This is a genomic window from Pseudarthrobacter sp. fls2-241-R2A-127 (assembly GCF_030209355.1).
GTDB lineage: Bacteria > Actinomycetota > Actinomycetes > Actinomycetales > Micrococcaceae > Arthrobacter.
Genome location: NZ_JARVSF010000009.1, coordinates 226,180 through 283,850 on the forward strand (window position 1 = coordinate 226,180; position 57,671 = coordinate 283,850).

The following is a 57,671-nucleotide window of genomic DNA, read 5'->3' on the forward strand; positions in this document are numbered from 1 at the left end:
CAACATCGGCGGCCAACAGTTCGTCGTCCTCGCGGAACTTCATGCCGGTCACACCGGAGGTCGCCCGACCCATGGGGCGCAGGGCGTCATCGGTTGCGGTGAAGCGGATGGACTGGCCCATCCGGGAGACCAGGAAGAGGTCGTCCGTTTCCGAAACAAGCTGCGCCGACACCAGTTCGTCCTCGTCGCGCAGGTTGATCGCAATGACGCCGGCTGAGCGGTTGGTGTCGTAATCCTCGAGCCTGGTCTTCTTCACCAGGCCGCGCTTGGTGGCCAGCACCAGGTACGGCGCCTGCTGGTAGTCCTTCAAGTCCAGCACCTGGGCAATGTGTTCATCGGGCTGGAACGCCAGCAGGTTGGCCACGTGCTGGCCCTTGGCATCCCGGCCCGCTTCCATCAGCTCATACGCCTTGGCACGGTATACGCGGCCGAGGTTGGTGAAGAACAGCAGCCAGTGGTGGGTGGTCGTGACGAAGAAGTGTTCCACGACGTCGTCGCCGCGGAGCTGGGCACCCTTGATGCCCTTGCCGCCGCGCTGTTGCGAGCGGTAGTTGTCGCTGCGCGTGCGCTTGACGTAGCCGCCGCGGGTGATGGTGACCACCATTTCCTCTTCGGGAATCAGGTCTTCCATGGACATATCGCCATCGAAGCCCATGAGGATCTTGGTGCGGCGGTCGTCCCCGTGCTTGTCCACGATCTCGGCCAGTTCGACGCTGATGATCTCGCGCTGCCGCTGCTCGGAGGCCAGGATCGCGTTGTATTCGGCGATCAGGGCTTCGAGTTCGGTGTGCCGGTCCTGGATCTTCTGGCGTTCCAGGGCGGCCAGTCGGCGCAGCTGCATGTCCAGGATGGCCCGGGCCTGCAGCTCATCGATATCGAGAAGTTCCATCAGCCCGTCACGTGCCGCCTCGGTGGTGTTTGAGGCGCGGATCAGGGCAATGACCTCGTCGAGCATGTCCAATGCCTTCAGCAGGGCGCGGAGGATATGGGCTTCCTCTTCAGCCTTGCGCAAGCGGTACCTGGTGCGGCGTGCAATGACGTCCATCTGGTGGGTCACCCAGTGCCGGATGAACGCATCGAGGCTGAGGGTCCGGGGCACGCCGTCAACGATGGCCAGCATGTTGGCGGAGAAGTTGCTCTGCAGTTCGGTGTGCTTGTAGAGGTTGTTCAGCACCACCTTGGGCACCGCGTCACGCTTCAGCACGATCACCAGCCGCTGGCCGGTGCGTCCTGAGGTTTCGTCGCGGAGGTCGGCGATGCCGGAGATCTTGCCGTCCTTGACCAGTTCGGCGATCTTGATGGCCAGGTTGTCCGGGTTTGCCTGGTACGGCAGTTCCGTGACCACCAGGCAGGTGCGTCCCTGCAGTTCCTCCACGGCGACCACTGCGCGCATGGTGACGGAACCGCGGCCGGTCCGGTAGGCGTCCTCGATGCCCTTGTGTCCCAGGATGGTCGCGCCCGTGGGGAAGTCCGGGCCCTTGACCCGCAGCAGCAGTTCTTCGAGGAGTTCCTCGCGGCTGGCGCCGGGGTTGGCGAGGTACCACTGGACGCCGTCCGCCACTTCACGCAGGTTGTGCGGCGGGATGTTGGTGGCCATGCCGACGGCGATGCCTGAGGAGCCATTGACCAGCAGGTTGGGGAACCTGGCCGGCAAGATGGTGGGTTCCTGGTTCTTGCCGTCGTAGTTGTCCTGGAAGTCGACCGTTTCCTCGTCGATATCGCGGACCATTTCCATGGCAAGGGGCGCCATCTTGGTCTCGGTGTACCGGGGCGCGGCGGCACCGTCGTTGCCGGGTGAACCGAAGTTGCCCTGCCCGAGCGCCAGCGGGTAGCGCATGGTCCAGTCCTGGATCAGGCGGACCAGCGCATCGTAGATCGCGGTGTCGCCGTGCGGGTGGTACTGGCCCATGACCTCGCCCACCACACGGGCACACTTGTTGAAGGAACGGTCGGGGCGGTAGCCGCCGTCGAACATCGCGTACAGCACGCGGCGGTGCACGGGCTTGAGGCCGTCGCGGACATCCGGCAGTGCACGTCCCACGATGACGGCCATGGCGTAGTCCAGGTAGGAACGCTGCATTTCCGTCTGCAGGTCCACCTGCTCCACACGGTCGATCAGCACGTCGCCTTCAAGAACGGTGTCCGGTTCTCCGGCCTCGGGGGCGGGAATCTCGGGGGTTTCGTCGCTCATTCTATATTTTCCGTTTCAGGTATATGTCTGGTTCCGAATACTTTGGAGCGGGTCCTTAGATGTCCAGGAACCTGACGTCCTTGGCGTTCTGCTGAATGAAGTTGCGCCGCGACTCCACGTCTTCGCCCATCAGGACGGAGAAGATCTGGTCCGCGGCAAGGGCGTCATCCATGGTCACCTGCAGCAGGGTGCGGTGGTCAGGGTCCATGGTGGTGTCCCAGAGTTCGGTGTAGTCCATCTCGCCCAGGCCCTTGTAGCGCTGGATGCCGTTGTCCTTCGGGATGCGGCGTCCAGCGGCCTGGCCCGCCACAAGTTTGGCGTCGCGTTCGCGGTCGCTGTACACGTAGTCGTGCGGAGCGTTGGACCATTTGATCCGGTACAGCGGCGGCTGTGCCAGGTAGACGTAGCCGTTCTCGATCAGCGGACGCATATAGCGGAACAGCAGCGTCATCAGCAGGGTGGTGATGTGCTGGCCGTCAACGTCGGCATCGGCCATGAGGACGATCTTGTGGTACCGCAGCTTGGCGAGGTCGAAGTCCTCGCCGATCCCGGTGCCGAACGCGGTGATCATGGATTGGACCTCGGCGTTGCCCAGGGCCTTGTCCAGGCGGGCGCGCTCCACGTTCAGGATCTTGCCGCGCAGGGGCAGGATGGCCTGCGTTTCCGGGTTCCGGCCGCGTTTGGCGGAGCCACCGGCGGAGTCACCCTCCACGATGTAGACCTCGCACTTTTCCGGGTTCTTCGAGGAGCAGTCGGAAAGCTTGCCCGGCATGCCGAACGATTCCAGCGGGCTCTTGCGCCGGGCGTTGTCGCGTGCCTTCCGCGCAGCCATGCGTGCCTGGGCCGCCGAAATCGCCTTGCGGATGACGTCACGGGCGGGGCCCGGGTTGCGCTCCAGCCAGTCGCCCAGGCCGTCGGTGACCACGCGCTGGACGAACCCCTTGACCTCGGAGTTGCCCAGCTTGGTCTTGGTCTGTCCTTCGAACTGCGGTTCCGCAAGCTTGACGGAGATGACGGCGGTGAGGCCCTCGCGGATGTCGTCGCCCGTGAGGTTGTCGTCCTTTTCCTTGATGATGCCCTTTTCCCGGGCATACCGGTTGATCAGGGACGTCAGCGCGGCGCGGAAACCTTCTTCGTGGGTGCCGCCCTCATGGGTGTTGATGGTGTTGGCGTAGGTGTGCACGCTCTCGGAATAGGCGCTGGTCCACTGCATCGCCATTTCCAGGGCGATCCGGCGTTCGGTGTCCTCGGTTTCGAAGGCAATAACGTCTTCGTGGACCACCTCCACCTTCTTGCCGGAGTTCAGGTGCTTGACGTAGTCCAGCAGGCCTTCGTCGTACTGGTAGACCACGGTGCGGTGTTCGGCGCTGATTTCGCCGTCGGTGCTGAGGTCGTCGAGGTCGAGGTCGCCGTCGGCTTCGTCGTCCCCGGCCGCACGCTCATCCGTCAAGGTGATGCGCAGGCCCTTGTTGAGGAAGGCCATCTGCTGGAAGCGGGCCCGGAGGGTCTCGAAGTCGAACTCCGTGCTTTCGAAGATCGCCGGGTCCGGATAGAAGGTCTGGGTGGTGCCGGTGGCATCGGTCTCTTCACCCTGGACCAGGCTGCCCTGCGGCTTGCCGCCGTCGGCAAAGGACATCCGCCAGACGTGGCCCTGGCGCCGTACTTCGGTGTCCACCCTGCTGGAGAGGGCGTTGACCACGGAAATACCCACACCGTGGAGGCCGCCGGAGACCGCATACCCGCCGCCACCGAATTTGCCGCCGGCGTGCAGGATGGTCATCACCACTTCGACTGTGGGCTTGTGCTCGGTGGGGTGCATGTCCACCGGGATACCGCGGCCGTCGTCGACTACTTTGACGCCGCCGTCGGCCCGCAGCACCACTTCGATATGGCTGCAGTAGCCGGCGAGTGCCTCATCCACGGAGTTGTCCACAACTTCATAGACCAGGTGGTGGAGTCCGCGGGGACCCGTGGAGCCGATGTACATGCCCGGGCGCTTGCGGACAGCTTCGAGGCCTTCAAGGACAGTGATGTCGCTGGCGCCGTACTCCCGTGGGCTGGTTGACGCAGCCGGGGTATCGGGGGTCCGGCCATCCTCGACCGCTGTATCTGCTGCCAGAATATCTGTATTGTCGTTAGCCACAGGCGCTGCGACTCCTCTGTTCTCGATGATGGCCGGCTGATTTCTTTTCGCAGGGAAAAGTGACCCGCCAACAGGCACAAACTTATGGCGCCGGTGACTCGATGACGGTCGGTGATCCGCGCTCTGCGTGCGGGACGCGCGCGGAGAACGGACTGAAGTCAACGTTTCATCCGCGCCCAGTTATCTCGGTCAATTCTACCGCGAACACGCCCATATCCCCGCATTCCAGGGCCGTGGGCGGGCGGTTAATATGCCTGTACGAGGCTCTGGACCCCACCTAGGGCGGCCCAGTGGTGCGGCCTCCGGGTGCCTATACACGGCGCGGCCATTACCGGCCTCTATACGCCGTTGGGCGAAGTTTCAAGAGCTGCGGCCCAGGCTATCCGTACGTGTCCCGCGGCCCACGCCCGTTGACGCTGCGTCCGCCCTTGCGCCAGCTGGGTGCTGACGGGCCGAGGACCTGGATTTTGGTGACCACGCCCTCACCCAGTTCCCTGCGGAATTTGTCCAGCAGGCTGGTGCTGAGGAGCCTCAGCTGGGTGGCCCAGGCCGTGGAGTCACACCGCACGTGCAGTGTGGTGTCGGTAAAGCTTTCGGGGGTGCAGTGGGCGGAAATCTCCGGGCCCACCAAGGTGGCCCATTCCGCCATAACGGACCCCACCGCCACCGGCGAGGTCCAGCCGCGTTCCGCAACCAGCCGCCCAACAACCTTGCCCAAGCCCAGCGGATCCCGGCCCGTGGCGTGGAACTGGCTGAAGCCGCGGGTGTCCCGGATACTGCCCTTGGCTTTCTGGGATCCGGGCCGGGGCGCCTTCCTGCGGACTTCGCCGCGCGCGGCGGCCGCCTCGCGCATCCGGTTCAGTGCCGCCTGCGGGGCATCGATGTGGTCAGGTTCGCGGCCGGGCTGCAGCCCGGCGCCCTCGTCACTGCTCATCGATTCCTCCAGGGATGACCTTCACCCGCCGCCCGGACAACTCTTCCGGAATATCGGCGTCGACGGCGGCGGTCACCAGGACCTGTTCCGCGCCGGAGACTATAGCCGCCAGTTTACGCCGCCGCTGGACATCGAGTTCGGCAAAGACGTCGTCCAGGATGAGGATGGGAGCTGAACCTCCGGTGCGGGCATCATCGAGCATCACATAGTACGAGGCCAACCGCAGGGAGAGGCACATGGACCAGGTCTCTCCGTGGGAGGCATATCCCTTCGCGGGCGCCTGGCCGAGCGTGAGCTCCAGTTCGTCACGGTGCGGGCCGACGAGCGAAATGCCCCGTTCCAGTTCCTTCTTCCGTGATTCCGCGAAAGCCTGGATGTAGCGCTCCGTCAGCTGTTCGACGCTGAGAAGGCGCAGGTCCTCCTGTCCGGCGGACGAAACCCCCGCGGTGGTGCGCTGGGCATGGGCGGCCGGAACGCCGTCGTCGTCCATCTGGTTCTGGAGCGTTGAACGGTAGGTGGCATCCGCGGGCTTGGAAGCGTCAGTCAGCTCAGCGTAGGCACGGGCGAGGTGCGGACGAAGCCGTTCCACGAGTTCCAGCCGGGCGTGCAGCAGCTGCGCTCCAGCACGGGCCATGTGCTGGTCCCAGACATCCAGGGTGGCTTCATGGGCAGTGGTGAACCGTCCGGCCCGTGCTGATTTGAGCAGTGCGTTGCGCTGCTTCAGGACACGGTCGTAGTCGCTGCGGGTAGCTGCGTGGTGCGGGACCAGGCTGGCGAGCAGTTCATCCAGGAAACGCCGGCGGTGGGAGGGATCCCCCTTGACCAGTGCCAGGTCCTCGGGTGCGAAGAGGACGGTCTGGCAGATGCCCAGCAGGTCCCGTGCACGGACCGGGTTGCTGCGGTTGATCCGGCCGCGGTTGGCCCGTCCGGCGTTGATTTCCAGCTCCAGCACCGTGGTCTGTTCTCCGCGGACCACGCGGGCCCGGACCAGTGCGCGCTCCGTGCCGAACCGGAGCAGGGGGCCGTCGGAACTGACACGGTGGGAGCTGAGCGTGGCCAGGTAGCCGATGGCCTCCATCAGGTTGGTCTTGCCGATGCCGTTGTATCCCACCAGGACGGTGACGCCCGGGCCCAGGCTGAGGTCAACCTGGGCGTAGCTGCGGAAATCTGTCAGTGAAAGATGTTCAAGGTACACGCGGTGGTCGGCAATTCTGGAACCGGTGGTGGCTCCCGGTGGATGCTACTTGGCGGGACGGGTTGCATGGCCGCCGAACTGGTGGCGCAGCGCAGAAACCATCTTCATTGCGGGGGACGTGTCCTCGCGGGACGCAAAACGGGCGAACAGGGCGGCCGTGATCGCCGGGGCCGGAACCGCATTGGCAATGGCTTCTTCGACTGTCCAGCGGCCCTCGCCCGAGTCTTCGACGTAGTCGTCGATGGACTCCAGGCCGGGATCCTCATCCAGTGCTTTGACCATGAGGTCCAAGAGCCAGGAACGGACCACGGTTCCCTTTTGCCAAGCCCGGAAAGTGCCTGGCAGGTCCGTGACGATGTCCTTGGCGGCAAGCAGTTCGTATCCTTCGGCGTACGCCTGCATCAGGCCGTATTCGATTCCGTTGTGGACCATCTTGGCGTAGTGCCCCGCGCCGATTCCGCCAACGTGGACAAAGCTGTCAGCCCTGTCGCCCTCGGGCCGCAGCGCATCAAAGACCGGCATGGCGCGTTCAATGTCGCCGGCGTTGCCGCCCGCCATCAAGCCATAGCCGTTCTGCAGGCCCCATACACCTCCGGAGACCCCGCAGTCGGCGAACCGGATGCCCTTGGCGGCAAGGTCCTCTCCGTGTTTCTGGTCTTCGGTAAACCGTGAGTTTCCGCCGTCGATCACCAGGTCGCCGGGTTCGAGTTTGCTGCCCAATTCGCTGATGACCGCGTCCGTGACGTGCCCGGCCGGGACCATGACCCAGATGATCCTGGGCGCCGGGACAGCGGCGATCAGGTCATCGACGCTTGCGGCGTCCGTGACGTCGGGATTGCGGTCGTAGCCGGTGACCTCCACGCCACCCTTGCGCAGGCGTTCACGCATGTTGAAACCCATTTTGCCGAGGCCGATCAGTCCAATGTGCATGGCGGAACTCTTTTCTGCGCTAGTGGGAGGAACGGAGTTGGCGGCGGGAGCCGATGGGTGGGGCCCCGTTGGCGAGGGCCCTGGCCGAGCTTGCGAGGCAAGGGAGGCGGCGGGGACTAGTTGGGGAGGCGGACAGGCATGACCAGGTAGCGGTAGTCGTCCTGGTCTTCACCGTCGGCATCTGCCTGTGCCGTGATCATGGCGGGCTTGGGTGCCGTGGTGAACGAGAAGCGGACAAACTTGGTCTCGATGACGCTGAGGCCTTCGATCAGGTAGTGCGGGTTGAAGGCCACCGTAATGTCTTCCCCGGACAGCTGCGCCTCGAGTTCCTCGGAAGCCTGGGCGTCCTCGCCGGTACCGGCATCGAGGTTCAGCAACCCGTTGCTGAACGCCAGGCGGACCGGGGTGTTGCGTTCGGCGACGAGCGATACGCGACGGACGGCCTCCACCAGTTCCTGGGTCTGGACTGTGGCGTGGATCGGCGTGGACTCCGGGAACAGGGACCGGATTTTCGGGTAATCACCGTCCACCAGCAGGGACGTGGTGGTGCGTCCGCCGCTTTCGAATCCGATCAGCCGGCTGTCATCGTCGGACAGGGCGAGATTGATGTCGCCGCTGTTGCCGAGCGTTTTGGCTACTTCGTTGAGGGTCTTGGCCTTTACCAGGGCGCTGGTGGAAATGCCGGGAGTCACGGGTTTCCAGGGCACTTCGCGCATGGCAAGCCGGTAACGGTCGGTGGCCAGGAGGGTGATCAGGTCATCCTCGATCTCCATCCTCACTCCGGTCAGGATGGGAAGGGTGTCGTCCTTGCTGGCAGCAATGATTACCTGGGAGACAGCCTGCGCGAAAGCGTCACCGGGCACCGTGCCGCTGATGGCGGGCAGGGCAGGCAGCGGCGGATACTCGGCCTCCGGCATGGTGGCCAGGTGGAAGCTGCTTCGACGGCAGGTGAGGGTGACCTTGTTGCCGTCGGTTTCGACGTCTACCGGTGCCGAGGGCAAGCTGCGGCAAATGTCGGCAAGCAGCCGGCCGGAAACCAGGATGGTTCCTTCGTCCCTGATGTCAGCGGCGATCTCCAGCCGTGCGGAGGTTTCGTAGTCAAAGCTCGAGAGGCTGACGGTTCCGGCTTCTGCCTTCAGGAGCAGGCCGGAAAGGACAGGCACCGGCGGCCGCGGAGACAACGAACGGGCTGTCCAGGTGACGGCTTCTGCCAGGACGTCCCGATCGACTCTGAACTTCACGGAAGGGTGCCGCCTTTCATTGCTGCTGCCATGTAAACCCGGGAACTTCGCAGTGAAACTCCGGAAGATGTTGCGCGCACCTCCGGCGGTGCATGGTCCGTGCAGACGGAAACCACACAAAACCCAAGGATGGGAGCGCTGCTGACAGCTTAGCCGGAAGATCTGCGATTAACCCATCCCCGGGATCCCGGCCCGGCCCTTCCAGGGGCCGGAGGGCCCGTCCTGGTGAGGTGCGGATGGATCTTGTTGTTTGAGGGAATTCAATTTTTTGGGATTCGTAGTGTTAATAACTGCTGTGGAAACTGTGGATAACCTGATCCTGGCCCACGTTTCCGGGGTTAAGCCCTGTTCACGGACTGTGCGTTACCTGGGTTTTAAACAGGGTGTGGATGGGGACAACGTTCAGGGCCATTTTTAACGATCCACAGACGCCTTAAGGGTTTTAAGCCCATTAACCGCGCTTGTCCCCTTAAGTATCCACAGGCTTATCCACATGCCCCTGTTAATAAGGTATAGAGTGCGCGGCGCGGTGTGGATTCAGGAGTCGCGCTGCTGCTGTTTGATCCTGTTGGTCAGTTCCGTCACCTGGTTGTAAATCACACGGCGTTCGGCCATCAGCTCACGGATCTTGCGGTCGGCATGGATCACCGTGGTGTGGTCACGGCCGCCGAGTTCCTGCCCGATCTTGGGCAGCGACATGTCCGTCAGCTCACGGCAGAGGTACATGGCGATCTGGCGGGCGGTGACCAGGGTCCGGGTGCGGGACTTGCTGCAGAGCTCTTCCATGCTGAGCTTGAAGTAGTCAGCCGTCTGCTGGAGGATCTGCGCGGAGGTGATTTCCTGCGCACCGTCATCGGTGATCAGGTCCTTCAGGACCATCTCGGCCAGCGCAACATCCACCGGCTGGCGGTTCAAGCTGGCGAAGGCGGTGACACGGATCAGGGCGCCCTCAAGCTCGCGGATGTTGCTGGATATCTTGGACGCGATGTACTCCAGGGCGTCGTCGGGTGCCGACAGTCCCTCGCTGAGCGCCTTCTTCCGCAAGATCGCGATACGCGTTTCGAGTTCCGGCGGCTGAATGTCTGTCAGCAGTCCCCACTCGAACCGCGACTTCATCCGGTCCTCGAACCCGGCGAGCAGCTTGGGCGGCTGGTCCGAGGTAATGACCACCTGCTTGTTGTTGTTGTGCAGCGAGTTGAACGTGTGGAAGAACTCCTCCAGCGTCCGGTCCTTGCCCGCGAGGAACTGGATGTCATCGATCAGCAGGACGTCCACGTTGCGGTAGGTGGTTTTGAAGCTTGCGCCTTCGTCGTCCCGGATGGAGTTGATGAAGTCGTTGGTGAATTCTTCGGAATTGACGTACCGGACCCGGATGCCGCTGTAGAGCCGGCGCGCGTAGTGCCCGATCGCATGCAGGAGGTGGGTTTTGCCGAGGCCGGAGTCACCGTAGATGAACAGCGGGTTGTAGGCCTTGGCGGGCGCCTCGGCCACAGCGACGGCGGCCGCGTGGGCAAAGCGGTTGGAGGAACCAATCACGAAAGTGTCGAAAACGTATTTGGGGTTCAGCCGGCCGAATTCGTGTGAGGTGCTTGGCAGCATGGGCTGCGGCTTCTGTTCGATCAGCTGGTCCGGCGCATAGGCAGGTTCGACGACGGGCTCGGGCTCTTCGTGGATGGGCACCAGATCGGTGTCCACGTCGATGGCGCAGCGGATGTCCTCCGAAAAGACATTGTGCAGTGCATCGTCAAGGGCATCCTTGACCTGGGTCTGGAGCACTTCCCGGGTGAGTTCGTTGGGGACGGCCACCAGGAGGGTGGAACCGATCAGTCCTTGGGCCTGGGCGAGGATGACAAACCCCCGCTGGCGCGGCGAAACACGGTGGTCCTGTTCCAGCAGGCTGACAACCCGGCGCCAGGAACTTCCGACAGTATTGGCGTGGTTGGCTTCGTCTACTGTCATCAATCGGTTCCCTCAAAACTTGCTATGCCTGCATTGCTTGCAGCCCAAGTCCGGAACCAGGATGCTGGCCCAACTTAATCCACAGGGTTATGCACAGTCCGTGGATAATCGGCTACTGGGACACTCTAGGGGATCAAAAGCCTAGAAGATAGCTGGCTATCCGGCTGTGGATAATTACATGGTTGTGGTTCCCGAAACACCCCTGTGAGCCACTTCATCCACAGCCTGTTGGGGATAGTTAGGCACAGCTGGGGACAGCGTTGCAGGGGCGTCCCGGTTTGACTCCGGGCCTTGAATTGCCCTAACGTTGTGAAGTCCTTTGTGTCCGCTTTTTGGCCCCATCTGAACTTCCAGGCGCAGTGCGCTTGGGCAGCCGGGGGAAGCGTGCATATACAAAACTTAGCGTCGGCCAGTTCTTCCCCATACTGATCGGGTGGGCGCACCTTTGATCCACTGGAGTAACTAACGTGAGCAAGCGGACTTTTCAGCCGAATAACCGCCGTCGAGCCAAGAAGCACGGCTTCCGCCTTCGTATGCGTACCCGTGCCGGCCGCGCCATCCTGGCAGCCCGTCGTGGCAAGGGCCGCACCGAGCTTTCGGCCTAAATAACTGACTTGTCGGTAGAGATCCCTTTGCGAGTTTAAGGTGCTGGCCGCCCGCAACCGCTTGAGGACTGCAACCGATTTTTCAACAACCGTACGTTCCGGTGTCCGCAATGGACGCCGGAACGTAGTGTTATATGCGGCAGCCATCGCTGCCGACGAACCCAGCCGGATCGGGTTCATTGTTTCCAAGAGTGTAGGGAACGCCGTGGTCAGGAACCTCGTTAAGAGGAGACTGAGGGAAGCGGCTGCCGCCTCACTGCGCGAACACGCAACTGGACTAGCCATCGTGGTGCGGGCTCTGCCCGCGTCTTCGTCTGCCAGTTGGGAGCAGCTGCTGGCGGATTACAACGCAGCATTGGAAACAACGCAGAACCGGCTGGCCGGACGGCCGCCACGGCCTGCCGCCAAAGGTTCGGCCGATACAACACGGGAGGGGACAACGCGTGCCTAACGCCACTGGCGTCGTCGCCCGTTTCCGGAACGTGACTGCCGCGGTGGCAACGTTCCTCTGGAACCTGCCCCGGAACATCCTGATTCTCCTGCTGATGGCATACCGCAAGGTGGTTTCTCCCTTGTACGGCCCCGTCTGCCGATTCTTCCCTTCATGCTCGGCCTATGCCCTTGAAGCGGTCACCGTCCACGGCGCCGTCAAGGGAAGCTGGCTCGCAGTCCGGCGCCTTGGCCACTGCCACCCATGGAATGCCGGCGGAGTGGACCACGTCCCCGCCGGCGGCCGGGAATGGCCCGCGGGCCGGACCCCCACAATTGTTGTGCTGAACAATCCGGACAAGTACCTGGTTGCTCGGACTGATGAAGAAGGCCGCAGTGCGGCCTGACGAATAGGGATAAGTATGGACATCTTTGGAGCAATAATCGGCCCGTTCAAGTGGCTGGTTTCGTTCATCATGGTGGCGTTCCATGACGGGCTGAGCAGCATTGGCATGCCTGCCGCGAACGGCTGGACCTGGACATTGGCCATCATCGGGCTGGTGCTGGTGATCCGCGCTGCCCTGATCCCGGTATTCGTCAAGCAGATCAAGGCCCAGCGCGGCATGCAGTTGCTGCAGCCGGACCTGAAGAAACTCCAGGAAAAGTACAAGGGCAAGACCGACCAGCTGTCCCGCCAGGCCATGGCCCAGGAACAGATGGCCATGTACAAGAAGCACGGGACCAACCCGTTCTCCGCCTGCCTGCCCATGCTGATCCAGATGCCCTTCTTCTTCGCCCTGTTCCAGGTGCTTTCGGGCATTTCGCAGGCCAAGGACCAGGGTGCCGGCATTGGGGCCATGAGCCACGAGCAGGTTGTGGAGTTCGACGCTTCCAGCATCTTCGGCGCGCCCCTGTCTGCCGCTCTGCTGCACGGCGGTGCCGGGAACACGGCAGTGGTGGTGCTCTCGATCGTGATGATCCTGGCCATGACGGCCTCCCAGTTCATCACCCAGAAGCAGATCATGGCCAAGAACATGTCCGAAGAAGCCATGGCCAGCCCGTTCATGCGGCAGCAGAAGATGATGCTCTACATCCTGCCGGTGGTCTTCGGCGTGGGTGGCATCAACTTCCCCATCGGTGTCCTGATCTACTGGACCACCACCAACCTTTGGACCATGGGCCAGCAGTTCTTTGTGATCCGCCGCATGCCGACCCCGGGATCCCCCGCTGCCAAGGCCTTGGCCGAACGCCGTGCCGCCAAGGGCCTGCCGGCCCTGTCCGTCCTCACCGGCAAGCGGGATGAAGCAGCCGACGCCGCCGCGGCTGCCGCCCTGGAAGCCAAGGGACAGCGCGTCCAGCCCCAGCGTAAGAACAGGAAGAAGAAGTAATGTCAGCCGAGAGCACAGAGCACGTCCTTTCCGAAGAAATCGCAGACCAGGACGAGTCTGTGAACCAGGACGCTTCCCCCAGCAAGTCTTCCGCCGCCAGCCGCCTCGAAGAAGAGGGCGATGTCGCTGCCGATTACCTGGAGGAACTGCTGGACATCGCTGACATCGACGGCGACATCGACATCGAGGTCCGTAACGGACGCACCTACATCTCGATTGTCGCGGAAGAAGAAACCGAAGGCCTCGAAGGCCTGGTAGGGGAAGACGGCGAGGTGCTTGAGGCCCTCCAGGAGCTCACCCGGCTGGCCGTACTGTCCGCCACGGAGAACCGCTCACGCCTTGTCCTGGACATCAACGGCTACCGGCAGGAACGCACCGGCCACCTGCAGAAGATTGCCGAGGACGCCGCAGCATCCGTCAGGGAAACCGGTAAGCCCGTTGCCCTCGAACCGATGAGTGCCTACGAACGCAAGATTGTGCACGACGCCGTGGCTGACCTCGGATTGGTCAGCGAGTCCGAGGGTGAAGGCTCCGGGCGCCACATTGTTGTTTCCGCAGACTAGAGAATGCCAGCACGATAACCATGGTTGATATCACGGCAGCAGAGCTTCGCGCTGCTGAGAAGATTTTTGGCGACCGCCTGGACCTGGCCAAGCGCTACGTGGAGCACCTGGCCACTTCCGGGACCGAGCGCGGGCTGATCGGACCCCGCGAAGTTCCCCGCCTGTGGAGCCGCCATGTACTCAATTGCGCGGTCATCGAAAGTGAGATTGCGCAGGGAAGCCACGTTGCCGACGTCGGGAGCGGGGCAGGCCTGCCGGGTCTGTGCCTTGCCATCGCCCGCCCCGACCTGGAATTGACGCTCATTGAGCCCCTCGAGCGCAGGGTGATCTGGCTCCAGGAAGTGGTGGACGATCTCGGCCTGGACAACGTCACGGTCATGCGCACCAGGGCCGAGCTGGCGGTGGGGCACGTGGAAGCAGACGTGGTCACGGCCCGTGCCGTCTCGGCGCTGACCAACCTTGCGGGCCTGACCATTCCGCTCCTCGCAGGGCACGGTGAAGTGGTTGCCATTAAGGGCCGCAGCGCCGGTGAGGAAATTGAAAAGGCGGCGAAAGTCATTCGCAAGCTTGGAGGGGTGAAGACTTCGGTGGTCACCGTCGGTGACAACCTCCTCGAAGAGCCCACCACTGTGGTGCGCATCGTAGTGAACAAGTCCCAAAAGAAGTCCTAAAGTGGGCCTGCTGACGGTAGTCAGACGGGTGGAGCAGTTAGGCTAGACAACGGCAGCAAAATTGGCTGAACGAGAGTGAGTGTGCCCTAGTGACGAGTAGTGAAGCCTCCGCACAACGGATCCCGCCGTTTGTGTCTCTGGGGTCGGCACGTTCCGTCGCTGGTTCCGGGTTGGCCGGTTTGGCAATGGCTCCGGCCCGCGGCGGAAACCATCCACGGCCGGCCACTGGTGCCGCAGGAAACTCGGTTTCACGTGAAACAACCTCTTCCGGTAGGTCAAATGTCATTGACGCTATTGATGACTCGAGTCCGATCGCCCGTGAGCTCGCACACGAGACCAAGCGCCGGGAGCGCCTGGTGGGGCGCCAGCTCCCGCGCCCGGACCAGACCCGGATCTTCACCGTTTCCAACCAGAAGGGCGGCGTGGGCAAGACCACGACCACGGTGAACATCGCCGCAGCCCTGGCGGCTGCCGGGCTCAACGTCCTGGTGATCGATATCGATCCCCAGGGCAACGCCTCCACCGCGTTGGGTATTGAACACCACGCTGATGTGGACAGCATTTACGACGTCCTGATCAACGACGTCCCCCTGGCCGATGTTGTTGCCCCGTGCCCGGACATCGGGAAGCTGATCTGCGCCCCTGCCACCATCCACTTGGCGGGTGCCGAGATCGAGCTCGTGTCCCTGGTGGCCAGGGAACAACGGCTTCGACGCGCAATCGACGTTTACGCGAAAACACGTGAAAAAAACGGCGAAGAGCGCCTCGATTACGTTTTCATCGACTGCCCGCCCAGCCTTGGCCTCCTGACGGTCAACGCGTTCTGCGCGGCCAGTGAGGTTCTGATTCCCATCCAGTGCGAGTACTACGCCCTGGAGGGCCTCAGCCAGCTCCTCAAGAACATCGAGATGATCCAAAAGCACCTCAATGCGGATCTCGTTGTTTCAACGATCCTGCTCACCATGTACGACGGCCGTACCAACCTCGCTGCCCAAGTGGCCGCGGAAGTACGCCAGCACTTCCCTGACCAGGTGCTCTCCGCCGTCGTCCCCCGCTCGGTGCGGATCTCTGAAGCTCCCAGCTACCAGCAGACGGTCATGACCTACGACCCGTCCTCGAGCGGTGCCCTGTCCTACCTGGAAGCCGCCGCTGAAATAGCGGAACGCTAGAATCTTCAATACCGCAACGCATGGAGGCCCGGGTCGTCCTGGCTTCACCACTGGAGGGATTTACCCATGAGCGAGAAGCGACGGGGCTTAGGCCGCGGTCTTGGCGCGCTGATTCCAAGTTCCGCCGCAGCCAATGGCTCTGCCAGCGGCGCAGCGGTATCGAGGCCAGTGGATCTGTTCTTTCCCGAAGGCCGGAAGAAGAGCGAACCCGTAGAGCAGCCGGCAGCGCCCACTAACGGGACGGAAAACCCGGCGCCCGCACCCCGGGCGTCAGCAGCCAAGACAAGCACCGCCAAATCCGCGCCCAGCGACAAGCCCACCGCCACGGGGGCTTCGGCGGCCAACGGTGCTGCCGGGAACAAGGCCGCTGCGAGGAAGGCTCCGGCTGCGCGGTCCAAGGCGGCAGATAAGCCTGGGCCTGCAGCAGCGGCCGAAGCTCCCCAGCTTGCTGAGTCGGCTCAGCCTGTCGAGGCCGCCGCTGCACCGGCTTCGGTGGAACCTGCTGCGGTCCCCGACTCCGGTGTCGAGTTGGTTGAGGTACCCGGCGCACGGTTCGCGGAACTGCCGGTGGGTGACATTCATCCCAACCGTAAGCAGCCCCGAAATGTCTTCGATGAGGACGACATGGCCGAGCTGGTGCACTCCGTTCGGGAAATCGGAGTGCTGCAGCCAATTGTTGTTCGTACATCAACCGAAAATGGTAGCGAACCCTATGAATTGGTCATGGGTGAACGCCGCTGGCGGGCTGTCCAGGCCGCGGGACTGGAAACCATCCCCGCCATCATCCGGGACACCACCGATGATGACCTTCTGCGCGATGCCCTCTTGGAGAACCTGCACCGCAGCCAGCTGAATCCCCTCGAAGAGGCAGCGGCATACCAACAGCTCCTGGAGGACTTCGGGACCACTCACGAGCAGCTGGCAGACCGGATCGGCCGCTCCCGGCCCCAGGTGTCCAACACGCTGCGCCTGTTGAAGCTGCCCCCGCTAGTGCAGCGACGTGTAGCTGCCGGTGTCCTGTCCGCCGGCCACGCCCGTGCCCTTCTCTCGTTGCCGGACGCAGCCGCAATGGAGCGGCTCGCCCAGAAGATCGTGGCCGAGGGCATGTCAGTACGCGCAACCGAAGAGGCAGTCACGCTCTACCAGGATCCCGCTAAACCGGCCAAGAATAATATTCCCCGTCCCGGCGCGCGGCACGAGCGGCTCGATTACTTGGCATCGTCGTTGTCCGACCGGCTGGACACCAACGTGAAGATCTCCCTCGGTGTTCGCAAAGGCAAAGTTAGTATCGAGTTCGCCAGCGTGGAAGACCTCAACCGCATCATGGACGTCCTGGCACCGGGATCTAACAACTAGCGCTTCCATATGTTAAATGTAGAGAGGCCCATTCAGAATGAATCGGGCCTCTCTTGGTTTTGCGTACCACTTCAAGACGATGCAGTTTGTAACCGGTGTGGTATGGGATTTAAAGGGTTGAGCTGAGCCGGGCCCGGAGCTGGATACCTGCCCCTCGCGCATCCCGAGTAACTTAGTCGCGCGACGTTCGGCGGCGTATCGACTGTTTCGAGCACAGTCGCAGGCGATTCGGTGTCTGGGCCGCATCATTCCCCGCATCAGTCTTTCGTTGACCCCTAACGGTGTCTTGTTCACGCTAGGTTGTGCACTAGGTACCGCCATTGAGCGGTTTCGTTGCCGTACTGAGGTTAGATGCTGACTAATGTGAGCAAAGAGGGAAATCGAGGCCACAGCTGGGACGCAGGGGGCATGTAAGCCTCCCAAACTGGCCCGGGGTCAGTGACAAGCGCGGGCGTTTCCCGGGCTGTCAGCGGCCTCACCAAGGCCTCTGAACGGACAGGTACGGGCGCTCTAGAGTCTCCCCTAGCGGTTGCTGCTTTGTTGTGGACCAGCAGTGTGTGGGCTCTAGCTCTGCTTCAGTGAGTTCTAAAGGGTAAGGTTTAGCTTTGATCTGTTTTGCGTTCGTTTCACGTGAAACGAAATGCTCATTTATGAAGCTCGTAGAAGGCTGTTTCAGGCATCAGCAACATCGTCTCGTGCGGTTCCATTTTGCTGTCCCCTGCGAGCATTCGGTGTCCTAGGCTGCTTCATCCCGTGCGCCGTGAACCCTCTGTAGTGGGCTCAGTTTTGTCAGTGCGGCGGCGGATAATCTGAAGCTGTGGATAGGTAGACGTTCATCACGGAGAGACCGCAAGTACGTATCTACTGGCTAGAGCGGCTGGGGGGCACACGTCCATCCCATAGGTACCGGGGCAATTACAGTTCCGTTCTTGGGAATTAGGGTTTGGCAGTCTTTTCTTGATATTCGCTGCTGCGACTACTCCTCCCTTGGAGGTACAGGTGCGTATGCTTTTTCCTCGCAAAACGCGATGCACTTGCCCATCGAAGTGAGCTTTCGCCGTAGACCCACTCGTCCGCCTAGGCATTCTGAAGTTTCCCTCCCGCAAACAGATGTGCCTATTAGCGGCTTCAGTGTCCCTTCGGCCAAGCGGTGAGTGGTGATTCGCTAATCTAGAGGGCCGGAGCCGGCTTGGATGGTCGTAGGTTCTGACGTTGTTGACCGGCCGAAAGTGCCGGCGAATGGACCCATTGGCCATTAGCAGCGGATGTTTCACGTGAAACAGAATCCAGGAGATGCGACTCTCCCCCGGTAATCATGATGCATGTTTCAAGTGAAACAAGGACGGATTAAGATCAGGTGGTAGCGGAGGTCCAGTCGGCGATAGCGATGCTGAGGGGCAGGGATCGCAATGGCTCAGCGCCGGCGCGCATCTGTCGGCTCATTCCTCAACTCAACGTCCAATGAGGCAATGACCCAAAGTGCAGTGTCGTTCTTTGATTTTCCCTACGAATGATTTCAGAGGCGTCATCTGTTACCGCCCTCAGATGAAGCCTGCTCCTGGACGGGTTGCCAAACCTCCGGGGCACATGCTTCTAAATGGTGTGTGGCCCGTGGCGCAGGGAATCAGCTACTGGGTCCCCTGACAGTAATAATTGATAGTTCCGGTCCATGCTCGTGTCGCGTTACCTGGTACTCGGACGTCTGCACCGGGTCCCCCTGGTTGATATGTAGGAACGCTGTCTACCCCAGGCTTGAGTGGCAGGACAGTTCGGCCGGTGGATTTCCGAAATATTAGTTTGCTGCTGTAGCCGGCGCTGTTGGGGTGCCGAGAGACGGACGTAAACTATGCCGGGCATTCGGGTGTCTAAAGGTACTCGACGCGTAGGCATGTCTAGCCAACGCCTCAGCCGATGCGTGGTCGGCGCGGCACCGTACGTCTTACAGGCTTTACTCAGCCTGATTCCATCCCACTGCGTTGGCTCCCGATGGGCCTACTAGGGTTAGGACTACTTGGCATCTGGCGACCACGGTTCTCTGAGGTCATGCAGAAGTGGGGCAAGTCATTCGCAAGATGTGAATCGAACGGGCGCGGACATGGGTCGCAGGTCAGGGCTACTCCCCTGGACAATCTGGTACCGGAATGGGAGCCGGAAGGGACCGACGATCTGTGCGCCGGCCCAGCCGGGCTATCGAAAAGCCTCAGCCGTCTTCGCTCAACGGCTGAACAGGCAGGCACTGTGAAGTACTATGAGACGGATCGGCTGCTGCAGTGGCTAACCACGCGGCAAGCTGCCGTGCGTGAGGGCCAGACGCGATGTGGAATATCCAGGCGGATTAGACAGAGATCACAGTGGATATTGCTGTGGATAACTTTGTGAATAACTCTGCAGGTCGATCCACAGGTTTACGCAGGTGGGATCGACCGTTACGTAATACGCGGTGGAAGGGTCAGTACGACGGGACCACTGAGTTGCTGGCGCAGGTCCCAGCGTTTCACGTGAAACATACTTGCGGGGCCGGAATCTACGCGACTTGGAACCTGATTTGGTAGACGCAGGGGTGAAAAGCTGCCTACCCAATGCTCAGGAGACACCGACTAGGAGTCCCACCTGAATGTGTCGCTGCTATCCCAAGACGGTGACCCTGGAATGGCGGCCCGGTGGCACCACGCCGACACCATGAGGGGGCACTTTAAATTTGCTCGGCCCCTGTGGATATCCCTGTGCATAACTCGGACGCTTGACTGTGGATAAAGTGTGGACCATGTCACTGCTGAGGAGCAGTGCCTGCGTGGGCATTGCCCCACTTGCCGTCTGTACGGCGGGCGGCATGCTGGACTCGTGGGTCAGCTTTCGGGATATGTGAGGCTCCTCCATTGCGAAGACTTGCTTCCTGCTCTTCAGATCTGTGCTGTCCGTGCTTGTCATTCCGGAAGACCAGGCACCTGACGTGTATGTATGTCTCTTTCATTGGTGCCGCAGGCACGGGTCTCAGAGGGATCATCGAGGTATCCGGCCCGTGGACTGTTTGAGATCAGAGACCTCCCACTTCAGGATCCTCCAGTTCTGAGTAGTCCGATGCGGCATGTGCAATCCACGGTGCCGCGGTACATCCTTTGGCCATTGGCTCTTAGAACAACGCCAGAGCTTCTTCCACGTCCTTGTCGGTAAGTGCACGGCAACTACCCCGTCGATCCTGCAACCATCAACCCCGGACCAACTGCGGATCTCTTGCGTCGTTACCATAGCGACTCTGGGTGAGTCAGTTGTGAACATGGTGCGAACCTAGTATCCGTGAACTGGGCCGTAAGGGCATGTTGGGCGCATCCGCCGGCAAAACAAAACGCAGTCGCCAGTCCTATAACCGGATTTCGGACAACTGGCGCCAGCGAACGGATATGAAAAGTATCCATCCCGTTTCACGTGAAACATTCGGCCGCCCCAACATGTGACCAGCGATGCAGTTCTCAGTACGGGATTCCACATGGCTAGGCAGAGAGATTCTGTTCGCACTGAACCATCGCCACGAGACTTGAAGTGATGGGCTCCCAGGCGGCCGGGAGGGGTGCCCCGACGTCAGCACTCTCCTTGACCCACCGCCGTCAATTCGCAGGTCATCCCTCGACATACCCCACCTCAATGTGCAGTTGGCTGCACATTGATGCTTATGCCGCCAGAAAGTTCTTGTTTGGACGGCACAACTACCGCGCAGTCACCGGAGCTGTCCGTTTTCAGGCGCCAGCCGTAGGGACAACCGCTGGGTACTGTGGTTGAAACTACGACCTGAGCTTGGATCGCAAGCATTGAGAATGGTGGCATCAACGTAGCAAACTCGAGGACAAGCGGGACTGTTCGACTTTGGGTAGCTCAGGCCAGCATGTCCAAGCGTGGCCTCCGATGGTTCTAGGAACTTGTACTTTGTCCCCACGCAGCCATCGCGTTGTAGTAACAGGGTCTCTTTGGTAAGCGTCGGGCCCATGGCCGTGGTTATGGCAGGAGATACTCACACACAGCTATCCCACCAGTGGATTCGCGCAGAAGCCGGCGTTGGACCGAGCCAGAAATGATTATTAGATGGATTACGGGGGTAAGCCGTCGGGAGTCTCGGCAGACATGAAGTGGCAACTTTGCCATCCATTCAGTTGTCGCCGGTCCAAGGAGTTTGCGGCAATACGCGACGCAGCGCTAGTGGTTCCTTCTCAGAAGACGATCGATTGACTCGAAATCTTTACGCACGGGTAGGTCAAGATGACTAGCGAGGTGCGTTCTCGAAATATCCAAGATTCCGCGGTGGACACACATTCCTCAGTTATCCAGACTGTGCCCGCAACGGGTCGCCCGTGTTTCACGTGAAACATGCATCGCATCTCCAACGTATCCGTGGCTTCGCTTCTGGACACTGCATGGGTCGTCGCAAGCCAGAATGTGTCTGCTCGTAGATTAGTCTGCGCAAGTCTCGGGCAGATTCTGGGCGCTTCGGGCGCAGAAGGCCTGAGGAAGCCATGACCAGGCGTCACGTAGAGATAACTCCCCCTGCGACTACGAGCCCGTCTAAGCCCCCTCTTTGCCGCGAACAACATGACCGGACAACACTCTCCCGGGCCAGTAGTTTGAGGCGCCGCCGTTGGGTGTTTCACGTGAAACAGGACCACGAGCCAACACCGTCGGCGTCAACCGCTGCAACGATGAGCAGTTTGGCCTACATTGAAGAAGTGTCAAAGCGCGCCGACCCGCAGGCAGACAAAAAAGTGGCCCCCGTCGGACGACGGCAGCCGCTTTCAACCTAACCCGGTGCTGGCACTAACAGTGCTGCAGATCAGGAAAGAACGTCGGCGAATTCCTTCTCGAAGAACTGCTTCGGCTTCGCGCCGATGACGGTGCTCTTCACTTCGCCACCCTGGAAGAGATAGACCGCCGGAATGGACGTGATGCCGTATTCGGCAGCGATTGCCGGGTTGTCATCGACATTGACCTTCACAACGTCAACCTTCTCGCCGTATTCGACCGAAATCTCATCGAGGATCGGGCCCAGCTTACGGCAGGGGCCGCACCACTCAGCCCAGAAGTCTACGATGACCGGCTTGTCGGCGGACAGGACGTCGGTGCCGAAACTTGCGTCAGTTACATCTTTTGCGTTGCTCATAACCTTGTCTTTCTCTTCGGATAACAGTGGCGCGAATTAGGCGGGCAGGTCGGCCAGGTAGTGTTCGACGTCGATAGCCGCGACACATCCCGAACCGGAAGCAGTGATTGCCTGGCGGTAGGTCGGGTCAACGACGTCGCCGGCCGCGAATACACCCGGGAGGCTGGTCCGGGAACTGCGGCCCTCCACCGCGATGGTGCCCTCAGGCGTCAGGTCCAGGACGTTCTTGACGAGATCCGTCCGGGGATCGTTGCCGATAGCGACGAAAACCCCGGTAACGGCAAGTTCGGATACAGATCCATCAAGCAGGTTCTTCAACCGCAGACCGGTGACTTTGTCGTCGCCGAGGACATCATCGACGGCGCTGTTCCAGGCAAAGGTGATCTTCTCGTGCGCAAGCGCCCGGTCCGCCATGATTTTGGAAGCCTTGAGGGAATCACGCCGGTGTACAACCGTTACTGATTTCGCAAACTTGGTGAGGAAGAGGGCCTCCTCCATTGCCGAGTCGCCGCCGCCGATGACCGCGATGTCCTGGTCCTTGAAAAAGAAACCATCGCAGGTTGCGCACCAGCTAACACCGTGGCCGGACAGCCGCTTCTCGTTGGGAAGGCCCAGCTCCCGGTAGGCGGATCCGGTGGAAAGGATGACAGCCTTTGCCTTGAACGTCTCCCCCGTGCCGATGGTGACCGACTTTACCGGTCCTTCGAGATCCAGTTCGGTGACATCTTCGAACTGGATCTCAGTGCCGAACCGGGCGGCCTGCTTCTCAAAATTCTCCATCAGGTCCGGCCCCATGATGCCTTCAGGGAAGCCGGGGTAGTTTTCCACGTCCGTGGTGTTCATCAATTCGCCGCCGGCGGTCACTGAACCTGCGAGCAGCAGCGGCTTGAGGTTTGCGCGCGCGGTGTACACCGCTGCCGTGTAACCTGCCGGGCCAGAGCCCACGATGATGACATCACGTACGTCGGACGCCGTGTTTTCTGCGATGGTCACTGAAACGTGAACCTCTTCCTTGTTCGACTCGCCTCCCCGTGGAGGCCGGCCACATGGCACAACCGTGCCCGGGTGCTGAATATTCCAGCGCCCGGACAAGGTGAACCACCGCAAAAGGTATAGAACTATCCTTCGCAGGGCGCTCTTCCCAGAGTACATTCCCCGTTCAGGACACTCCGCGCGGCCGTAACAACCGCAGGGTATAGGCGGCCTACTGGACCTTGATTTCCGCGAGGCGGAGGCCGTAACCGTAACGCGTCTTCGGAGCAGCAAGCTTGGGAAGCGAATTGATTGAGATGATCACGTACTGCGCCTGTACCGGCTCGGGAAGCGGCATGTTCAGGTCGGTGGAGGTGAAGCTGTTGGTACCCACTGCCTTCGCACCGTCCAGGGATGGCTGGTCGTTGGTGTAGACGGTGATGTTGCCACCGGACCCGCCAAGCTGGGACAGCGTGATGGATGACACCGTGGCCTTGCTCTTCAACTTCACCACGAGCGGAACGCCCTGCGGGGCAAGGCCGCCCCAGTTTTCAGTGGCAAACTCCATGTCGGACCAGTAGCTGGCGTTGTTTCCGTCATAAGCCTTGACCAGATCGCCATCAAACGTGGCAGCAAAGTCGAAGTTCCCCTGCCGGGTCACGCTTTCGATTGCGGGCGGCACCGCCGGCGGCGCTGACGGCGCTGCCTGGGTGGCCGACGCAGACGCCTGGGGTGCGCTGGTGCTCACGGGCGGAGTCGACTTGGCCTGCGGCTGGGAGGGGCTAAACAGGCTGCCAAGGTTGGTGACGGCGAAGATCAGCCCGGCAATCAGGACCACGGCCAGGAGACCGCCAACCAGCCAGCGCATGGAACGCGGCTGGTTTTCGGACTCGTCTTGGTCATCGTCGTCATGGTCCCGGCCGGCAAATGCGGTGCCTGCGGCAGCCGGGGCCGCCGCACGGGCAAACAGGGCAGACCTGCCGCTGCGGGGCTCTTCCGGGGCGTCGCTGTCCTGGTGGTAGTCGTCGTCGGCAGACTGTGCATAGTCGTCATCAGACCACAGGGAAACCTTTGGCTTGCCGTCTGCAACGGACTGCTGGGGGTGTGCCTGGGTGGTGTCGGTGGGACCGGTGTCCGTGTCCGCAGTGTTTGCCGGCCCGAACCCGGCGTCGCGCTCGGCGGCAGGCTGTACGGGCTGGGCGGCTGTGGCATCGGGATCAACGTTGGCGGGCCGTCGGCCAGCGGCGGCACCGGCTGCGGCTGCGCCCGCTGCACCCGCAGCGGCTGCCCCGGCTGCACTAGCGCGGCCGGAAGCAGGTGGCGCCGAAGGTGCCTGGCCTGCGGGCCGGACTGTGGGCCTGGGCGGCGCGGCCGGCGCGGAAGGATAAGGATCAACCTGGCTCGGGTGCGAATCGGAGTAGTTGATGTACCCGGCGTCGACGTTGTCTTCCTCGTCGTAGGGCTCGGGTTCGTGGGAACGGGCCTGGCCGAAGATCTCACTGCCCAGCGTGTCCGTAAAGAACGGTTCGACGTAGGGCGGGTTGGAAGCCACCACGAGGTCCAGGAGGTCGGCGGCCGAGGTGTGGTTGGTGATGAGGTAGGTGGCATCTTCGGTGACGCCGAGGTCCAGCACCTGCACCGTACCGGGGCGTTCGCCGGTGGCCACTTCGCGGGCGCTCTGGGCAACCTGCTCCGTGTTCTCCGGGCCCGCAACAAGGATGCTGACCGGCCGGTTCAGGACCTGGTCCACGCCGTCAAGCACCAGATCGTGGTCGTGGGAGGCCAATACCGTGGCTGTGACCTTGTAACGGCCGCCCAGTACTGATCCGACATCGATCGGGTTGGACACGTGTTCCTCCTAGACTGTCCGGGATTGCCGGCTTCAATGACGCAACCGCCGTCCAGGTGCCGCGCACGGCCCTGGATGCAACTACCCCTGTACCTGTTCGATCCTAGCCGATCAGCCCCTGACAGCCGCGGACAAGACCGGCGCCGGACCGTACCGGCGTCACTTTTTCCGTGGGCGGCGGTTCTTGAAGTACGGGTTCTCGCCGGCCTTCCCCTGGTACGTCCGGCGGCCGGGAAGGGGGATTTGTTCGCTGAGCAGGCCTCCGCGCGCTGTGGCGGGCTGCTCCTCTCCTGGCAGGTAGTCAGCCGCCCGCACTTGCCGGCCGCCGTCGTCGTGCACGTACTGGCGGTCTGACCCGCGCTCCGGATCCGGGCCGGCGCGGAAGGAGACGGCGTCGAACTCGCCGGAAATCCGGGGAATGAGTCCCGTGTCCACCGACGTGGTGGCCCGTTCCGGACGCTGAATGTGCTCCCCGCCCTTCCCCTCCGGGTGCGAGGGCGATGGCGTGGTCCCCGCCGCGGGTGCAACGGAGGCGCTGCGCCCAAACCGGCCCAGCAGTGGCCGCAGCATGTCGGCGAGTTCGGAGACCCTGAAGACCCTGAGCAGCAGGAAGTAGACGGCCAGCATGACCGGCCCTGCAACGGCGACAGTCAGCAGGGCCTGGAGGCGGCCGCTCCAAGCGAAACCATCGGGGTTGTAGCTGCCCAGCAGCCAAAGGGCGGCCGCGCCGACGACCGCCGAGCCAAGCGCTGCGTAGCCCATGCGGATGTAGGAGTTGGCGATCCGCGGACCGTCAAGGCTGCCCAGCATGCGCCGCAGGAAGAACGCGCTGATGACCACCGAAAGGATGTTGCCCACCATGTATAGGACGGCGATGGCGTAGATGATCTGTCCCACCGGCAGGAACTGGATGGCGAACGCACCGGCAACGTAGACCACGGCAAGCAGCAGCTGCACGTAGAACGGCGTGCGGGCGTCCTCGTTGGCGTAGAACACCCGGGACATCATGAAGTTGGCGCTCATGAACGGTGTGCTGAGCGCCAGGATGGTCAGTGTTTGGGCCAGCATGACGCCGTCCTGGCGAGAGCCGCCGGAGAAGAACATGCCCAGTGGACCGGCCAGGGCAAACAGTGCCAGGGCGCCGAACACCGTGGCGACGGCCATGGTCCGCAGCCCGTGCGAGAGCGCGTCACGAAGCTCCGCCCGGTTGCCGTCCTGCGACGCACGGGTCATTCGGTTGAACAGGACGGTGGCCAGGGACAGGGCAATGATGGAGTGCGGCAGCAGGTACAGCTGGCTGGCCACCTCGAGGACTGCGTTGCCGGGAAGGGTGGAGGCGGACGGGTCCCCCGCCTCCTGCAACCGGATGCGTTCGGCGCCGGGAATGGTGGCGATGCGCATGACATACAGGAAGGCCAGTTGCCCGACGGCGGCCGTCAGGAGGGTCCAGACGCTCAGCTTGGCAGCGTGGCCCAGGCCCACGCCCCGCCAGCCGAACCTGGGCCGTAGTCCGAGCTTCAGCCGGAAGACCGGCACCAGCAGGATGGCAGTTTGTGACAGCACGCCGATGGTGGAGAACCCGGCCACCAGGAGCGTCTGGCTGGCTCCCCAGTTGTCGATCGTATGGCTGCTGAACTCGTTGGTTCCGAAGATCCAGATGAACATCCCCAGACCGGCGATGGCCACCACGTTGTTCAGGATGGGTGCCCACATGGCGGGGCCGAACGCGCCGTTGGCGTTCAGGACCTGGGTCAGCAGGGCGTACAGGCCGTAGAAGAAGATCTGCGGCAGGCACCAGAAGGCGAACGTGACTGCCAGCGCCTTCTGCTGCGGTGAGTAGCCCTGGGTGGTCAGGTCGATCACCGCAGGCGCCGCTAGGGTGACCAGCGCCGTCAGGCCGAACAGGATCAGGACGGCGAGCGTCAGCAGCCTGCTGATGTAGTCCGCTCCCCTGTCCGGTGCCTTGCTTGCCTTGATGATCTGCGGGACCAGCACGGCGTTGAAGACTCCGCCGGCCACCAGCAGGAAGATCAGGTTGGGCAGGTTGTTGGCGTTGATGAACGTGTCATTGACCGTTGAGCCGAGGCCCAAGGCGGTGCCGAGCATCCAGGTCTTGCCGAAGCCCAGGAAACGGGAGACGAGCGTTCCGGCTGCCATGATGGCGCTGGAACGGGACTCGCTGGGACCCGCGGCCGCGGGCTGCGCGGCCTCGGGTGCTGCCGCCTCGGCGGTTGCGTCGCCGGGTGCGGCGTCATCGGTCCGGCCGGGCCGGTCGGAAGGAAAGTTGGTAGCTGACATCGAGTTCATCGTCTCACCCGCCTGCCCGTAACACCGCAATGACGACGGCGGCGTCCGGGGTCAGAGGTGTCCGGGCAGGACCTCGCGGGCGAGGTCCGCGATGCGGCGTTCGTTGGGGAAGGACAGCTTCCGGGCCAGCTCCTGGATGGGAACCCAGGCCACATCCACGGCTTCCTGGTCGGGATCGTTCTCAATGGTGAGCTCGCCGCCGGTGGCGCGCAGAAGGTAATGGTGAACAGTTTTGTGGACCCGGTGGCCGCTGACCGTGAACCAGTAGTCGATGCTCCCCAGCGGCGCCAGGATGTCTCCCTCGATGCCGGTTTCTTCGGCAATTTCGCGGACGGCCGCCTGCTCGTTGTTTTCCTTGCCCTCCGGATGCCCCTTGGGCAGGCACCATTCCAAACGTCCGCCGCGATTAAGGCGGGCGATGATCGCAACCCTCAATTCGGCGTCGGACGTGTCCACCACCACACCGCCGGCTGAGACTTCCTCAACCGTGGGCAGTGACGCCGGTGCCGATTGCTGGGCAGGGGCAACGTGCGCCCCGATTGCCGATGGCAATGGTGCGTTCGTCCTCCTGCCGGGAGCGCTCGGTACTGGATGGGCCATGGAGTCCACTCTAACGACTGTTGCCCGTTCGTGATGACCGGAACATGACACCAACATGGACGGGATGTGACGCATTTGGCGACCGGGAACGTCAATCAGCGCGGATCTTGACGCTTTTTTGGACTGCCGCGGCGCTGGTTTCTGCCAAGCTTAAGGAACTATGTCGCACGCACATCACAAGATTGATTCCCACACCGTTGACTTCAAGGTGGATCCGGTGGTCCTGGAGCTAGGACAGCGGTTCGTGGACGCCGGCCACGAGCTGTCCCTTGTGGGCGGCCCGGTGCGCGACCTTTTCCTTGGCCGGACCTCACCCGACCTGGACTTCACCACGGACGCCACCCCGGACCAGACGGTGGCACTGATCAAGAAGTGGGCGGACAACTTCTGGGAGATCGGGCGCGCCTTCGGCACGATCGGCATGCGCAAAGCGGGCTTCCAGATCGAGATCACCACCTACCGGGCCGAGGCCTATGATCCCGACTCCCGCAAGCCCGTGGTGGCTTTCGGTTCCTCGCTCACCGACGACCTGCTGCGACGCGACTTCACCATTAACGCCATGGCGTTGAAACTGCCTTCCCTGGAACTGGTGGATCCGTTCGGCGGGGTGCGGGACCTGCACGCCTCTCTGCTCGCCACTCCCGGTTCGCCGGAGGCGTCCTTTTCCGATGACCCCCTGCGGATGATGCGGGCGGCCCGTTTCGCTGCGCAGCTGGGGGTCTCGGTCCGCGACGACGTCCGTGACGCCATGACCCACATGGCTGACCGGATCAAGATCATTTCCGCGGAGCGGGTGCGGGACGAACTGGTCAAGCTGGTGTGCGGTGCCCGGCCGCGTGTTGGTGTGGACCTGTTGGTGGAGACAGGGCTTGCTGAGCATGTCCTGCCGGAAGTCTCCGCCCTCCGCCTCGAAGCCGACGAGCACCACCGGCACAAGGATGTCTACCAGCACTCCCTCCAGGTCCTGGAGCAGGCAGCCGAGCTTGAAACAGATTCGGAGGGGGCAGTGCCCGGCCCTGACTTCGTGCTGCGTTTCGCAGCGTTGATGCACGACGTCGGCAAGCCGGCGACGCGCCGCTTCGAACCGGGCGGCGCGGTGAGCTTCCGCCACCACGACATGGTGGGTGCCAAGCTCACATCCAAACGGATGAAGGCGCTGCGGTTCGACAATGACACCATCAAGGCCGTTGCACGGCTGGTGGAACTCCACATGCGTTTCTATGGCTACGGCGACGCCGGCTGGAGCGACTCCGCTGTACGGCGGTACGTTACGGACGCCGGCCCGCTGCTGGAGCGGCTGCACCGGCTCACCCGGTCCGACGTCACCACCCGAAATCAGCGCAAGGCCGACCGGCTGTCCTTCGCCTACGACGACCTGGAGTCCCGCATTGCCGCGCTCCGCGAACAGGAATCGCTGGACTCCGTGCGCCCGGACCTGGACGGAGCCCGCATCATGGAGTTGTTGGGGCTCAAACCAGGCCCCGTAGTGGGCCGCGCCTACAAGTTCCTCCTTAATGAACGGATGGAACACGGACCGTTGCCCGCGGAAGAGGCCGAGGCGCGCCTGCTCAGCTGGTGGGCCGGACAGCCTGAATCAGCACCTGCCGGGCCGGAGCCCGGAGCCTCTCCCGCCGTCGTCGAACCTTCACCCGCTGAGGAGCCAAAATGACCAACCCCACCTTCGCCCCGCGTCCCCAGCTCTGGATCCTCCGCCACGGCGAAACCGAATGGTCCAAGAGCGGGCAGTACACCGGCCTGACCGACCTCCCCCTGACGGTGGAAGGCGAACAGCAGGCCGTGGAGGCCCGCAAGGTCCTGGACGGAGTCGACTTCGACCTGGTGCTCACATCGCCGCTGCGGCGTGCCCGGCGCACTGCGGAGCTCGCCGGCTTCCCTGATGCCCGGCACGAACCGCTCGCGGTGGAGTGGAACTACGGGGACTACGAAGGCATCAGCTCGGACCTGATCCGCAAGGACAACCCCGACTACCTGATCTGGACCCACGGTGTTCCCAACGGTGAAACCCTTGACGAGGTGGCCGCGAGGGCGGACAAGATCATCGGCCGGATCCTGGAATCCGGGATGGACAATGTGCTGATTGTGGCGCACGGGCATTTCTCCCGGATCCTTACCGCGCGCTGGCTCGAATTGCCGCCCACGGAAGGCCGGCACTTTGTCCTCGGCACTGCCAAGGTATGCACCCTGGGCTGGGATAAAAAGACGCCCGCTATAGTGCGCTGGGGCCTGTAAATTACTTACTACTAAAAACTTTTCCCCTTTTCCCGGCAATTGCTGGTCTTTTCCGGATTCCTGGGGTAGCTTTATTCCTGACCCCACGGCAATCTGCCCGGGTCAAGGACCGCATTGCACACCACGCAGCGGACAGCAGAAAAGGAGGTTGGGAAAATGATGACTTTGACTGGCGAATGGAACACCCCCATCAATGCGTTCCCGGCCTTTGCTGGTGCTGCGCGCGTGGCCTCGGTCGGTACCGGGTGGCGGTCTGCCGCTCTCCCCGGTCCTTCGCGGCGCCGCTAACCGGAACCAGGTTTCCCGGTAACACGGGCCCATTAGGGCCAGTTCCCGGATACCCGCCGGCAGGCCGCTTCTCCTGCGCTGACTCTCCTAAGCAGCACCTGCACAAGCCCACGCTCCGCTGACGCCTGAAACCGCGTCCGCGCCATCCCGCGTTCCGGCCCGGCGCAGGTACATGGCTTCCGGCGGTGCCGGCGTCCCTTGGAATTGTATTCTTTCCTGCAATTTCCGGCCCATTTCCGCTATGAAATTCACGCGTCTTCTTTCCGTGCTTTTACGCGCCGAAAAAAGGCGTGAATTCGTCATGCACTTTTGTGCCCCAATAAAGTGAAAGGAGGTGCTTTCCTTGATGCGAAAAATCCTGGGGCTCCTGTCCCGCCCAATGCAGCGACGCAGTTCATTCAACCGTCACCTGTTGGAGCAGCATCGAAACGACGTTTTCGTGCTCCTGCACCAGCAGCTCGGCGGCTTGCGCTGACAGCCGGCCCCCGCGCTTCACGCAGGGGCCGGCTGTAAGCTCGACTTCATGCACGAGACCCAGCCGCCGGAGGGTGGACGACGGCCCCGAATCGTGGTGCCAAGCCGGAGCGATGCGTTGCTCCGGAATTTCACCGAGGTAGTGGGCGGCCCGCTCGGGACCAGGGCGGATCCCGGCGTTGCCTCCCCCGGGCTCTACACCGTGGAACGGGTGTTGGTGCTCCTGACGGCACTGGCGGCCTTGCTGGGAATCCTGCTCAAAGGCTATTGCCGGGTCAACGGCTGGGAGACACCAACCCAGTTCTACGCCACGTGCTACTCGGACTTCCCGGAGCTGTTCCGTAACCGCGGCATGGCACAGGGGGTGTTCCCCATTCTCGGCAGCGGCAGCCAGTTTGAGTACCCGGTGCTCATCGGATTGATTGCGGGACTGACGGCCTGGCTGGTTCCCGGTGGAGACGCCAACGCCCGCGCCTTGGCCTACTTCGACATCAACGCCGTGCTGCTGGCGGCCGTGGCCATGCTCACCGTCCTGGCAATTGCGCGCATGCCCGGCCGCCGTCCCTGGGACGCCGCCATGGTGGCGGTCGCCCCCGGGATTATCCTCGCGGGAACCATCAATTGGGATCTCTGGGCAGCCTGCCTGTTGGCCGCCGGAATGTACTTTTTTGCCCGGAACCGGCAGGTGCCTGCCGGAATCCTGATTGGGCTGGCCACGGCAACCAAGCTCTATCCCCTGCTGGTCCTGGGGGCCATCCTGCTGCTTGCAGTGCGCACCGGACGGTGGCGGCCGCTGTTGGTGACCGCCGGCAGTGCCGCCGCCACATGGCTGGTGGTCAACCTGCCGTTCGCAGCTGCCAACCCCTCCGGCTGGGCCTATTTCTTTCAGTACAGCGCGGACCGGGGCGCCGGATACAGTTCTCCCTGGTTTGCCTACAACCTGGTGGCCGGCAGGCTTGGCTGGTCCGGGCTGGCCCCGGACGCCGTCAGTGCCCTGTCAGCATGGCTGTTCGTCCTGCTGTGCGCCGCGATAGCTGCCGTAGCGCTGACGGCTCCCCGACGCCCCCGCCTGGCGCAGCTCGCTTTCCTGATCGTCGCGGCCTTTATCCTCACCAGCAAGGTCTACTCACCCCAGTACGTGGTCTGGCTGATCCCGCTGCTTGCCCTCGCCAGGCCCAGGTGGCGCGACTTCCTGATCTGGCAGGGCATCGAGGCCCTGCACTGGGCAGCGATCTGGATGTACCTTGGACAAGTGACCAGCGCCGGTTCGTCCCAACACAACCTGGACATGCCGTACTACGTCCTCGCCGTCGCCGCTCACATGGCTGCGGTGGCCTACCTTATGGCCCGCATCGTGTGGGACATCTACGACCCCGCCTATGACCCCATCCGCCGCCACCACGTTGATGATCCGCACGGCGGCCCCTTCACGAACGCGCCCGACTGGTTCCGGCTGGATCCCGCGCGGTCCCCGGAATCAGTGATCCCGTGGAAAGCCGGGTCCCGTGCCTGATGTCGCAGTAGTGGGCTCCGGCCCCAACGGACTCTCGGCAGCGGCTGTCATGGCAAGGGCCGGACTGTCCGTGGAAGTCTTCGAGGCGGCCCCGACCATCGGTGGCGGTACGCGCACCACCGAACTCATGCAGCCGGGACATTTCCATGACGTCTGCTCCGCGGTGCATCCCATGGCGCTGGCATCCCCGTTCTTCCGTGCCTTCGAGCTGCCCCGGAGGGTGGACCTGATCACCCCGGAGGTGTCCTTCGGCTCCCCGCTGGACGGCGGGCGGGCCGCCCTGGCTTACACGTCGCTGGAGCGGACCGCTACGGAACTGGGCCGGGACGGCGCTGCGTACCGCCGGCTCATGGAACCGCTGGTCCGGCACGTTGGCGACATCATGGATTTCACCCAGAACCAGCTCCTGCGCATCCCCCGCAATCCGGTGATGGCGGGTGTTTATGGACTGCGGACCCTGGAACAGGGGACCGGATTGTGGAACGCACGGTTCAAGGAAGACCTTGCACCCGCCCTCCTGAGCGGAGTTGCCGCGCACGCCATCTCGCATTTGCCTTCCCTTGCAGCATCCGGGGCCGGCCTGATGCTCGGTGCCCTGGGGCATAAGGACGGATGGCCCATCCCCCGGGGCGGCTCCGCCTCCATCGCGGCGGCCCTCGCCGACGACATCCGCGCCCACGGCGGCGTCATCCACACCGACACCCCCATCGACCGGCTGGAGCAACTTCCGGCCACCAGGGCCACCTTGCTGGATGTGGCACCCCGCGGCCTGCTGGACATGGCGGGCGAGGCATTGCCGGGCCATTACCGCAGGGCCCTCGAGGCGTTCCGGTACGGAAACGGCTCCTGCAAGGTGGACTTCATCCTGTCCGGTCCGGTGCCGTGGCAGGCCAGCGGCCTTGCCGACGCCGGCACGGTCCACGTGGGGGGCACCCGGGCCGAGCTGGCAGCTTCGGAGAACGAGGTCAGCGCCGGCCGCCATCCCGAGCGGCCCTATGTCCTGGTGGCCCAGCCCTCCCGGTTCGACCCGGGACGGGCCCCGGAGGGGCGGCACACGCTGTGGACGTATTGCCACGTCCCCGCAGGCTCCACGCGGGACATGACCGGCGAGGTGACCGCGCAGCTGGAACGGTTTGCCCCGGGATTCCGCGACCTCGTGGTGGAATCGCACTCCATCACCGCGGCACAGCTTGCCCGGTACAACCGCAACTACGTTGGCGGCGACTTCAGCGCCGGCATCATGGACGTACGCGGCCTGGTCCAAAAGCCCGTGGTGTCCCCCGTCCCGTGGCGGACCCCGCTGCTGGGCGTTTACCTCTGCTCATCGTCCACGCCCCCGGGCCCGGGTGTTACGGGAATGCCCGGGATGCACGCCGCAACGTACGCCCTAAAGGACATTTTCAAGCTACCGGTTCCGGACCTTTCCCTCGGCTAGGCCCTGACGGACGGCGGCGCTGCCACAACCGCCTGGCCTGCGACGACACGGTGCAGCACGCTGCCGGCCCAGGGGGATAATGGCCCCATGGGGAAATCAACAAAACTTTCGCTTGCCGTAGCTGCGCTCGTCCTGGGTACCTCCCTGGTGGCCTGCGACGACGGAAAGAGCGGGGCCGAAGCCGCCGCCCAACAGCTGGCCGGCGCAGTCTCATCGCTGGACGTTGGCTCGGTGGCCTTTGACGGCAAGGACGCCGCAGCGGCCAACGACCAGCTTCACCAGGTCTTCGCGGCCCTGGATCCGCAGAAGCCCGAGGTCCATGCAGGCGGACTCACCCTCGACGGCGACAAGGCGTCTGCGCCGCTGAGCTACACCTGGAAGTTCGGCGCCGCCGAATGGACCTACACCAGCTCGGCGAACTTCAAGAAGTCCGGCGGCAAGTGGCTGACGGTGTGGGACCCGGCGCTCCTGGCACCTGGCCTGACGGACAGTGAGATTGTCACCAAAGGCTCCCAGTCCCCCCAACGGGCGGACATCCTTGGTGCCGGCGACGTGCCGCTGGTGACCTACCGTCCCGTGGTTAATGTGGGCATCGACAAGACTCAACTGGGCGCCGCAGACCCCGCCGATTCGGCCGGCAAGCTGGCCGCACTGGTGGGCGTGGACCCTGCCGCCTACGTGCAGCAGGTCAAGGCCGCGGGTGCGCAGGCTTTCGTCCCGGCCATCACCCTGCGTGAAGAAGGCCGGACCATCTCGGATCAACAGATCCAGGCCATCCCCGGCGCCCGCGGCATCCCCGCGTCCGTCCCGCTTGCCCCCAGCAGGACGTTCGCCCGCGCCATACTTGGATCGGTCGGTGAAGCCACCGCTGAACAAATTGACGCATCCAATGGTGCCTTGGACGCCGGCGATGTTGCCGGCATCGGCGGGCTCCAGCAACAGTACGATGCACAACTGCGTGGATCAGACGCCGTCGTCATCCGGGCGCAGCGGGCCGACCTGACGCGTGAACAGATCCAGTCCGCCGGCACCGACTCCCGGCGGGTCCTCTTCCAGGTGGCACCCAAGCCCGGCACGCCGCTGAAGACCACCCTCGATCCGCGGCTCCAGACCCTGGCCGAATCCACCCTGGAGTCCGTGGGGCCGGCATCGGCCATCGTGGCACTCCGGCCCTCCACCGGAGCCGTGCTCGCCGCGGCCTCGGGCCCGGGAAGCAATGGCTACAACACGGCCCTGCTGGGCCAGTACGCCCCGGGCTCCATCTTCAAGATGGTGGATTCCCTGGCCATGTTCCGGAACGGCATGAATCCGGACTCCACGGTCCAGTGCACCCCCACCCTCACGGTGGACGGGCGCACCTTCAAGAACTCCGAGGGCTACCCCACCACCTCCCTGGGGGCGGTGACCCTCCGGGACGCCTTTGCGCACTCCTGCAACACCGCCTTCATTTCCCAGCGCGACTCGGTATCGCAGAGCCAGCTCGAAGCTGCGGCCGCCTCCCTGGGCGTAGCGGTCGAAGCGCCGAAACTTGGGGCGGAAGCGTTGCTGGGTTCGGTGCCGGGCCAGGCCCAGGGCACCGAACACGCGGCTTCCATGATCGGCCAAGGCAAGGTTTTGCTCTCCCCCCTGGCTGCGGCGATCATGGCCGGCTCGGTTGCCAAGGGTGCCCCCGTTTCGGCGCAGTTGGTGCTCAACCCCGACGCCGCGGCCCCCGCCGCGGCCCCCGCCGCGGGAACCGCTGCAGGGTCCACCGCCCCGGCGGCCGAACCGACAGCGACGGCCACAGCCGAAGCCCCGTCCACGGCATCGGACAAACCGATCACGGCAGCGGAGGCGGCATCCCTGGCTGACATGATGCGTGCCGTGGTCACCTCCGGCCACGCAGGGTTCCTCGCCAGCGTCCCCGGTGCGCCCGTAGGTGCGAAGACGGGAACCGCCGAGTTCGGTACCGAGAATCCGCCCAAGACCCACGCCTGGATCGTGGCCGTCCACGGCGACCTGGCCGTGGCAGTGTTCGTGGAGGACGGCGGCCTGGGCGCCACCACCTCGGGTCCGCTGCTGAAGCAGTTCCTCACCGCGGCCGGCTAGGGTCCGCCGTGGGAGGATTGACGGCGTGGCCCATATTGACGTTTCCGGCATCGACTATTTCCTCTCCGACGGCACCCAGCTCCTGAACGGAGTGACCTTCAAGGTCCCGGACGGGACCAAGACCGCCCTGATCGGGCCCAACGGCACGGGAAAAACCACGCTGTTCCGAATCATCGCCGGAGACTTGGTCCCGGACGAGGGCGTCATCGGCCGCTCCGGGAACATGGGAATCATGCGCCAGTTCGTAGGACAGGTCCGTGACGGTTCAACCGTCCGGGACCTCCTGGTGTCCGCTGCTCCCCCGGCCTTGGCGGCCGCTGCCCGTGAGGTTGACGAGGCGGAACTGGCCATGCTGGAGCACGACGACGAGCCCACCCAGATGCGATACGCCCAGGCCATCGTGGACTGGGGCGACGCCGGCGGTTACGACGTCGAGACAGTGTGGGACGAAGTCTGCATGGCAGCGCTGGGACTGCCCTTTGACCGCGCACAGCACCGCGCGGCGTCGACCCTTTCCGGCGGGGAACAGAAACGGCTGGTCCTCGAAGCACTGTTCGCCGGCCCGGACGACCTCCTCCTCCTGGACGAACCGGACAACTACCTGGACGTTCCGGGCAAGCGCTGGCTGGAGGAAAAGCTCAACGAGTCGAAGAAGACGGTCTTCTTCATCAGCCACGACCGCGAACTCCTGAACAACGCGGCGGGACGGATCGTCACGCTGGAGCCCGGGATCAACGGCGCTGCAGCCTGGATCCATGGCGGCGGATTCGAGTCCTACGTAGAGGCCCGCGCGGACCGGAACGCGCGCTTCGAAGAACTGCGGAAGCGCTGGGACGAGGAGCACATCAAGCTCAAGGAACTCGTCAACATGTACAAGAACAAGGCGGCGTTCCGCTCGGACATGGCCAACCGGTACCACGCAGCCCAGACCCGGCTGGCCAAGTTCCTCGAGGCCGGTCCCCCCGAGGCGCTTCCCATCGAACAGAACGTCCAGATGCGGCTCAAGGGCGGCCGGACCGCCAAGCGCGCCATCGTGGCGGAAAAACTGGAGCTGACCGGGCTCATGAAGCCCTTCTCCACCGAAGTATGGTTCGGCGACCGCGTGGGCGTGCTGGGCTCCAACGGTTCCGGCAAATCCCACTTCCTGCGCCTTCTCGCCACCGGCGGCACCGACCCGGAACGCGAACACCTGCCCGTATCCGACGTCGACATTGCCGAGGTCCCGCACGAAGGGACCGTCAAGCTGGGTGCACGGATCAGGCCCGGGTTCTTTGCCCAGACCCATGTCCGGCCCGACCTCCTGGGCAAGACCCTGCTGGATATCCTGCACCGCGGCGATGAACACCGGTCCGGGCTGGGGCGGGAGGCAGCCGCGGGCGCCCTGGATGGCTATGGCCTGGCAGGGCAGTCGGAACAGAAGTATGAATCCCTCTCCGGCGGCCAGCAGGCACGGTTCCAGATCCTGCTCCTCCAACTTAGTGGCGCCACGCTGCTGCTGCTGGATGAACCCACGGACAACCTGGACCTGCACTCCGCCGAGGCCTTGGAGCGGGCAATCGACCACTTCGAAGGAACCGTGCTCGCGGTGACCCACGACCGCTGGTTCGCCCGGACCTTCGACCGGTTCCTGGTCTTCGGCTCGGACGGAAAAGTCTACGAGTCCGCCGAACCGGTCTGGGACGAACAGCGGGTGGAACGCGCCCGTTGAGGGCTGCATGAACAGCTATATGAGCAAATGATCATAAATTGATAGCATTTGTTCATGAAGACGGATGAACGGCACAGAACCATTGCCGAAATCCTCCGGCGGCAGGCCGAGGTGAGCGTCGAAGAACTAATGCTGGCCTGTGACGCTTCCGGGGCCACGATCCGCCGCGACCTCGAGACACTGGCGGGAAACGGCGTCCTCCGGCGGATCCACGGTGGCGCCAGGAGCCTGATCGGGCAGGGCCAGAACCCCGGCTACGGACTGCGGGAGCTGGAGGACAGGGACGCGAAGAGGCGCATCGCCGCCGCCGTCGCCGGGCTGCTGGCGGATCGCGCACTTGTCTGGCTGGACAGCGGCAGTACAGCCACCGAGGTGGCCCGCGCCGTGACCGGCCGCGAACTGACACTGATGCCGATGTCCCTGCCCGGACTCAATGCGGCTGCCGGAGGGGACGCTGGGGCCGGCTCCCGGCCTGCGCTGTTGCTGCCAGGGGGGAGCCTGGTGGCCGGTGAGCTCTGTTTCCGCGGACCCCTCGCGGAGTCCAACATCAGGTCGCTGCGTTTTGACACCGCCGTTCTCACCCCGTGTGCCGTGGACTTCACTGACGGCCTGCTGGCCCACGACCTGGACGATGCCGCGGTCAAGAGAGCCGGCCTCGACGCGTCAGCGCGGGTGGTGGTTGCCGCGTCCGCGACAAAATGGCAGGCGCACGCGAGGGTCCTCATCGGCGGCCTGGACCGGGTGGACGTTATCGTCACCGACCGGGAATTCAATGCCCGGGAACAAGAACAACTCGACAAGTACTCTGTGGAAGTAGTGAACGTATGAGCATCAATGCCGGCACTGAACAGCATGCGGGACTGAGAGCGGCGGCTGCCGCCACGTTTGTGGTCTTCGGCATCAATGGCCTCGTGTTCGCCAGTTGGGCTGCAAGGATCCCGGCAGTCACGCAGACGCTGCACATCACCTCCGGCCAGATGGGCACGCTGCTGCTGTGCACGGCGGTGGGGTCGCTCCTGGCACTTCCCACTGCGGGAATGGTGGTGGGCCGGATCGGCACAGCCAACACTGTCCGCTTTGCCGGGCTGCTGGCTGCCGCCGCGGGCATCGGCATCGCCACGTCGCTGTCAGCCACGTCCATACCCGGAACCGCGGTCTCACTGTTCTTCTTCGGGATCGGCATCGGCCTGTGGGATGTTGCGCAAAACATCGAAGGGGCCGACGTCGAACATAAACTTCGCCGCACCATCATGCCGCAGTTCCACGCAGCCTTCAGCGGTGGCGCCTTCGTGGGCGCCCTGGTCGGCGCCGGCCTGTCCGGCCTGGGTGTGGACCTTCCCCTCCACCTGATAGTCATTGCCGGGGTGGTGGTGCTGGTGGCCTTGACCGCGCCGCGCTTCTTCCTCCCCCACACCTCCACCGCAGCCACGCCCGGGGAACCCAAACCCGCCAAGGGGCCCTCGGCGTGGCGGGACAGCAGGACCCTGCTGATCGGCGTCGTGGTACTTGGAGCCACCCTCACTGAGGGGGCCGGCAACGACTGGATCGCCAAAGCCTCGGTGGACGGCCTGGGCACGTCGGAGTCCACAGGGGCACTCATGTTCGCCCTCTTCGTCCTGGCCATGACGGCCATGCGCTTCCTTGGCGGCCGCGTGATCGACAAGTACGGGCGCGTGGCCGTGCTGCGGGCCAGTATGGCTGCCGCAGCGGCCGGGCTGGGCCTCTTCGTACTGGCGTCGAATATCTGGCTTGCCGGCATCGGGGCGGCGCTCTGGGGCATTGGCGCTGCGCTGGCCTTTCCGATGGGAATGTCCGCCGCATCCGATGACCCGAAACATTCTGCGGCCCGGGTATCCGTTGTATCCACTTTGGGTTATATATCGTTCCTGGCCGGGCCGCCGCTGCTCGGCTACCTCGGCGACCTCACCGGCATCCACACCGCACTGCTGGCGATCATGGCACCAATCCTCGTGGCGCTGCTGCTGGCCGGTGCCGCCAAGCCCCTGCAGCGTGAGGACACCAAGGCGCCCTGACGGGATTGGTGCCGCCGCGCAGGTAGGGACGTTGAGCGAAGCGCGCAAGGGCCATGGGTTTAGGGTGATCACATGGAAAGCACCAGGCACCCCCGCCGGAGTTGGCCCAGCCGCATGGATAGGTACCTTCTTCAGCATGTTTCGGACCTTCCGGGCGGCAGCCACGACGCGTTCTTCCGGCGGCTTTCGGCCTCAGCAAATCAGGGCAAGCTCTGGATTGGAATCGCCGCCGTTATGGCGCTGTTCCCCGGCAAGACCCGGCGGGCCGCCGTACACGGGCTGATCGCCCAAGGCGTCGCCTCGGCCGCCACCAACCTGGTTTTCAAGACACTGCTTCCCCGGACCCGGCCGCAGCCGGAACACCTCCCGGTGTTCCGCTTCGTCCACCCGCAGCCCCAGAGCTCCTCCATGCCGTCGGGCCACTCAGCATCCGCAGTCGCCTTCGCGGTGGGTGCCGGCCTGGTCCAGCCCGCCCTCGGGGCTGCCTTGGCGCCCGCGGCCCTCGGGGTGGCCTACTCGAGGGTCCACACTGGTGCGCACTGGCCCTCGGACGTGATCTTCGGTTCGGCAATCGGTGCAGGCGCCGCCCTGATGACCCGTCACTGGTGGCCGGTCCGGCCGCCCATCCCGCCCACGACCCGGACCTGGACCGAAGCGCCAGGGTTGCCCGATGGCGAGGGCCTCAGCATCGTGGTCAACACGTTGGGTGGATCCTTCAAGGAGGAAACGGCCGCAGCCCTCCGAGAAGTATTCCCAAAGGCTCATATAAACACCGTTCAGCCCGACGATGACCTGGTGCAGCAGATCAACGCAACCGCAGACGTCCCCGGAACACGCGCCCTGGGCGTGTGGGGCGGCGACGGAACCGTCGGTGCCGCGGCCGCATCCGCCGTCGGCCGTTCCCTTCCCCTGCTGGTGCTGCCCGGCGGAACCCTGAACCACTTTGCGCGGGACGCCGGGACCGGAAACCTCAAGGACGCCGTGGAGGCAGCAACCAAGGGGGAGGCTGCGCTGGCAGACATCGGCATAGTCACCGCTGAACGCGGCCTCGCCGGCAACCCCGAAGTGTCCGAACTGGTCATGCTCAACACCTCCAGCTTGGGGCTGTATCCCAATCTGGTGCGCCGCCGGGAGCACCTGCAACCCGCCCTCGGAAAGCCGCTGGCCGGCGTTGTGGCCATGTTCCGCACTTTCGCAGCGGGAACCCCCATCACCCTGTCCGTGGATGGCGTCCGGCATAAGGTGTGGATCGCCTACCTGGGACGGGGCCGCTACTACCCCCGGGACCACGCGCCGCTGATCCGGCCCGTCATGGATGACGGCGTACTGGACGTCAGGCTGATCACAGCCGACGAGTCCTTCGCCCGCCTGCGGCTGCTCTGGGCCGTCCTGACCGGCACCGTGGCAAGCTCCAGGATCACGCACCTGCGCGAGGCCTCGGCGGTCACCATCGATGCCGGCGGCGCGCCCATGGCCCTTGCCGTGGACGGCGAAGCGCTGGCAGGAGTGCGCCGGGTGGCCTACACCGTGCGGCGCAAGGCGCTGACGTACTATTCCCCACGCCCCTGAGCTGGGACTGCGCTCTTCCGGCAACAACCCTGATTCTCCCCTGAATCATCCCTGAGTACGGCAAAAAAGCGGCGATGCCCCCGTTAGCGTAGGGAGTGAATTCCCACAGAACGCCATCCGCAGCCGCGCGCTGCCGTCAAAAGGAACATTCATGATCGAGGCAAACGGGCTGACAAAGGTCTACGGGGCGAAAACCGCCGTAGCCGGCGTCAGCTTCACCGTCAGGGCAGGGCAAGTGACTGGATTCCTGGGCCCGAACGGGGCAGGAAAGTCCACCACGATGCGCATGATCATGGGGCTGGACCGGCCGACGTCGGGATCGGTCACAGTGAACGGCCTCCCGTACGTCAAGCACACGGCGCCGTTGCGCCAGGTGGGTGCCCTGCTGGACGCTAAAGCCGTCCACACCAGCCGCAGCGCCTACAACCACCTGCTCGCTATGGCAGCCACTCACGGCATTCCCAAAACCCGGGTGCACGAAGTGATCGAAATGACCGGGCTCGACGCCGTGGCGCGCAAGAAAGCAGGAGGCTTCTCACTGGGCATGGGCCAGCGGCTGGGAATCGCCGCGGCGTTGCTCGGCGACCCGCAGACCCTGATCCTCGACGAACCGGTCAACGGACTGGACCCGGAAGGCGTGGTCTGGGTGCGGAACCTGGTCCGGCACCTCGCCGGGCAGGGCCGCACCGTGTTCCTTTCCAGCCACCTCATGAGTGAGATGGCCCAGACCGCGGACCACCTCATCGTCATCGGCCGCGGACGGGTCATCGCCGATGCTCCCATCCGCGACATCATCACCGGCAAAGGCCAGGCCCGGGTCCGCGTCCGCACCGACCAGCCGGACCGGCTGCACCAGCTGCTTGCCGGCCGTGGTGCCTCCATCGAGGCCCCGGAACGGGAACTGCTGGAGGTCACCGGCCTGGATCCCAGGGCAATCGCTGCGGCGGCCCTGGAAAACCAGGTCATGGTCTACGAACTCACGCCCCTGACGGCCAGCCTCGAGGAAGCGTATATGGAACTGACCAAGGACGACGTCGAATACCACTCCCTGCCCGCCGCGGAGGTAAGCAAATAATGAGCGCCATGACCACAGAATCGACGGCTTCGCCCGAACCGGCACCGTCCGCCGCGGGCCACAGCAGCGGCAGCCACGGCCGGTCCTTGCCTGGCCCCACCTTCATCCGGGTGCTCAACTCGGAGATCATCAAGTTCCGGAGCCTGCTCTCAACGTTGATCCTGCTCGCGGCCACGGCAGTTGTGGTGGTGGGCTTCGGTGCGCTGTCCGCCTGGGGCACCGGGCAGTTTGCCAACGCGGCCAGCCGGGACCCGCAGGCGGCCGTCCGGGCCGCTTCGCAGGGCGGCGACCTGGCCATCAGCGTGCCCACCTCCGGGATCGCTTTCGCCCAGCTGATCCTTGGCTCCCTGGGCGTGCTCCTGATGAGTTCGGAGTTCACCACCGGCATGGCGCGGTCCACGTTCGCGGCGGTGCCCAAGAGGCTGCCCGCATTCACCGCCAAACTGGCGGTGGTCATGGTGGTGTCCTTCGCGGTCACGGCCATTTCCACCTGGGTGGCCGGACTCGTGGCTGTTCCCATCCTGGACAACTACGGACTGAAGCTGGACCTTGCCAGCTCCGAATCCGTGAAGCTGCTCCTGGTCAACAGCATCTACGTGGCAGCCGTAGCCGCGATCGGCATGGCCCTGGGTACGCTGCTCCGGAACTCGGCCGGCGGCATCATGAGCCTGGTGGGCATCTTCTTCGTGGCACCCATCGCTTTCCAGCTCATTCCCGGCGACTTCTTCAAGGAAGCCAGGAAATACCTGCCGGGCAACACGGTTGAGCCGCTGACGGCTGCCCAGCACGTGCCGGATACCCTCGAAGCATGGCAGGCGGCCCTGGTCCTGGGCGCCTGGGTAGTGATCCCCCTCCTGGTCGCCGCCGTCCTGCTGAAGCGCCGGGACGTCTAGGGGGACCACCCGACGCCGGCCGCCTGGCTGCGGCCGGCGCGTGGTTTCCGGCACATTACGAAAATGCCTGACAGGAAACATTATTTGCCTGTGGTGGTTTCTGCTTGGAGTGCCGTCCTGTTGGATGCAACCAGATCTGTTGGAGTGCACAAAGCAAGGCGCATAATGGCGGACCTAGGGTGAAACGACGATGTGGTGCATCACACGGTCCCCCGTGATGCACCAAGGCACGTCGCCCAACCTCTGCTATTTCCCAACAGGACGGCACTTCCATGCATGCTGACCAGCAACTCTCCAAGTCCCTGAAACCCAGGCACCTGTCCATGATCGCCATCGCCGGCGTCATTGGTGCAGGGCTCTTCGTCGGCTCCGGTGCCGCGATCCAGCAGGCCGGACCCGGCATCCTCGTCGCCTACGCAGCCGCCGGCCTGGTGGTCATCCTGGTGATGCGCATGCTGGGCGAGATGGCCGCGGCGAACCCCGAAACGGGTTCGTTCTCCACCTACGCAGACAAGGCGCTGGGCCGCTGGGCCGGGTTCAGCATCGGCTGGCTCTATGCCTGGTTCTGGATCATCGTCCTGGGCATCGAGGCCACTGCGGGCGCAGCCATCATGCACCGCTGGGTGCCGGGCATTGACCAGTGGGTTTGGGCGCTGGCCCTGATGGTGCTGCTGACGCTCACCAACCTCGGCTCCGTGAAGTCCTACGGCGAGTTCGAGTTCTGGTTCGCCTCCATCAAAGTGGCGGCAATCGTCCTCTTCCTGATCTTCGGCGTCGCTGCCATCCTGGGCCTCATCCCCGGAGTCCCCGCCCCAGGCCTGAACAACCTGGTCAACAACGGCGGCTTCATGCCCAACGGCCCCGGAGCAGTCCTGGCCGGCATCCTCGTAGTTGTCTTCTCCTTCTTTGGCGCCGAAATCGCCACCATTGCGGCAGGGGAATCCGAAAACCCCGTGGACGCCGTCAAGAAGGCCGTGAAATCCACCGTATGGCGCATCCTGGTCTTCTACATCGGCTCCATCGCGATTGTGGTGACCCTGCTTCCGTGGAACTCGGCGTCCGTGGCCAAGAGCCCCTACGTTGCGGTCATCGAACTGTTCGGCATCCCCGGCGCCGGCACCATCATGGACGTCGTGGTCCTGACCTCAGTCCTCTCCTGCCTGAACTCCGGCCTCTACACCGCAAGCCGCATGCTGTTCTCGCTGTCCACCCGCGGTGACGCGCCGCGCTCATGGACCCGCATCTCCCGCCGCGGAGTCCCCGCCGCCGCCGTTCTGGCCTCCACCGTGGTCGGCTTCGTCACGGTTGGCCTGAACTACATCGCCCCGGACACCGTGTTCCTCTTCCTGGTCAACACTTCCGGCGCCATCGCCCTCTTCGTCTGGCTGGTCATCTCCGTGTCCCAGTTGATCCTCCGCCGCCGGATGGGCGCTGCCGCACAGGACCTGCAGCTGAAGATGTGGCTCTTCCCCTACCTCACCTGGGCAGCCATCGTCAGCATCGTGGCCCTGCTCATCGGCATGGTGATCGTGGAATCAACCCGCGAATCACTGCTGCTCTCCATCGCGTTGGCTGCGGTGGTGGTTGCTGTTGGCGTGCTCCGCTACCGTCGCAAGGACGCGGCCACGGCGGCTGGACCGGCCGTGGCATCCGAGCCTGCCGCGGCACCAGTGGAGTAGCCCGCACTAGACTCGGGACCATGTCTTTGACTTCCTCTGCCGCAGACCACATCCAGGACCTTGGCGCGTACGTCAGCGCATCGCCGTCGAGCTTTCACGCCGCCCACGAAGGCGGCCGGCGGCTGGAGGAAGCGGGCTTCCTCCGCCTGGACGAGCTGCAGCCGTGGGAGGGCGGGCCCGGCTCCTTCTTCGTGATCCGCGACGGCGCACTGATCGCCTGGGTGGTCCCCGAAGGAGCCGGCCCTGCCACCGGATTCAACATCCTTGGCGCGCACACCGACTCGCCGTCCTTCAAACTCAAGCCGAAGCCCACCACCGGCGCCCACGGCTGGCTGCAGGCCGGGGTGGAGATCTACGGCGGCCCGCTGCTCAACTCCTGGCTGGACCGTGAGCTTCGGCTCGCCGGCCGGCTGGTGATGCTCGACGGCACCCAGCACCTGGCCGCCACCGGGCCGCTGCTCCGCTTCCCGCAACTGGCCATCCACCTGGACCGGGCCGTGAACGACGGACTCACGCTGGACAAGCAGCGCCACATGAACCCGGTGTGGGGCCTGGGCAACCCCACCGATTCGGACCTGCTGGGCGTCTTGGCCGCCTCCGTTGAGGGCGCTTCCGTTGATCCGGCCGGCATTGGCGGGTACGACGTCGTCATTGCGGACACGCAGGCACCTGCGGTTTTCGGGGGCAAGGGGGAGTTCTTCGCATCAGGGCGGCTGGACAACCTTTCAGCCACGCACGCCGGGCTGGCGGCCCTGACTGCGCATGCCGCGTCAGGCCCGGCCGGCGGGCCCATCGCAGTGCTCGCAGCGTTCGACCACGAGGAAATCGGCTCCAGCTCACGCTCCGGCGCGTGCGGGCCCATCCTCGAAGATCCTGGTGCGCATCTCCGACGGGCTGGGCGCCACGGTGAGCCAGCGGCGGCAGGCCCTGGCGGCGTCGTTCTGCCTCTCTGCCGATGCAGGCCACGCCGTCCACCCCAACTACGCCGAACGGCACGACCCCGCCAACCACCCCGTGCTCAACGGGGGACCGCTCCTGAAGATCAACGCCAACCAGCGCTACGCCACAGACGCGTTCGGTGCTGCCTTCTGGGCGAGGCTTTGTGGCGAAGCAGGCGTGCCCTACCAGGAATTCGTTTCCAACAATGTGGTGCCCTGCGGTTCCACCATCGGACCGCTCACGGCCACGCGCCTGGGCATCCGGACAGTGGACGTGGGCGTGCCGCTGCTCTCCATGCATTCCGCGCGGGAACTGTGCGGCGTGGAGGATCCCCTCCGCCTTGCCGCCGTCTCGGAGCTGTTCTTCCGCACCCCGGCCTAAGCCTGCATTTTGTGGCACCACAAAGGTTCGTGCGGGTACCCACATAGGTAGCGTCCCGGGCTCCGGCTAAGGGGTGCCCCCGGCCTACGGTGGGGAAACACGGATGCCCCTGGGTATCCGGCCCACGGTTCCGGGCCGGACACCAGGCCCCTCACAGTCCTGCCAACCGGTGGCATCCGTCGACAACTGACAGATGCGACAGGTGCCGTGCCGGGTGACCGGTGCGTGGCTGAAACGGGGAGTGCAGACCCCTTCTTCGGCCGACGTGCTCCTGCGCTGTGAGCATGGAGCCGGAATGACATCTGCACTTGGACGCCTGACCCGCCGCATCCACAAACTGGGGATGGCCGCGCTGGTAACACCGCGGGGAACATCCGCCCTTGGCGGCCCACGGAAACAGGCTGTCACGCTCGGCGGCGTCAGGGTTGACCTGATGAGCCGTGGGGACGCCCTGTCAGCCATTATGGAACGTGCCGCAGGCACCGCCAACATCCCCTTGGGTGTGTTGTCGGCGAACCTGGACCACGTGAACCACTTCGGCACCGGCAGCCGGTGGGAAGAAACGCTGGGCATACCGCAGCTGGAGTGGCTGACGCTGCTGGACGGCGCCCCGCTGGTGGCCAAGGCTGAGGAGCTCACCGGCCAACGGTGGCCCCGCCTCGCCGGGAGTGACCTGATAGGCCAGATCCTCGATGATGCCGCGGCACAGGGGCGGTCCGTGGGTTTCCTGGGCGGGAGCCCGGAAACCCAGCAGTTGGTTGCCACCCGGCTCGAAGCAGAGCTCCCCGCCCTGCACGTGGCCGGCTGGTGGGCGCCGCCCCGCCAGGTGCTGGCGGATGCTGCCGCCGTCACGGCATTGTGTGCGGACATCCATGCCGCAGGAGTGGACATCCTGGTGGTGTGTTTGGGCAAACCGCGGCAGGAACTTTGGATCGGGGAGTACGGGGCGCTCACCGGGGCGAAAGTCCTGCTGGCGTTCGGGGCGGTCATCGACTTCCTCGCCGGCCAGGTACGCCGCGCTCCGGCCCAGGTCAGCAAAATGGGCCTCGAATGGGCGTGGCGACTGGCCATGGAGCCACGACGGCTCGCCAAACGGTACATCGTGGAGGGGCCGGAGGCCTACCTGAAGCTCCGCCGGCACAGCACCGATACCGCCCCCGGTGCCCCTGTGGCCCGTGATCCTGAACCACCTTCAGGTCCCACCCGGGAGGCCCGCCCCGCGGCAGGGGACTTTACCCCCACCGGGCAACACGCGGACGTTGCCGCGCTGGTGGTGACCTACAACAATGGTGCGGATGTCTGCGGGTTGCTGGAGAGCCTCCGGCTGCAGACCCGGGAGCAGTCCATCAAGGTGGTGGTTGCGGACAACTCCCCAAACCCGGAGACGCTGTCCTGCCTGCAGGATTTTCCCGGTGTTGCCGCATTCGCCACCGGGGGAAACCTGGGATACGCGGGCGGCATCAATGCGGCCTGGGCGAAAGCCGGAAGTGCGAATGCCTACCTGGTCCTCAACCCGGACCTCAGGCTAAGCCCCGGTGCCGTCATGGCCCTCCGGAAGTCCATGGAGAGCACCGGTGCCGGAGTGGTGGTGCCCCTGCTGCGTGACGATGACGGAAGCGTCTACCCCTCGCTGCGCCGCGAGCCGAGCATCTCACGCGCACTGGGGGACGCCCTCCTGGGGAGCAGGTTTCAAGGGCGCCCCGGATGGCTGACGGAAATGGACTTCGACGCCGAAAGCTACGCCCACCCGCACAAAGTGGACTGGGCCACCGGGGCGGCGCTGCTGATCCGCGCCGACATCGCGGACCGGGTTGGCGGCTGGGACGAGTCCTACTTCCTGTACTCGGAAGAGACGGACTACCTGCACCGCGTCCGCGAGCTCAAGGCCGCCGTCTGGTTCGAGCCCCTTGCAGCCATGGTCCACTCCCGCGGCGCATCCGGGAGCTCGCCCTCCCTTGATGCCCTCATGGGGGCGAACCGGATCCGCTATGTCCGCAAATTCCATCACGGTGGCTACGCACGCGCCTTCCGTGCCGCCGTCGTACTTTCTGCCCTGCTGCGGGCACCCCTGCCCGCCCACCGGGGAATCCTGGGACTGATCGCCAGGGAGTCCCGGTGGGCCGACCTGCCCCACGCCGTTGCCTACCCGGACCGCCAGGAGCAGGAAGGGGACTTTCCCTCCGGGACGGTCGTCATTCCGGCGCACAACGAAGCCTCGGTCCTGGGAAGGACGCTGGAAGCACTCAAGGCACCCCTGGCCAGCGGGAACGTGGACGTGGTGGTGGCCTGCAACGGATGCACCGACGGAACGGAGGCCGTGGCCGGTTCCCTTCCAGGCGTCCGGGTGGTCTGCGTGGAGGCAGCGTCCAAGACCGCTGCCCTCAACGCCGGCGACCAAGCCGCCACCCGGTGGCCGCGGCTCTACATTGACGCGGACATCGAGGTACCGGTGGCCGCGCTGCGGGCCACCCTGGAGGCACTTTCCGACGACGACGGGCCCCTGTGCGCCCGGCCCGCCTTTACCTACGACACGGCGGGCGCCTCGTGGCTGGTCCGCGCCTACTACCGGGCACGCAACCGGCTCCCGCAAGCCTCAGCTTCGATGTGGGGTGCCGGCGTCTACGGCCTGAGCCGCAAAGGGCACGAACGGCTGGGTGAATTTCCGCCCGTCACCGCCGACGACTGCTTCATCGACCGCTTGTTCGACTCCTCCGAAAAAGCGACCATTGCCTGCCCGCCGGTGACCGTCCGTACACCGCGGACCGGCCGGGCACTCCTCTCCACCCTCAAGCGCGTGTATCGCGGGAATTGCGAACTCCGCGACATTCCGGGCGCCCACGCGGGACGGACCGCGCACCAACTGGCACTTTCAGTCAAAGGTCCCGGCTCCGCAGTGGATGCCGCAATATATGCGGCTTTCGCCCTTGCGGGCCGAGCGGCCCGACGCCGACGAAGCCCCGCCTGGGAGCGGGACGACAGCAGCCGCAATTATGAATTGCAGTCGTGGGGAGTGGGCTGGGGTTGAATTCCCGAAATTACCCACAAATGAATTTCATTTCCGCATTCCCCACATGGCCGCCTATTCCCTTAATCGGATAGTGCAGGCACCTGGCGCCCACATGGCCATTCACGTCTCGAACTGGAGTTAAAGTGTTTGCAAAAACAAAGCCCGTTGAAGGCAGGCTGCGTGCGGCAGCAAGTTTTTCCGTACTGTTCCTTATTGCCGCGATGCTGTCTTTCAGTTCCACGCTTTCGCAGGCGCCGGCGGCCCACGCCGACGCCTGCACGCCCCCGGTAGCCAGCGCCGTCGCCTGCGAAAACTCGCTGCCCGGGACCCCGTCCTCGGACTGGGAGGTTTCCGGGTCAGGTGACTCGTCCATCCAGGGCTTCGGGACGGCGATGAGCGTCAACCTGGGCGAATCGATCAGCTTCAAGATCAACACCACCGCCAGCGCTTACCACATCGACATTCTTCGGTTTGGTTACTACCAGGGAAACGGGGCCCGGAAGATCGCCGCCAGCATTCCACTGACGGCCAAGCTGCCGCAGTCCCAGCCGGCGTGCCTCACCCAGTCCGGAACGGGCCTGGTGGACTGCGGCAACTGGGGAGTATCGGCGTCGTGGACGGTCCCGTCAACCGCTGTTTCGGGCGTGTACTTTGCCCACCTGGTCCGGAACGATACCGGCGGCGACAGCATGATTCCGTTCGTGGTGCGCAACGACGCCGGCACCAGCGGCATGGTGGTGCAGACCTCCGACACCACATGGCAGGCGTACAACACCTACGGCGGAAACAGCCTCTACCAGTGCACGGTGGCATGCCCCACTGGCAATCCGCAGGCCTACAAGTCCGCGTTCAAGGTGTCCTACAACCGGCCGTTCCTATCCACCGGCGACCAGGGCCACAGCTGGCTCATGGACACCGAATACCCGATGATCCGCTTCCTCGAGGCCAACGGCTACGACGTCAGCTACATCAGCGGCCTGGACACTGCCACGCGCGGCAGCCTGCTGCTGAACCACAAGATGTTCATGTCCTCAGGACACGACGAGTACTGGAGCGGAAGCCAGCGGAGCAACGTCGAGGCTGCCCGGAACGCCGGAGTCAACCTGGCCTTCTTCAGCGGCAACGAAGCGTTCTGGCGCACCCGCTGGGAGGCCTCCATCGATGGCAGCAATACCGCCGGCCGCACACTGGTGTCCTACAAGGACACCCACTACAACACGCCCGTGGACCCGGTGGAATGGACCGGGACCTGGCGCGATCCGCGGTTCGGCACGTCCACCGGCGGCGGCAACCCGGAGAACTCGCTGACCGGACAGTTCTTCCTGGTCAACTCCGGCTCCGCGGACATCAAGGTTCCCGCCCAATATGCGGGCATGCGGCTGTGGCGCAACACAGCCGCCGCCAAACTGACGGGAACCCAGTCGCTCACCCTCGGAAGCGGCCTGGACACGCTCGGCTACGAGTGGGACATCGACGCCGACAACGGTTTCCGGCCCGCCGGCGCGTTCAAACTCTCCGCCACCACCGTGTCCGTTCCCGAGGCCTTCACCGACTACGGCAGTACCACCGCGGCCTCCAGCCAAACCCACAACCTGATCATGTACCGCGCCGCCAGCGGCGCGCTGGTCTTCGGCGCAGGCACCGTTCAGTGGGCCTACGGCCTGGACAACTTCACCATCCCCACCAGCACCCCCGACAAGAACATGCAGCAGGCCACCGTCAACCTGTTCGCAGACATGGGCGTCCAGCCCACCACCCTGATGTCGGGGCTGGTGGCTGCGTCAAAGTCCACTGACACCACCAAGCCCGTATCGGCCATCACCTCCGGCCTGAACGGCCAGACCCTGGCCGACGGCTCCAGCGTGACCATCTCCGGGACCGCCTCCGACACCGGCGGGGTGGTGGCCGGCGTCGAAATCTCCACCGACGGTGGAACCACCTGGCGCCCCGCCACCGGCACCACCAACTGGTCCTACACCTGGACAGTCCACGGCAGCCCGGCAGTGACCGTGAAGACCCGCGCCACGGATGATTCAGGGAACATCGAGGTGCCGGGATCCGGAGCTTCGGTCAACGTGTCATGCCCCTGCTCCATCTTCGGGTCCAGCATGATCCCGGACACGCCGGATTCCGGTGACGGCGGAAGCGTGGAACTCGGGATGAAGTTCACCGCCCAGGCCGGAGGAACCGTCACCGGCGTCTCCTTCTACAAGTCGAGCCTGAACAAGGGCACTCACGTCGGCAGTTTGTGGACATCGGGTGGAACCCGGCTGGCCACGGCAACGTTCACGAACGAAACGGCAACTGGCTGGCAAACGGTCAACTTCGCCACGCCCGTGGCCATCACGGCAAACACCACGTACGTGGTCTCCTACTTCGCTCCGCAAGGACACTACGCACAGGCTGCCGGCTTCATGTATCCCAACCCGTCGCCCATGCCGGCAGGGCACTCATCCCTGGACAGCGGCGTGCTGCACGGGTTGAGGAACACGGCCAGCTCCGGCAACGGCGTCTACACCTACGGGGCAAGCAGCGTATTCCCGCAGTCCTCGTACAACGCCGAGAACTACTGGGTGGACGTCAAATTCGTTCCGTCGGCATCAGTGCCGCCGGCAGTGTCTTCGACCGACCCCGCCAATGCCGCCACCAATGTCGCCACCACCAAGGCGCCGTCGGCCACGTTCAACCAGGCCGTGACGGCCGGCAGTATCACCTTCACGCTGACGAAGCCGGACAACACCGCAGTAGCGGGCACCGCCGCCTACAGCTCAGGCACCGTCACCTTCACCCCCTCTGCCGCCCTGGCCTACAACACCACCTACACGGCGACCGTCAGCGGGGCAACCAATGCGGCCGGGCAGGTAATGGCCAGCCCCTACAGCTGGACCTTCACCACCGGGGCGCCCCCTCCGGCCCCGGCCGTCAGCAGCACATCGCCGGCTAACCAGGCCACCGGAGTGCCCATCTCCGTGACCCCGGCAGCGACGTTCAACCAGGCCGTAGTCCCCACCTCGGTGGTCTTCAGCGTCCTGGATCCGTCCCTGAACTCGGTGCCGGGGACAACCAGCTACAGCTCCGCAACCAACACCTCCACCTTTGTGCCCGGCAGCCCGCTGGCGTACAACACCACCTACACGGCAACGGTCAGCGGTGCCACGAACAGTTCCGGACAAGCGATGACAAGCCCATACTCCTGGACGTTCACCACCGCCACCGCGCCCGTGCCGCCTGCAGTGACGTCAACGCTGCCGCCAGACAAGGCGACGGCGGTTGGCGTGAACACGGCCCCAAGCGCGACGTTCAACCAGGTGGTGACCGCCAGCAGCATTACCTTCACCCTCACGGCCGGGACCACCAACGTCACGGGCACCAGCAGCTACTCGGGCAACACCGTGACGTTCACGCCGGGCTCCGCCCTCGCCTACAACACCACTTACACAGCGACCGTCAGCGGGGCGACAAATGCGGCGGGCCAGGCAATGACCGCGCCCTACAGTTGGACCTTCACTACGGTGGCCCAGCCCACGGCCAACTGCCCTTGCAGCGTGTTTGCCGCGAATGCACTGCCCGGCACCATTAACCAACCGGACGGATCGTCGGTTGAACTCGGAATGAAATTCCGCTCGGACATTGCCGGGAACGTCACCGGTGTCCGCTTCTACAAGAGTTCCCAAAATACCGGGACGCACACCGGAAAGCTCTGGACAACCGGAGGGCAGTTGCTGGCCAGCGTGACCTTTACCGGAGAGTCGGCGTCCGGCTGGCAGCAGGCAAACTTCTCCACACCCGTGGCCATCCAGGCGAACACGACGTACATCGTTTCGTACTACGCCCCCAACGGCCACTACTCGGCAGATGGAGCCTTCTTCACCAAGGGCGTGGACAACTATCCGCTCCACGGCCTGGCCAGCGGCGTGGACGGACTGAACGGTGTGTACAAGTACGGCACGTCCGCGTTCCCTTCCAGCAGCTACAACAACGCCAACTACTGGGTTGATGTGGTGCTGAACGGGTCCTCGTCGATCAGTGTTCCAACGGTGTCATCCACCTCTCCGGCCCCCGGCGCCACCAACGTCGCCGCCACCACCACGGTGAAGGCGACGTACGACAGGGCAGTTGACCCCAGCACGGTGGTCTTCAACGTCAAGGACGCTGCGAACACCAACGTGCCGGGCACCCTCAGCTATGACACGTTGACCAACACTTCGGTGTTCACTCCAACCACCGCGCTGGCATACAGCACGACCTTCACGGCCACCGTGTCCGGCGCGACGGGAAGCAACGGACAGGCCATGGCATCGCCGTACACCTGGTCGTTCACCACAGCCCCGCAACCAACCGCGGGCTGCCCGTGCAGCGTCTTTGCACCGACCACTGTTCCATCCACCGTTACCGCCCAGGACAACTCGTCAGTGGAACTGGGCATGAAGTTCACCTCTGACACCAACGCCACCGTCACGGCGGTCCGGTTCTACAAGGGCCCGCAGAACACGGGTACCCACGTTGGCAAGCTCTGGACCTCAGGCGGCCAACTGCTGGGATCGGTAACGTTTACCAACGAAGGCGCCTCGGGATGGCAGCGGGCAACATTCGCGACACCCATTCCGATCAGCGCCAATACGGTCTACGTGGTTTCGTACCTGGCACCAAACGGGTACTACTCGGCGGACGGTGCGTTCTTTGCCGGCAAGTCAGCGGACAACGGCATCCTCCACGGTTTGGCTGACGGTACCAGCGGTCCCAACGGCGTCTACGCCTACGGCACCGGAGGGTTCCCCAGCAACACCTGGAACGCCACCAACTACTGGGTGGATGTGGAAGTCACCACCCCCTAGGAAGCGGGGATAACCGGCGGGGCAACCCGGGGGCCCGCGGCGCAATCCGGCGTCGCGGGCCCCACCCCTGTGTCCGTCAGATGACTGGGGCCAGGGGTGGGAGGGCCCGGCGATCAGCCTTCAGAGCCCTGCTCCGCTTGGTCGTCTGCCACGGGGCCGGGAAACCAGCCCTCAGCCAAGGCCGCAGGTGTTTCCACCGTTCAGGCGGTAGATGTGCACCGCGTTGGCGTCGCTGAAAGTATCCGTAAAGGCGTTGTCCGCCACCGGAACTGAACGGTTTTCATCCAGGACTTCTGCTTGGCTTGGTTCGCCGCACCGTACAGAGAAGGTCACGGACTGGGGACCGGGACGCGTAGACGCCGCCAAAACATAGAAGTGGCCCGCACTGGCTTTTACGGAGAAATCAACGTCCTTGCTGCTTGCGGTCACCAACCCTGTCACCGAACCCGTGTTGAGCGCCGGAGCCAGGGTGGTGATCAGCTCGTTCACGGCGGTTACCGTAGGACGGATGGCGGTGCCGCATTCATCCCGCAGCACATGCTGGGACTGGCACGCGCCACCAAAATTGTGGTTGAAATAGACGATTCCCCGCGCGCCGTGGATGATGCTGCTCCACACCGCGGAGCGCAGCTGGGCGGGACTGATCGTGAGCGAATCACTCTCGGAAAACGGGTGGCCGACTTCAACAAACGCCCACACCGGCTTGGAACCCGCGGGCTGGACCAGGGACCGTACCCGGTCAACCGTCCAGCCGTAGTGGGCGCCGGTGCGGCATTCCGCATCGCTGAGGTCACGCCCGTCGGCGAAAACGGCGCCGCCTTCGACGAGGCTGCAAATGTAGGGATCCGTGAACCAGTAGTTATCCGCGGAAACTACGTCCTGGTAGCTGTTGACGAATTGGGCGGCTTGCGGATTCTTGAGTTGGAACGTCACGCCCTTGCCGTAATTGGAATAACGCAGCGCCCGGGGCGGGAAGAGTTTCACCAGGGCCTCCTGGACGGTGTAACCGCATTCGGAGGCTGCGGGCTCGCAGATCACGCCTTCACCCTGGGACTTGCCCGTCCACGCGGAGTTCCCCCCGCCGGCCCACATGTCCACTTCATCGGAAACCACGAACCCGGACGCCCCGGGAACCACTGTGGAGGGCAGGGCATGGAGGCCGCTGCTGCGCACCAGCTCCACATTCGAGTCATCAGTGAGCTGCACATAGGTGTTCAGGCCCGCAGCCCGGTCCGTCGCAATATCCGATTCCTGCAGGACGCTTTCAAACCACACGCCCAGCGGAAAGAAGTTCTGGTCAGCCGGCAATGTGGGCGAGAACTTCCCGTAGAAGCCCGGGCCGCCGTCAATGCCGAGCACACTGACTCCCTCAGGAAGTGGATCTTGAGCTGATCCTGAGGACGCGGAGAAGGCGCTCGAGGACATACAGGACGTTCCTAAAAGGCAAGTCAATAGAATTGCGGTTTTCTTGATGGATTTTGTGGAATTACGCATGCCCCCGGCAGTTTTTGCGGATGCTTCAAACAGGGTTTTCATGGCAATTCCTGTCGTAAAATCACGGGTCAAATGTCATACTGAATAAAAGGGAAATAAGCGGCGACAACTAATGATTTTGGAGCTACGCTATCACCCTGAACATTGAGCGTGTAAGGGTATTTCAACCCCGGCAGGAAGATTGGGGGGATGTGGGAAAGCATCTGCCAGTTCCATCCGTGCTGGGCCCGGAAGTCCGACTGGACGCCACCCTGCGCGTTGACGGCGAGGACCAACAGCCACCACTGCTCCTGCGGGTAACCGCTGTGGCCTGTTTTGTTTTCCCCTCCAATTTGGTGCTGGAACCGCTGGGTGCCGCAGGCTATGTGGCACACATCCTTGCGTTGCTGGTTTTCGCACTGTGGGTCACGTCCGTCATGCTCGGCCTGCACAAGACCATCGACCGGGAGCATCCCGGAAGATTCGCGCTGGCGGCCCTCTTTGCGGTGTCCTGTGCTTCTTACGCCGCGATGTACGTGGGCATCAGCGGAAGCTCCACCGATGCGACGCGTGCGAGTGCCGACCGGTGGATGTTATTGATGGTGGCCTCATCCGGCCTGGTGCTGGTGACCACTGAGACGACGCGGACTGTGGACGCTGCGATGATGCTGGTGCGTGCGCTCCTGCGCGGTGCCGTGTTCTGCAGCATCGTGGCGGCCATCCAGTTCACCACCCACGTGGATCCCATGGCGTGGTTCCAGGGGGTACTGCCCGGGTTCAAGAACAATGGCGGGAACCAGCCGTTCCAGGAACGCGGAAGCTTCCTCCGGGTGGCCGGCAGCACCTTCCATCCCATCGAGCTGGGCGTCCTCGCGTCCATGCTCCTTCCGCTGTCCCTGTGGCGCGCACTGTATGACAAGTCGGGCCGCGCATGGATGCACTGGACCGGGACGGGCTTCATCGTGTTTGCCATCGCCGCGACGATCTCCCGCTCGGCGGTCCTGGGTGTCCTGACCGTGGCCCTGGTCTTCCTTCCGTTCCTCCCCTCCCGGTCCCGGCAGTGGACCGTGCTGGGGTTCGCCGGTGCTGCCACACTCCTCTTCCTCGCGGTTCCCGGGTTCGTCGCAACCCTGTTCGGTTCGGTGACGGCGGGAACGGCCGATCCCTCCATCACCGCCAGGCTTGAGGATTACCCCCGGGTGGAAGCCATGGTGTCCGCCCGGCCGTGGCTTGGAATAGGGCCGGGGGCGTACCTGACACGAAACGCCATCGAGATTCTGGACAACCAGTACCTGAAAACCATCGTCGAAATGGGCGTACCGGGGTTCCTGGCACTCCTGCTGTACATGGTGGTTCCCGGGATCGCGGCCTGGCTGGCTGCCTTCAACGCCAAAGAGGAACGCTTGAAGACACTTTCGGCAGCAGTTGCGGCCGCCTGCCTGGTGGCCGCCCCCGCTTCAGCTGCCTTTGACTCCCTGGGCTTCCCCGTCCTCGCACTCGTGTACCCGATATGCGTCGGGCTCTCAGGAACGGTGTGGTTGCTCGTCGCCGCCGAACGACGGGCACTTGGCCCGACTACCAAGGAACAAGGCTCCAACCTTGCAGAATCTGAAAGGCTCCCATGACTCCCGTCTCGGTTCTTAAAATCCTGTGGCGCCACAAGGTCTCGATGATTACGGTCCTGGTGCTCACTCTTGCAGCGGCTACGTACGTGTTCTTCTACGCGCCCCGAAGCTACATGGCGTCGACCGTCTACGTCCTGGTGACGCCACGCGTGCCCAGCGTCGAAGAAATGCGCACCGACCCCGCCCTCGCCGCCGCAAACTCGGACAACCCCTACCTGCGCTCGGCGGACAGCTCCCTGATCACGCAGGTGATGGCGACAAAGCTGAGCTCCACCGACGTCGTCGACTCGCTCAAGGCCGCCGGTTTGTCACCCGACTACACCGTGACCCTGCCGGCCACCACTGGTGCGGGCCAACTCATCAGGATGGAGGCCACGGGATCCAGCCCGCAGCTGGCCATCACGACTGCCGAAGCCCTGGGCCAGCATCTCACCGCCAAATTGCGGGATGCCCAGAAAGTCAACGGGGCTGATGACCGCTACCTCTTCACGGCCCTCCAGATTGACCCGCCCAGCAAAGCCACAGAGCAATTCTCCAGCCGGCTCCGTTCGATGATCGTGGTGCTGATCGGTGGCGTCATCCTCCTGTTCGGCGCTGTCTCGATCGCCAGGATGCTGGAAAATTCGCGGGCTGCCAGGAAGGATGCCGCGGACAGGGCCAAGCCCGTGTCCAGGCGCAGGCGCTCCGCCGACCGCAATGCAGAACCGGCAGCCGTCCCGGACGAGGACGGTAAACCTGGCGGCGGCAGCGCGGCGGCCCCG

The 57,671-nt window shown here is 64.1% G+C and carries 37 protein-coding genes and 1 pseudogene (2 of these 38 only partly in view); 25 read left to right on the forward strand and 13 right to left on the reverse strand.

Translation table 11 applies throughout. The features are described from left to right. The 7 genes from gyrA to dnaA form a co-directional block, all read right to left on the reverse strand. Positions 1–2,191, reverse strand: the 5' portion of a protein-coding gene (gyrA, locus tag QRN53_RS07740) for a DNA gyrase subunit A (protein ID WP_285243429.1). It extends 488 nt beyond the left edge of the window; 2,191 of the gene's 2,679 nt are visible here — the first part of the coding sequence; the start codon lies at positions 2,189–2,191; the stop codon falls past the left edge of the window. Positions 2,192–2,246: 55 nt separating this feature from the next. Further along, on the reverse strand, positions 2,247–4,334 hold the full coding sequence (gyrB, locus tag QRN53_RS07745) for a DNA topoisomerase (ATP-hydrolyzing) subunit B (RefSeq protein ID WP_285243430.1): 2,088 nt from the start codon (positions 4,332–4,334) through the stop codon (positions 2,247–2,249). Between the two features lie 379 nt (positions 4,335–4,713). Then, complete coding sequence (locus tag QRN53_RS07750; RefSeq protein ID WP_285243431.1) at positions 4,714–5,268, reverse strand: DciA family protein; 555 nt, start codon at positions 5,266–5,268, stop codon at positions 4,714–4,716. Further along, positions 5,258–6,463 carry a DNA replication/repair protein RecF gene (gene recF, locus QRN53_RS07755; protein WP_285243432.1) on the reverse strand — a complete coding sequence of 402 codons (1,206 nt, stop codon included), beginning with the start codon at positions 6,461–6,463 and terminating at the stop codon, positions 5,258–5,260. Before recF ends, QRN53_RS07750 begins: the two co-directional genes overlap by 11 nt. 45 nt (positions 6,464–6,508) lie before the next feature. Then, positions 6,509–7,393, reverse strand: coding sequence for a phosphogluconate dehydrogenase (NAD(+)-dependent, decarboxylating) (gnd, locus tag QRN53_RS07760; protein ID WP_285243433.1), 885 nt, complete (start codon positions 7,391–7,393; stop codon positions 6,509–6,511). A 116-nt stretch (positions 7,394–7,509) separates the two neighbouring features. Continuing rightward, on the reverse strand, positions 7,510–8,634 hold the full coding sequence (gene dnaN / locus QRN53_RS07765) for a DNA polymerase III subunit beta (RefSeq protein ID WP_285243434.1): 1,125 nt from the start codon (positions 8,632–8,634) through the stop codon (positions 7,510–7,512). Between the two features lie 537 nt (positions 8,635–9,171). Further along, the gene (gene dnaA / locus QRN53_RS07770; protein WP_018769876.1) at positions 9,172–10,593 is read right to left on the reverse strand and encodes a chromosomal replication initiator protein DnaA; all 1,422 of its coding nucleotides are present in this window, start codon (positions 10,591–10,593) and stop codon (positions 9,172–9,174) included. Between the two features lie 467 nt (positions 10,594–11,060). Between dnaA and rpmH the strand changes: the two genes are divergently transcribed. The 8 genes from rpmH to QRN53_RS07810 all read left to right on the forward strand — a co-directional run bounded on the left by rpmH (position 11,061) and on the right by QRN53_RS07810 (position 16,774). Beyond that, entirely contained in the window at positions 11,061–11,198 is a 138-nt protein-coding gene (rpmH, locus tag QRN53_RS07775) for a 50S ribosomal protein L34 (protein ID WP_003800212.1), read from the forward strand. A gap of 40 nt (positions 11,199–11,238) precedes the next feature. Next, positions 11,239–11,649, forward strand: coding sequence for a ribonuclease P protein component (gene rnpA / locus QRN53_RS07780; protein WP_285243435.1), 411 nt, complete (start codon positions 11,239–11,241; stop codon positions 11,647–11,649). Next, positions 11,642–12,034, forward strand: a complete 393-nt coding sequence (yidD, locus tag QRN53_RS07785; protein WP_285243436.1) for a membrane protein insertion efficiency factor YidD — start codon at positions 11,642–11,644, stop codon at positions 12,032–12,034. The genes rnpA and yidD overlap by 8 nt, the downstream gene beginning before the upstream one ends. Positions 12,035–12,049: 15 nt before the next feature. Then, on the forward strand, positions 12,050–13,015 hold the full coding sequence (yidC, locus tag QRN53_RS07790) for a membrane protein insertase YidC (RefSeq protein WP_285243437.1): 966 nt from the start codon (positions 12,050–12,052) through the stop codon (positions 13,013–13,015). Further along, positions 13,015–13,578 carry a Jag family protein gene (locus QRN53_RS07795; protein ID WP_285243438.1) on the forward strand — a complete coding sequence of 188 codons (564 nt, stop codon included), beginning with the start codon at positions 13,015–13,017 and terminating at the stop codon, positions 13,576–13,578. Before yidC ends, QRN53_RS07795 begins: the two co-directional genes overlap by 1 nt. A 20-nt stretch (positions 13,579–13,598) precedes the next feature. Continuing rightward, the gene (gene rsmG / locus QRN53_RS07800; RefSeq protein WP_285243439.1) at positions 13,599–14,249 is read left to right on the forward strand and encodes a 16S rRNA (guanine(527)-N(7))-methyltransferase RsmG; all 651 of its coding nucleotides are present in this window, start codon (positions 13,599–13,601) and stop codon (positions 14,247–14,249) included. 89 nt (positions 14,250–14,338) lie between these two features. Then, positions 14,339–15,418 carry a ParA family protein gene (locus tag QRN53_RS07805; RefSeq protein ID WP_285243440.1) on the forward strand — a complete coding sequence of 360 codons (1,080 nt, stop codon included), beginning with the start codon at positions 14,339–14,341 and terminating at the stop codon, positions 15,416–15,418. Positions 15,419–15,484: 66 nt separating this feature from the next. Beyond that, positions 15,485–16,774, forward strand: a complete 1,290-nt coding sequence (locus QRN53_RS07810) for a ParB/RepB/Spo0J family partition protein (protein WP_285243441.1) — start codon at positions 15,485–15,487, stop codon at positions 16,772–16,774. Positions 16,775–21,590: 4,816 nt separating this feature from the next. Here the strand turns inward: QRN53_RS07810 and trxA are convergent. From trxA to QRN53_RS07835, 5 genes are all read right to left on the reverse strand, one after another. After that, complete coding sequence (trxA, locus tag QRN53_RS07815; RefSeq protein ID WP_285243442.1) at positions 21,591–21,917, reverse strand: thioredoxin; 327 nt, start codon at positions 21,915–21,917, stop codon at positions 21,591–21,593. Positions 21,918–21,953: 36 nt separating this feature from the next. Further along, a complete protein-coding gene (gene trxB, locus QRN53_RS07820; protein ID WP_285243443.1) occupies positions 21,954–22,910 on the reverse strand; it encodes a thioredoxin-disulfide reductase in 957 nt (318 codons plus the stop codon). A 211-nt stretch (positions 22,911–23,121) separates the two neighbouring features. Continuing rightward, positions 23,122–24,738 carry an ABC transporter substrate-binding protein gene (locus QRN53_RS07825; RefSeq protein ID WP_285243444.1) on the reverse strand — a complete coding sequence of 539 codons (1,617 nt, stop codon included), beginning with the start codon at positions 24,736–24,738 and terminating at the stop codon, positions 23,122–23,124. A 159-nt stretch (positions 24,739–24,897) separates the two neighbouring features. Next, positions 24,898–27,036, reverse strand: coding sequence for a murein biosynthesis integral membrane protein MurJ (gene murJ, locus QRN53_RS07830; RefSeq protein WP_285243445.1), 2,139 nt, complete (start codon positions 27,034–27,036; stop codon positions 24,898–24,900). A gap of 60 nt (positions 27,037–27,096) precedes the next feature. Then, positions 27,097–27,597, reverse strand: a complete 501-nt coding sequence (locus QRN53_RS07835) for an NUDIX hydrolase (RefSeq protein WP_018762826.1) — start codon at positions 27,595–27,597, stop codon at positions 27,097–27,099. A gap of 208 nt (positions 27,598–27,805) precedes the next feature. Here QRN53_RS07835 and QRN53_RS07840 point away from each other — a divergent pair, with 208 nt between their 5' ends. The 15 genes and pseudogenes from QRN53_RS07840 (at position 27,806) to QRN53_RS07910 (ending at position 53,812) form a co-directional block, all read left to right on the forward strand. After that, positions 27,806–29,314, forward strand: coding sequence for a CCA tRNA nucleotidyltransferase (locus tag QRN53_RS07840; RefSeq protein WP_285243446.1), 1,509 nt, complete (start codon positions 27,806–27,808; stop codon positions 29,312–29,314). After that, positions 29,311–29,895: a histidine phosphatase family protein gene (locus QRN53_RS07845; protein WP_285243447.1), complete on the forward strand. Its 585-nt coding sequence runs from the start codon at positions 29,311–29,313 to the stop codon at positions 29,893–29,895. The genes QRN53_RS07840 and QRN53_RS07845 overlap by 4 nt, the downstream gene beginning before the upstream one ends. Positions 29,896–30,706: 811 nt before the next feature. Then, positions 30,707–32,170, forward strand: a complete 1,464-nt coding sequence (locus QRN53_RS07850) for a glycosyltransferase family 87 protein (RefSeq protein ID WP_285243448.1) — start codon at positions 30,707–30,709, stop codon at positions 32,168–32,170. Then, positions 32,163–33,605, forward strand: coding sequence for a phytoene desaturase family protein (locus QRN53_RS07855; protein ID WP_285243449.1), 1,443 nt, complete (start codon positions 32,163–32,165; stop codon positions 33,603–33,605). The genes QRN53_RS07850 and QRN53_RS07855 overlap by 8 nt, the downstream gene beginning before the upstream one ends. A gap of 87 nt (positions 33,606–33,692) precedes the next feature. Further along, positions 33,693–35,693: a penicillin-binding transpeptidase domain-containing protein gene (locus tag QRN53_RS07860; RefSeq protein ID WP_285243450.1), complete on the forward strand. Its 2,001-nt coding sequence runs from the start codon at positions 33,693–33,695 to the stop codon at positions 35,691–35,693. Between the two features lie 25 nt (positions 35,694–35,718). Next, a complete protein-coding gene (locus QRN53_RS07865) occupies positions 35,719–37,401 on the forward strand; it encodes an ATP-binding cassette domain-containing protein (protein WP_285243451.1) in 1,683 nt (560 codons plus the stop codon). A 54-nt stretch (positions 37,402–37,455) separates the two neighbouring features. Further along, a complete protein-coding gene (locus QRN53_RS07870; protein ID WP_285243452.1) occupies positions 37,456–38,229 on the forward strand; it encodes a DeoR/GlpR family DNA-binding transcription regulator in 774 nt (257 codons plus the stop codon). Then, positions 38,226–39,434 (forward strand): MFS transporter, encoded by a 1,209-nt coding sequence (locus QRN53_RS07875; protein ID WP_285243453.1) that lies wholly within the window; start codon positions 38,226–38,228, stop codon positions 39,432–39,434. Before QRN53_RS07870 ends, QRN53_RS07875 begins: the two co-directional genes overlap by 4 nt. Positions 39,435–39,548: 114 nt before the next feature. Next, a complete protein-coding gene (locus tag QRN53_RS07880) occupies positions 39,549–41,003 on the forward strand; it encodes a bifunctional phosphatase PAP2/diacylglycerol kinase family protein (protein ID WP_285243454.1) in 1,455 nt (484 codons plus the stop codon). 151 nt (positions 41,004–41,154) lie between these two features. Next, a complete protein-coding gene (locus QRN53_RS07885; RefSeq protein ID WP_285243455.1) occupies positions 41,155–42,078 on the forward strand; it encodes an ABC transporter ATP-binding protein in 924 nt (307 codons plus the stop codon). Continuing rightward, positions 42,078–42,971, forward strand: a complete 894-nt coding sequence (locus QRN53_RS07890; RefSeq protein ID WP_502934830.1) for an ABC transporter permease — start codon at positions 42,078–42,080, stop codon at positions 42,969–42,971. The genes QRN53_RS07885 and QRN53_RS07890 overlap by 1 nt, the downstream gene beginning before the upstream one ends. Positions 42,972–43,243: 272 nt before the next feature. Next, entirely contained in the window at positions 43,244–44,650 is a 1,407-nt protein-coding gene (locus tag QRN53_RS07895; protein WP_285243457.1) for an amino acid permease, read from the forward strand. Positions 44,651–44,670: 20 nt separating this feature from the next. Then, positions 44,671–45,970 (forward strand): annotated as a pseudogene (locus QRN53_RS07900) (M18 family aminopeptidase). A 295-nt stretch (positions 45,971–46,265) separates the two neighbouring features. Then, positions 46,266–48,995 carry a WecB/TagA/CpsF family glycosyltransferase gene (locus QRN53_RS07905; protein ID WP_285243458.1) on the forward strand — a complete coding sequence of 910 codons (2,730 nt, stop codon included), beginning with the start codon at positions 46,266–46,268 and terminating at the stop codon, positions 48,993–48,995. Between the two features lie 125 nt (positions 48,996–49,120). Beyond that, entirely contained in the window at positions 49,121–53,812 is a 4,692-nt protein-coding gene (locus QRN53_RS07910; protein WP_285243459.1) for a DUF4082 domain-containing protein, read from the forward strand. A gap of 171 nt (positions 53,813–53,983) precedes the next feature. Here the strand turns inward: QRN53_RS07910 and QRN53_RS07915 are convergent, their stop codons facing one another. Beyond that, positions 53,984–55,171: a hypothetical protein gene (locus QRN53_RS07915; RefSeq protein WP_285243460.1), complete on the reverse strand. Its 1,188-nt coding sequence runs from the start codon at positions 55,169–55,171 to the stop codon at positions 53,984–53,986. A 326-nt stretch (positions 55,172–55,497) separates the two neighbouring features. On the opposite strand from QRN53_RS07915, the gene QRN53_RS07920 reads away from it, so the two are divergent. Next, complete coding sequence (locus tag QRN53_RS07920) at positions 55,498–56,910, forward strand: O-antigen ligase family protein (RefSeq protein WP_285243461.1); 1,413 nt, start codon at positions 55,498–55,500, stop codon at positions 56,908–56,910. Beyond that, on the forward strand, positions 56,907–57,671 hold the 5' portion of the coding sequence (locus QRN53_RS07925) for a YveK family protein (protein ID WP_285243462.1). It continues 135 nt past the right edge of the window; 765 of the gene's 900 nt are visible here — the first part of the coding sequence; the start codon lies at positions 56,907–56,909; the stop codon falls past the right edge of the window. The genes QRN53_RS07920 and QRN53_RS07925 overlap by 4 nt, the downstream gene beginning before the upstream one ends.

Coding starts and splice junctions, on each gene's coding strand:
- QRN53_RS07750 (WP_285243431.1), bottom strand. CDS start 5,268: ATGAGCAGTGACGAGGGCGCCGGGCTGCAGCCCGGCCGCGAACCTGAC.
- gnd (WP_285243433.1), bottom strand. CDS start 7,393: ATGCACATTGGACTGATCGGCCTCGGCAAAATGGGTTTCAACATGCGT.
- dnaA (WP_018769876.1), bottom strand. CDS start 10,593: ATGACAGTAGACGAAGCCAACCACGCCAATACTGTCGGAAGTTCCTGG.
- yidC (WP_285243437.1), top strand. CDS start 12,050: ATGGACATCTTTGGAGCAATAATCGGCCCGTTCAAGTGGCTGGTTTCG.
- QRN53_RS07795 (WP_285243438.1), top strand. CDS start 13,015: ATGTCAGCCGAGAGCACAGAGCACGTCCTTTCCGAAGAAATCGCAGAC.
- rsmG (WP_285243439.1), top strand. CDS start 13,599: ATGGTTGATATCACGGCAGCAGAGCTTCGCGCTGCTGAGAAGATTTTT.
- QRN53_RS07810 (WP_285243441.1), top strand. CDS start 15,485: ATGAGCGAGAAGCGACGGGGCTTAGGCCGCGGTCTTGGCGCGCTGATT.
- trxA (WP_285243442.1), bottom strand. CDS start 21,917: ATGAGCAACGCAAAAGATGTAACTGACGCAAGTTTCGGCACCGACGTC.
- murJ (WP_285243445.1), bottom strand. CDS start 27,036: ATGTCAGCTACCAACTTTCCTTCCGACCGGCCCGGCCGGACCGATGAC.
- QRN53_RS07840 (WP_285243446.1), top strand. CDS start 27,806: ATGTCGCACGCACATCACAAGATTGATTCCCACACCGTTGACTTCAAG.
- QRN53_RS07845 (WP_285243447.1), top strand. CDS start 29,311: ATGACCAACCCCACCTTCGCCCCGCGTCCCCAGCTCTGGATCCTCCGC.
- QRN53_RS07850 (WP_285243448.1), top strand. CDS start 30,707: ATGCACGAGACCCAGCCGCCGGAGGGTGGACGACGGCCCCGAATCGTG.
- QRN53_RS07860 (WP_285243450.1), top strand. CDS start 33,693: ATGGGGAAATCAACAAAACTTTCGCTTGCCGTAGCTGCGCTCGTCCTG.
- QRN53_RS07870 (WP_285243452.1), top strand. CDS start 37,456: ATGAAGACGGATGAACGGCACAGAACCATTGCCGAAATCCTCCGGCGG.
- QRN53_RS07875 (WP_285243453.1), top strand. CDS start 38,226: ATGAGCATCAATGCCGGCACTGAACAGCATGCGGGACTGAGAGCGGCG.
- QRN53_RS07880 (WP_285243454.1), top strand. CDS start 39,549: ATGGATAGGTACCTTCTTCAGCATGTTTCGGACCTTCCGGGCGGCAGC.
- QRN53_RS07885 (WP_285243455.1), top strand. CDS start 41,155: ATGATCGAGGCAAACGGGCTGACAAAGGTCTACGGGGCGAAAACCGCC.
- QRN53_RS07890 (WP_502934830.1), top strand. CDS start 42,078: ATGAGCGCCATGACCACAGAATCGACGGCTTCGCCCGAACCGGCACCG.
- QRN53_RS07895 (WP_285243457.1), top strand. CDS start 43,244: ATGCATGCTGACCAGCAACTCTCCAAGTCCCTGAAACCCAGGCACCTG.
- QRN53_RS07905 (WP_285243458.1), top strand. CDS start 46,266: ATGACATCTGCACTTGGACGCCTGACCCGCCGCATCCACAAACTGGGG.